Annotated in this window: 43 protein-coding genes and 1 other RNA gene (2 of these 44 cut by a window edge); 18 read left to right on the top strand and 26 right to left on the bottom strand. The window is 48.6% G+C overall.

The window, feature by feature from the left end; genetic code table 11:
- The 15 genes from ftsZ to rsmI form a co-directional block, all read right to left on the bottom strand.
- On the bottom strand, positions 1 to 379 hold the 5' portion of the coding sequence (ftsZ, locus tag AAA946_RS02870) for a cell division protein FtsZ (protein ID WP_338163537.1). The gene continues 848 nt to the left of window position 1, outside the view; only the first 379 of its 1,227 coding nucleotides appear in the window; the start codon lies at positions 377 to 379; its stop codon lies beyond the left edge, outside the window.
- Positions 380 to 408: 29 nt separating this feature from the next.
- Positions 409 to 1,671, bottom strand: a complete 1,263-nt coding sequence (ftsA, locus tag AAA946_RS02865) for a cell division protein FtsA (RefSeq protein ID WP_338163536.1) — start codon at positions 1,669 to 1,671, stop codon at positions 409 to 411.
- A gap of 116 nt (positions 1,672 to 1,787) precedes the next feature.
- Positions 1,788 to 2,579 carry a cell division protein FtsQ/DivIB gene (locus AAA946_RS02860; protein ID WP_445206050.1) on the bottom strand — a complete coding sequence of 264 codons (792 nt, stop codon included), beginning with the start codon at positions 2,577 to 2,579 and terminating at the stop codon, positions 1,788 to 1,790.
- A 236-nt stretch (positions 2,580 to 2,815) separates the two neighbouring features.
- Entirely contained in the window at positions 2,816 to 4,276 is a 1,461-nt protein-coding gene (murC, locus tag AAA946_RS02855) for a UDP-N-acetylmuramate--L-alanine ligase (protein WP_338163535.1), read from the bottom strand.
- 17 nt (positions 4,277 to 4,293) lie between these two features.
- Positions 4,294 to 5,355 (bottom strand): undecaprenyldiphospho-muramoylpentapeptide beta-N-acetylglucosaminyltransferase, encoded by a 1,062-nt coding sequence (murG, locus tag AAA946_RS02850; RefSeq protein WP_338163534.1) that lies wholly within the window; start codon positions 5,353 to 5,355, stop codon positions 4,294 to 4,296.
- Positions 5,342 to 6,592 (bottom strand): cell division protein FtsW, encoded by a 1,251-nt coding sequence (ftsW, locus tag AAA946_RS02845; protein WP_338163533.1) that lies wholly within the window; start codon positions 6,590 to 6,592, stop codon positions 5,342 to 5,344. The genes murG and ftsW overlap by 14 nt, the downstream gene beginning before the upstream one ends.
- Before the next feature lie 15 nt (positions 6,593 to 6,607).
- Positions 6,608 to 7,936 carry a UDP-N-acetylmuramoyl-L-alanine--D-glutamate ligase gene (murD, locus tag AAA946_RS02840; RefSeq protein WP_338163532.1) on the bottom strand — a complete coding sequence of 443 codons (1,329 nt, stop codon included), beginning with the start codon at positions 7,934 to 7,936 and terminating at the stop codon, positions 6,608 to 6,610.
- A gap of 24 nt (positions 7,937 to 7,960) precedes the next feature.
- A complete protein-coding gene (mraY, locus tag AAA946_RS02835) occupies positions 7,961 to 9,043 on the bottom strand; it encodes a phospho-N-acetylmuramoyl-pentapeptide-transferase (RefSeq protein ID WP_338163531.1) in 1,083 nt (360 codons plus the stop codon).
- Positions 9,040 to 10,404 (bottom strand): UDP-N-acetylmuramoyl-tripeptide--D-alanyl-D-alanine ligase, encoded by a 1,365-nt coding sequence (locus tag AAA946_RS02830; protein ID WP_338163530.1) that lies wholly within the window; start codon positions 10,402 to 10,404, stop codon positions 9,040 to 9,042. The genes mraY and AAA946_RS02830 overlap by 4 nt, the downstream gene beginning before the upstream one ends.
- Positions 10,401 to 11,900: a UDP-N-acetylmuramoyl-L-alanyl-D-glutamate--2,6-diaminopimelate ligase gene (gene murE, locus AAA946_RS02825; RefSeq protein ID WP_338163529.1), complete on the bottom strand. Its 1,500-nt coding sequence runs from the start codon at positions 11,898 to 11,900 to the stop codon at positions 10,401 to 10,403. Before murE ends, AAA946_RS02830 begins: the two co-directional genes overlap by 4 nt.
- Before the next feature lie 10 nt (positions 11,901 to 11,910).
- The gene (locus tag AAA946_RS02820) at positions 11,911 to 13,647 is read right to left on the bottom strand and encodes a penicillin-binding transpeptidase domain-containing protein (protein ID WP_338163528.1); all 1,737 of its coding nucleotides are present in this window, start codon (positions 13,645 to 13,647) and stop codon (positions 11,911 to 11,913) included.
- Positions 13,644 to 13,964, bottom strand: a complete 321-nt coding sequence (gene ftsL, locus AAA946_RS02815) for a cell division protein FtsL (RefSeq protein ID WP_338163527.1) — start codon at positions 13,962 to 13,964, stop codon at positions 13,644 to 13,646. Before ftsL ends, AAA946_RS02820 begins: the two co-directional genes overlap by 4 nt.
- An 11-nt stretch (positions 13,965 to 13,975) precedes the next feature.
- Positions 13,976 to 14,926 carry a 16S rRNA (cytosine(1402)-N(4))-methyltransferase RsmH gene (gene rsmH / locus AAA946_RS02810; RefSeq protein WP_338163526.1) on the bottom strand — a complete coding sequence of 317 codons (951 nt, stop codon included), beginning with the start codon at positions 14,924 to 14,926 and terminating at the stop codon, positions 13,976 to 13,978.
- A 151-nt stretch (positions 14,927 to 15,077) separates the two neighbouring features.
- Positions 15,078 to 15,484, bottom strand: an RNA gene (gene rnpB / locus AAA946_RS02805) — RNase P RNA component class A.
- Positions 15,485 to 15,529: 45 nt separating this feature from the next.
- Positions 15,530 to 16,393, bottom strand: coding sequence for a 16S rRNA (cytidine(1402)-2'-O)-methyltransferase (gene rsmI, locus AAA946_RS02800; RefSeq protein ID WP_338163525.1), 864 nt, complete (start codon positions 16,391 to 16,393; stop codon positions 15,530 to 15,532).
- A gap of 68 nt (positions 16,394 to 16,461) precedes the next feature.
- Between rsmI and AAA946_RS02795 the strand changes: the two genes are divergently transcribed.
- From AAA946_RS02795 to AAA946_RS02780, 4 genes are read left to right on the top strand one after another with little or no spacing between them, the layout of a single operon-like run.
- Positions 16,462 to 18,360 (top strand): penicillin-binding protein activator, encoded by a 1,899-nt coding sequence (locus AAA946_RS02795; RefSeq protein WP_338163524.1) that lies wholly within the window; start codon positions 16,462 to 16,464, stop codon positions 18,358 to 18,360.
- On the top strand, positions 18,323 to 18,712 hold the full coding sequence (locus AAA946_RS02790; RefSeq protein WP_338163523.1) for a YraN family protein: 390 nt from the start codon (positions 18,323 to 18,325) through the stop codon (positions 18,710 to 18,712). Before AAA946_RS02795 ends, AAA946_RS02790 begins: the two co-directional genes overlap by 38 nt.
- A gap of 2 nt (positions 18,713 to 18,714) precedes the next feature.
- The gene (locus AAA946_RS02785; RefSeq protein ID WP_103880070.1) at positions 18,715 to 19,305 is read left to right on the top strand and encodes a phosphoheptose isomerase; all 591 of its coding nucleotides are present in this window, start codon (positions 18,715 to 18,717) and stop codon (positions 19,303 to 19,305) included.
- 10 nt (positions 19,306 to 19,315) lie between these two features.
- Positions 19,316 to 20,005: a BON domain-containing protein gene (locus AAA946_RS02780; RefSeq protein ID WP_338165759.1), complete on the top strand. Its 690-nt coding sequence runs from the start codon at positions 19,316 to 19,318 to the stop codon at positions 20,003 to 20,005.
- 124 nt (positions 20,006 to 20,129) lie between these two features.
- Here the strand turns inward: AAA946_RS02780 and ilvN are convergent, their stop codons facing one another.
- From ilvN to erpA, 5 genes are all read right to left on the bottom strand, one after another.
- Positions 20,130 to 20,624, bottom strand: a complete 495-nt coding sequence (gene ilvN / locus AAA946_RS02775; protein ID WP_338163522.1) for an acetolactate synthase small subunit — start codon at positions 20,622 to 20,624, stop codon at positions 20,130 to 20,132.
- Between the two features lies 1 nt (position 20,625).
- Positions 20,626 to 22,362, bottom strand: coding sequence for an acetolactate synthase 3 large subunit (locus AAA946_RS02770; protein WP_338163521.1), 1,737 nt, complete (start codon positions 22,360 to 22,362; stop codon positions 20,626 to 20,628).
- 421 nt (positions 22,363 to 22,783) lie between these two features.
- On the bottom strand, positions 22,784 to 25,945 hold the full coding sequence (locus AAA946_RS02765; RefSeq protein ID WP_338163520.1) for an efflux RND transporter permease subunit: 3,162 nt from the start codon (positions 25,943 to 25,945) through the stop codon (positions 22,784 to 22,786).
- Positions 25,946 to 25,954: 9 nt separating this feature from the next.
- Positions 25,955 to 27,061, bottom strand: coding sequence for an efflux RND transporter periplasmic adaptor subunit (locus AAA946_RS02760; protein ID WP_338163519.1), 1,107 nt, complete (start codon positions 27,059 to 27,061; stop codon positions 25,955 to 25,957).
- Positions 27,062 to 27,329: 268 nt separating this feature from the next.
- Complete coding sequence (gene erpA / locus AAA946_RS02755; RefSeq protein ID WP_042501206.1) at positions 27,330 to 27,671, bottom strand: iron-sulfur cluster insertion protein ErpA; 342 nt, start codon at positions 27,669 to 27,671, stop codon at positions 27,330 to 27,332.
- A gap of 317 nt (positions 27,672 to 27,988) precedes the next feature.
- Here erpA and hemL point away from each other — a divergent pair, with 317 nt between their 5' ends.
- The 5 genes from hemL (at position 27,989) to AAA946_RS02730 (ending at position 36,866) form a co-directional block, all read left to right on the top strand.
- Positions 27,989 to 29,281 carry a glutamate-1-semialdehyde 2,1-aminomutase gene (gene hemL, locus AAA946_RS02750; protein ID WP_338163518.1) on the top strand — a complete coding sequence of 431 codons (1,293 nt, stop codon included), beginning with the start codon at positions 27,989 to 27,991 and terminating at the stop codon, positions 29,279 to 29,281.
- Positions 29,282 to 29,621: 340 nt separating this feature from the next.
- Complete coding sequence (locus AAA946_RS02745; protein ID WP_445206087.1) at positions 29,622 to 30,695, top strand: AI-2E family transporter; 1,074 nt, start codon at positions 29,622 to 29,624, stop codon at positions 30,693 to 30,695.
- Between the two features lie 66 nt (positions 30,696 to 30,761).
- Entirely contained in the window at positions 30,762 to 31,784 is a 1,023-nt protein-coding gene (rsmC, locus tag AAA946_RS02740; protein ID WP_338163516.1) for a 16S rRNA (guanine(1207)-N(2))-methyltransferase RsmC, read from the top strand.
- Between the two features lie 223 nt (positions 31,785 to 32,007).
- Positions 32,008 to 35,394, top strand: coding sequence for a hybrid sensor histidine kinase/response regulator (locus AAA946_RS02735; protein ID WP_338163515.1), 3,387 nt, complete (start codon positions 32,008 to 32,010; stop codon positions 35,392 to 35,394).
- A 134-nt stretch (positions 35,395 to 35,528) separates the two neighbouring features.
- Positions 35,529 to 36,866: an IS4 family transposase gene (locus tag AAA946_RS02730; RefSeq protein WP_338163367.1), complete on the top strand. Its 1,338-nt coding sequence runs from the start codon at positions 35,529 to 35,531 to the stop codon at positions 36,864 to 36,866.
- Between the two features lie 79 nt (positions 36,867 to 36,945).
- Here AAA946_RS02730 and acnB read toward each other — a convergent pair whose 3' ends face one another.
- From acnB to hrpB, 4 genes are all read right to left on the bottom strand, one after another.
- Complete coding sequence (acnB, locus tag AAA946_RS02725; RefSeq protein ID WP_338163514.1) at positions 36,946 to 39,543, bottom strand: bifunctional aconitate hydratase 2/2-methylisocitrate dehydratase; 2,598 nt, start codon at positions 39,541 to 39,543, stop codon at positions 36,946 to 36,948.
- A 301-nt stretch (positions 39,544 to 39,844) separates the two neighbouring features.
- Positions 39,845 to 42,160, bottom strand: coding sequence for a patatin-like phospholipase family protein (locus AAA946_RS02720; RefSeq protein ID WP_445206049.1), 2,316 nt, complete (start codon positions 42,158 to 42,160; stop codon positions 39,845 to 39,847).
- Positions 42,161 to 42,237: 77 nt separating this feature from the next.
- Positions 42,238 to 44,625, bottom strand: coding sequence for a penicillin-binding protein 1B (gene mrcB, locus AAA946_RS02715; protein WP_338163513.1), 2,388 nt, complete (start codon positions 44,623 to 44,625; stop codon positions 42,238 to 42,240).
- Positions 44,622 to 47,090 carry an ATP-dependent helicase HrpB gene (gene hrpB / locus AAA946_RS02710; protein WP_338163512.1) on the bottom strand — a complete coding sequence of 823 codons (2,469 nt, stop codon included), beginning with the start codon at positions 47,088 to 47,090 and terminating at the stop codon, positions 44,622 to 44,624. The genes mrcB and hrpB overlap by 4 nt, the downstream gene beginning before the upstream one ends.
- A 50-nt stretch (positions 47,091 to 47,140) precedes the next feature.
- Between hrpB and sfsA the strand changes: the two genes are divergently transcribed.
- From sfsA to panC, 7 genes are all read left to right on the top strand, one after another.
- Entirely contained in the window at positions 47,141 to 47,857 is a 717-nt protein-coding gene (sfsA, locus tag AAA946_RS02705) for a DNA/RNA nuclease SfsA (protein ID WP_338165757.1), read from the top strand.
- A gap of 125 nt (positions 47,858 to 47,982) precedes the next feature.
- Positions 47,983 to 48,429 carry an RNA polymerase-binding protein DksA gene (dksA, locus tag AAA946_RS02700; protein WP_042501194.1) on the top strand — a complete coding sequence of 149 codons (447 nt, stop codon included), beginning with the start codon at positions 47,983 to 47,985 and terminating at the stop codon, positions 48,427 to 48,429.
- A 63-nt stretch (positions 48,430 to 48,492) separates the two neighbouring features.
- On the top strand, positions 48,493 to 49,380 hold the full coding sequence (gene gluQRS / locus AAA946_RS02695) for a tRNA glutamyl-Q(34) synthetase GluQRS (protein ID WP_338163511.1): 888 nt from the start codon (positions 48,493 to 48,495) through the stop codon (positions 49,378 to 49,380).
- A gap of 87 nt (positions 49,381 to 49,467) precedes the next feature.
- Entirely contained in the window at positions 49,468 to 50,823 is a 1,356-nt protein-coding gene (gene pcnB, locus AAA946_RS02690; protein WP_338163510.1) for a polynucleotide adenylyltransferase PcnB, read from the top strand.
- Positions 50,823 to 51,308 (top strand): 2-amino-4-hydroxy-6-hydroxymethyldihydropteridine diphosphokinase, encoded by a 486-nt coding sequence (gene folK / locus AAA946_RS02685; protein WP_112459488.1) that lies wholly within the window; start codon positions 50,823 to 50,825, stop codon positions 51,306 to 51,308. Before pcnB ends, folK begins: the two co-directional genes overlap by 1 nt.
- A 24-nt stretch (positions 51,309 to 51,332) precedes the next feature.
- Positions 51,333 to 52,127 carry a 3-methyl-2-oxobutanoate hydroxymethyltransferase gene (gene panB, locus AAA946_RS02680; RefSeq protein ID WP_338163509.1) on the top strand — a complete coding sequence of 265 codons (795 nt, stop codon included), beginning with the start codon at positions 51,333 to 51,335 and terminating at the stop codon, positions 52,125 to 52,127.
- 8 nt (positions 52,128 to 52,135) lie between these two features.
- Positions 52,136 to 53,029 carry a pantoate--beta-alanine ligase gene (panC, locus tag AAA946_RS02675; protein WP_338163508.1) on the top strand — a complete coding sequence of 298 codons (894 nt, stop codon included), beginning with the start codon at positions 52,136 to 52,138 and terminating at the stop codon, positions 53,027 to 53,029.
- A 105-nt stretch (positions 53,030 to 53,134) separates the two neighbouring features.
- On the opposite strand, the gene AAA946_RS02670 is transcribed toward panC, so the two are convergent.
- Positions 53,135 to 54,391, bottom strand: a complete 1,257-nt coding sequence (locus AAA946_RS02670; protein ID WP_338163507.1) for a methyl-accepting chemotaxis protein — start codon at positions 54,389 to 54,391, stop codon at positions 53,135 to 53,137.
- Between the two features lie 430 nt (positions 54,392 to 54,821).
- Entirely contained in the window at positions 54,822 to 56,339 is a 1,518-nt protein-coding gene (locus tag AAA946_RS02665) for a CYTH and CHAD domain-containing protein (RefSeq protein WP_338163506.1), read from the bottom strand.
- 206 nt (positions 56,340 to 56,545) lie between these two features.
- On the opposite strand from AAA946_RS02665, the gene AAA946_RS02660 reads away from it, so the two are divergent.
- Positions 56,546 to 57,226, top strand: a complete 681-nt coding sequence (locus AAA946_RS02660; protein ID WP_338163505.1) for a TIGR00153 family protein — start codon at positions 56,546 to 56,548, stop codon at positions 57,224 to 57,226.
- Positions 57,227 to 57,349: 123 nt separating this feature from the next.
- Positions 57,350 to 57,671, top strand: partial view of an inorganic phosphate transporter gene (locus AAA946_RS02655; RefSeq protein ID WP_338163504.1) — the beginning only. It continues 941 nt past the right edge of the window; the window shows 322 of its 1,263 coding nt (coding positions 1-322); its start codon is at positions 57,350 to 57,352; its stop codon lies beyond the right edge, outside the window.

Below are 57,671 nucleotides of genomic sequence, written 5' to 3'. Positions count from 1 at the left end.
GAATGCCTAGCTCTTTCGCCACTTCAGCAATTACTGGAGCTGCACCGGTTCCGGTACCGCCGCCCATACCAGCTGCGATAAACACCATATCGGCACCAGTAATGCTTTCTTTAATTCTTTCTTTGTCTTCAAGAGCTGCATCACGTCCAACTTGAGGGTTTGCACCTGCACCCAAGCCTTTTGTGATATCGCCGCCAATTTGAATAACGTGGTTGATGCTCGTTTTGCGTAATGCTTGAGCATCAGTATTAACACTAATGAAATCAACCCCTTCGATTGATTCACGTACCATGTGTTCTACAGCGTTACCACCGCCACCGCCTACACCCACTACTTTAATGACAGCTTCGTCAGACATTTCCATCATCGGTTCAAACATTTGTTATCTCCGTTTTCCTGCAACTCAGGTTAAAACTCTTTTTGTATCCAATTACGCAACTTACCAAAGATTGTCGACACCGATTGACGCTTTGGTTCGTTATAATCATTGTCGTCATTAATCTGACTGTCTCTTGCGTAATGAAGTAATCCAACGGCCGTAGAATGATACGGCTCTTTTACATAGTCCGTAAGGCCACTCACCTCTAGAGGCTTGCCTACACGAACCTGGTTACGGAATACACGCTCAGCGCACTCCACAACCCCTTCAATTTGTGCTGCACCGCCGGTCAAGACGACGCCTGCTGCGAGGTGGTGCTTCACACCGCTCTCTCTGAGTTTCGCTTGAACATTATCAATGGTTTGATTAACAAGTCCCATTAATTCTGTATAGCGCGGTTCTATCACTTCTGCCAAGGTTTGACGCTGCAAGCTGCGTGATGGACGACCGCCAACGCTTGGAACGTTTACTGTATCGTCTTTACTCACCAGCTCACTCAATGCACAGCCATACTTCACTTTTATCTCTTCGGCATCACTCAAAGGTGTACCAAAAGCAAAAGCGATATCACTGGTTACCGCATTGCCAGCATAGGAGAACACTTCTGTGTGTCTCAATGCTCCGCCTGTCCAGATGGAGATATCCATAGTGCCAGCGCCAATGTCGACCACACAAACACCAAGCTCGCGCTCGTCTTCGGTGATCACAGCATTACTCGATGCTAGGCCAGAGAAAACCAGCTGTTCGACTTTAAGTCCACAGCGTTCTACCGCTTTAATGATATTTCTTGCCATATCGTTATGACAAGAAATCAAATGAACGCTGACTTCCATTCGAACCCCAGACAATCCAAGCGGGTTTTTAATACCCTCTTGATAGTCTATGGTAAACTCCTGAGGAATCACATGAAGAATGCGCTGTTCATCACCAATTTTTATGGATTTAGCGGTATGAATCGCCCTATCCATATCATCTTGTGACACCTCTTCCTCAGAAATGGTTCCCATGCCTTTTTCAATTCGACTCGCAATATGCTTACCAGAAAGAGAGATAAACACGCTGCTGATCTGACATTCCGCCATCAGCTCAGCCTGATCGACAGCACGTTGCACGGATTTAACCACTGACTCAAGGTCGTTTACGCCACCTTTGTCCATTCCACGAGAAGGACTAGAACCTGCACCAATGATATTTACCTGCCCATCCGGCAGAACTTCGCCGACTAACGCAGATACGGTCGCAGTGCCAATATCAAGACCGACAATAATATTGTCATCCGTGGTCTTCGTCATCTGTACTCTCTTATGTTTTGCTATCTCAAATCCCAGAGAACAACTCGCTTGGGTTGTCCAATTCCTAACTGAACTTAAGTATCGATACGCCAAGGCCTATCGATACATAAAACCAGTTATCCCGCAGACTCCGCTTGAGCGCTTTCTGCCATCATTTCTGCAGGGAACCAACCAACGGCTGCGCCTGTGTCGTATCGCAAATCGATGTAACTGATTTGAGATACCTTGTCACCCAGTTCGCGATACAGAGAGATAAAACGCTGTAAGCGCTCATCAAGTGCATCTTTGCCTAGCTCTAAACGGATCCCATTATCGAGGATCACTTGCCATGCACGACGTTCATTCAACACTAGTGAAGATATCGCTAGCCCTAAACTTGCTAGCTTGGCATTGCTGTCACGATAAGTATCCAACACAAAGCGTTCAGTGCCCATCGGACCATATAGCTTCACTTTCTGCTCTTCAATCACAGAAACATCACCGCTGAACACCACTCCGTGGATATCAAGCATATCGATGCCATTCCAAATCGCGCTAGCCTGGTACTCGGTCAAAAACACCTTCACGGTGTCTGGCCACTGTTTACGTACCGATGCTTGCGATACCCATGGGATTTGCTCGACACTTCGCTGAAGTACATCAATGTCTTGAGACATAAATGTCCCGATATGTTCCAAATTCGCAAAGGCGTGTTGGACATCTTTAGCGCTCACATGAGTTAGATCACCCTGTAGCACTATCTTAGATAATGGAAGGCGCTGGTCGTCCCACATCCAGCTAATGGTGGAATAAAGTGTTGAACCGATGACTGCGATCACTGCAAATAAAAAAATCGCCCCGATCCCGTGTTGTGAAAACAAGGAAGCTCGACGCGTTCGCTCTACACTGCTGTCTGAAGTTTCAGTCAAACTCTTTGGTCCCTTATTAACTTCTCTTCGCCTTTCCTTAAGATAGTGGAATAAGAGTCTAATCTAATGGTGTTAACCTTAGGATTATACTAATCAATATCAAACTATCAAACACTCAACCCAAGAAAACTGGGCTTTTGCGCACTGAAACAACAAAAAAGTTCGGATGGGCGATCAAATTACTGCACCGCACATTCGAACTCATAAACTATTAAATACTCTCGAAAAACGAGAAACTAGCTGTTTTTCATCACTTCGATGTCTAGCTTCATCTTCTCAAGCTGCTTGGCTACTTTACCAATATCACCCGCCCCTTGCGTCAAGACGAGGTCGCCGTCTTGCAAAAGATTGGATAAAACTGATGGTAAACCACTCATTTCTGGGACAAAAACCGGATCCAGTTTACCACGCGTACGAATGGTTCTGCACAATGAACGACCATCTGCACCCGCAATTGGCGCTTCACCAGCCGAATAGACATCTAGCATCACCAAGACATCAACTTGTTCAAGTACATTGGCAAAATCATCATAAAGATCACGGGTACGACTGTAGCGATGTGGCTGGAACACCATGACCAAACGCTTATCTTCCCAACCGTTGCGTGCCGCTTTAATGGTCACGTCCACTTCAGTTGGGTGATGACCATAATCGTCGACCAGCATGACACTTCCATTACCGGTGTCAAACTCACCTAAGTGTTCGAAGCGACGACCCGTGCCTTCAGTACCAAGCATCGCCTTAACAATCGCCTCGTCACTGATATTATCTTCAGTCGCGACGGCAATAGCAGCTGATGCATTCAGAGCATTGTGTTTGCCTGGAATATTCAGGGTAATCTCAAGGTTATCTCGGTCTTTTCTGACAACGGTGAACTTACCTTGCTGACCTTCTTGACGATAATTCTCAATACGTACGTCCGCATCTTCAGAGAAACCGTAAGTAATCACTTGACGACTAACACTTGGAATCAGCTCACGAACCACAGGATCATCAACGCACATCACAGCCTGTCCATAGAACGGCAAGTTGTGTAAGAAGTCGATAAAGGTTTGCTTTAGAGTGTCGAAGTCACCACCATAAGTATCCATATGGTCTGCTTCAATATTGGTCACAATACTAACCATTGGCTGAAGGTGTAGGAAAGACGCATCACTTTCATCAGCCTCAGCAATCAGAATACGGCTTGAGCCCAAACGCGCATTGGTACCCGCACTTTTTACCAGGCCGCCATTTACAAAGGTAGGATCCATGCCTGCTTCTGAATAGATTTGCGTAACCAACGCTGTGGTCGTGGTTTTACCGTGCGTTCCCGCAACCGCAATACCATGTCTAAAACGCATCAGTTCAGCCAGCATTTCTGCGCGGCGTACAACCGGAATGCGCAGCTCTTTCGCCGCCACAAGCTCTGGATTCTCTGGGTCAATCGCGGTAGAGACCACGACCACACTAGCAAGATCGATATTACTCGCTGCATGGCCAATGAAGATAGTCGCCCCTTTCTGCTCAAGACGTGCAGTCACAGCATTTTCAGCAATATCAGAACCGGTAATTTGATAACCCTCGTTCAGCAGCACCTCTGCGATGCCACTCATACCTGCACCACCAATACCTACAAAGTGAATACACTTCACTCGTCTCATTTCAGGTATCAGGGCACGGATCTGTGCTAAGTCTGGAGTTTGTTGCTGTGTCATGAGTAAGTCTCGTTAATCTATTTTGTTAATTCGATAATTTCTTTCGCGACGCGTGTATCCGCATCGAGCTTAGCCGCTTGTCGGGCATTGATAGCCAGCGTTTTGAGCTGTGCTCGGTCTAGGCTGCGAATTTGCTCAGTGAGCTTTTCTACGCTCAGTTGAGGCTGTTCAATCATGTAGGCCGCTTGGCAGTCGACCAAATGGTCACCATTGAGCGCTTGCTGACGATCTTTGTGCATAAATGGGATAAAGATAGCCCCTACACCTGCTGCAGCAAGTTCAGAGACCGTCAGTGCACCCGAGCGGCAAACCACAAGATCGGCCCATTGATACGCCGCAGCCACATCATCAATAAATTCGGTCACCTGAGCTTTATCAACTTGGTGCTGTGAATAAAGCTCAGCCACTTCTTGCTGACTGCCTTTACCCGCTTGATGACGAATAGTATAGCCTTCACCCAGTGCAGCCATAACTGGCGGCAACGTATGATTGAGAATACGTGCGCCTTGACTACCACCCATCACCAAAATGCGAATATCGCCATCGCGGCCGTTGAGCCTTGCTTCTGGCGCATCTATGTCCAGCAAATCTTGACGTACTGGATTGCCGACCACTTCGGCATCGGCAAAAGCACCCGGAAAGGCTTGAAACACCTTTTTGGCAATTTTAGACAGCCACTGGTTAGTGAGTCCCGCGACACCATTTTGTTCATGCAAAACAACAGGTATGCCCATAGTCCAAGCAGCAACGCCCCCTGGTCCACTGACGTACCCGCCCATGCCAAGTACCGCATCAGGTTGCCAGCGTTTTAAATGTTGGCGAGCTTGAAAAATAGCACTAATGATTTGAAACGGCGCTTTAATCAGCTTGGCAATACCTTGCCCACGCAAGCCCTTCACTTTAATAAAATCAATCTCAATACCATGCTTTGGCACTAAGTCTGCTTCCATTCGGTCTGCGGTTCCGAGCCAGCGGATCTCCCAACCTTGCTCTTGCAAGCGCTTTGCAACTGCCAACCCTGGAAATACGTGACCACCAGTACCACCAGCCATCACCATTAAACGTTTATTTTTCGTCATCTTGTTTCTGTTTCTTATCTGTTTGTGACTCTTTGTTCTCTGAGTCTTTGCGTGGTGGTTCACTGTTCTGAGCAGGCTCAGCGTCCGGTAGTAGTCGACATTCATGATCGACGCGAAGCAATATCGACACGGCGACTGACATAATAATCAAACTGGAGCCACCATAACTGATCAGCGGCAAGGTTAAGCCTTTAGTCGGTACCATACCCGCTGCAGCTCCCACATTGACCAACGTTTGAAACGCAAACCAAATACCAATCGCAAAGCAGAGGTAACCACCAAAAAACTGCTGTTTTTCAAATGCGCGCTTACCGATATACAGCGACTTGATAACCAGCGCAAACACCAGCATCAATACTAATACAACACCAACAAACCCGAGCTCTTCGGCTAGCACGGCAAAAACAAAGTCGGTATGCGCCTCAGGCAAGTATTCCAGTTTTTGCACTGAGTTTCCCAGGCCTTGCCCCATCAAATTACCGCGACCAAACGCCATAAGTGACTGAGTGAGCTGATAACCACTACCGAAGGGGTCTTCCCAAGGGTCTAAGAACGAGGTGACACGCCTGACACGATACGGCTCAACCAAAATCAATGCGATAACCGCACTGACGCCGGCAACGAATAACGCAATAAACTGTGACAGCTTAGCACCGGCGATAAACAGCATACCAAACAGTGTCACCAGCATCACCACCACGGTTCCTAAGTCCGGCTGACCCAATAGTAGAATGGCAAAGGTGGTAAATACCATGATCGGTTTAATAAACCCGCCAAAAAACGACTGCCGCACTTCGTCTTGCTTTCTGACTAAATAGCCGGACATAAAGATGAACAGCGACAGTTTGGCTACCTCCGCTGGCTGAAGGTTAAACAGCCCAAGCGGGATCCAACGTGATGCCCCGTTAACCGACTTGCCGACAACAAGTACAACGATCAGTAAGAAAATCGATATCGCTAGCAAATAGGTACTGTACTTAAACCACTTAGCGATCGGTATTTGCAGCACTACAGCAGACGTGCCAAGCGCCAACACTAAAAAAATAGCGTGGCGAAACATAAAGTGGAACGGCTGATCCGTCAGTCGAGAACTGATAGGAAACGAGGCTGAAGTTACCATCACCAGTCCCGTCACCATCAACCCAAACGCCAACCAAACCAGTTGTCGGTCATAAAGCGTATCTGGAGCACTGTGGGTCATCCATCCCATGGTGCGTTGTCGAATTTGATGAAACATAGTGACGAATCCGTGTTAACTAACTTGCGCTGAAAAACGCAGTGCCAGCTCGGTGAAGTGATCGCCTCGAGCCATAAAGTTGGCAAACTGATCAAAACTGGCGCACGCTGGCGACAACATGACCATATCACCTTGCTTCAATCGTGGCGTGATCTCAGCCAAAATATCGTCCATTGATGCAAAGTAACGCGCACTATCGTGAAGCGGCTGGAATTCCTGTCCATCACGGCCAAAACAGCACAGTTCCACATTCAACGTACTAAGCGGCGTAGCAAGCTCAGAAAAATCCGCGCCTTTACCAACTCCGCCAACAAGCAAGTACAACGTGCCTTGGAGTGTTAAACCAGACAAGGCTGCAAGCGTACTTGCTACATTAGTGGCTTTTGAGTCATTAACCCATTTAACGCCCGATTGCTCGGCCACCACTTGGCAGCGATGGGTTAATCCTCGATAAGATTTTAAGCACTCTAATGCGGTGCGATAATCAACATTTGCTAGTTTAAGCAGCGCACAAGCGACCAAAGCATTTGACCAGTTATGCTGGCCAACAATACTCAGTTCATCGGCGGCAACGATTTTTTCATCGCCATCCATCAACCAAGTACGTCCACCAAACACCTGCATGCCAAACTGCTTAGCATCAAAACCAAATGTTGATAGTGCTAAGGAAGACTCGGTGGGATAAGTCTCTGGCTCGTCGCGATTTACCAACACATGCTCAGCATGTAAGAAAATCCTACGCTTGGCTTCGGCATAATCCGCCATACCTTCGTAGCGATCCATATGGTCTTCTGAAAGATTCAAAAACGTCGAGACTTTAGTGTTTAGCGACGACGTCGTTTCCAGTTGGAAGCTGGATAGTTCAAGCACATAGAGATCGGCATCAAGCTCGAGTAAATCGAGGGCTGGGACACCAATGTTACCGCCCACTCCGACATTCAGCCCAGCTGCCTTAGCCATCTCACCCGTCAAGTCCGTGACAGTGCTTTTGCCGTTTGAGCCGGTAACCGCGATCACCGGTTTATCATTAGCCCAAGCAAACAACTCAATATCGCCAATGACAGGCACGCCGTTTGCCATGGCTGCGCTAATTTCTGGCGTCGCTAGTGCGATACCAGGGTTACACACCACTAAATCAGCCTGCATCAACCAATCGGCTTCAAAACTGCCAGTATGTAGGGCAACACCCTCTGGCAATTGCTCTGCGCCAGGCGGGTTATCTCGACTGTCCATTACTTGGATGGTCAATGTAGGATGATATTTACGAAGGTGATTAACGACGGAGAGCCCGGTAATACCGAGCCCTACGACGACCACTTGCTGAATGTCTTGCCAACGTTCCATGAACAAGGATCCCTAGCCTGTTGATTAACGTACTTTAAGCGTTGCTAGGCCGATAAGTACCAATACGATTGAAATGATCCAGAAACGAACAATAACGCGCGGCTCTGGCCAGCCTTTTAGCTCATAGTGATGGTGAATAGGTGCCATGCGGAAAATACGCTGACCACGCAACTTGTATGAGCCGACTTGAAGGATTACCGACAGTGTTTCCATTACAAACACACCGCCCATGATCACCAGTACAAACTCTTGACGCACCAACACGGCAATCACACCCAGTGCGCCGCCAAGTGCTAGCGAGCCCACATCGCCCATAAATACTTGCGCTGGGTAAGTGTTAAACCAAAGGAAACCAAGACCTGCACCGACCATCGCAGTACAGAACACCACAAGCTCAGAGGTGTATGGAATATAAGGAATATGTAGATAAGCGGCAAAGTTAACATTGCCCGTTGCCCAAGCGATCACCGCAAAACCAGCAGCAACCAATACCGTCGGCATGATCGCGAGGCCATCAAGGCCATCGGTGAGGTTCACCGCATTACTGGTACCAACAATCACAAAGTAAGTAAAGACAATGTAGAACAGCCCCATTTGTGGCATCACATCTTTAAAGAATGGCACGACAAGTTGAGTGGCCGCGGTATCTTGGCCGTGAACATATAGAGCAAATGCCACCACCAAGGCAATCAGCGACTGCCAAAAGTACTTCCAACGAGCAATCAAACCATCGGTGTTTTTACGTACCACTTTGCGATAATCATCAACAAAGCCTACCGCACCGTAGCCAATTAATACCGCAAGAACTGCCCAAATGTATGGGTTGCTCAAATCAGCCCACAGCAATACGGTGATCGAAATGGCTGACAAGATCATCACACCACCCATGGTCGGTGTGCCGCGCTTACTAAAGTGCGACTCAGGACCTTCATTACGAACAACCTGGCCGATCTGCAACATTTGTAGACGGGCAATCATCTTTGGCCCCATCCACAAAGAAATACCTAAGGCAGTTAATACACTGACAATAGCTCTGAATGACAAGTATTCAAACAGACGAAAAAAAGAAAAGTATGGCTGTAGTAATTCTGCAAGCCAAATAATCATGTGTATTTCTCCTTCAGTGCATTGGCGATAGTAAACATGCCAGCACTTAGCGCCCCTTTAACCAACAAGGTATGAGAGGTCTGGTTTAACTGTTTTAATGTGTGTTCGATATGCGCGAGCATATCGTCGTGACTTATAAAATGCTGTCCACCGCAAAGGTCACTGATTACTTTCGCATCCTCACCATAGGTTAAAACGTGTTCAAATGCGAAAGGTGCAGCATGTTGTCCGACTTCTTTGTGAAGTGCAAGGCTTTCATACCCTAATTCTGCCATGTTACCCAAAATCAACCAGCGTTGGGTTTGAGTAAACTGGCCCAACAGATCCACTGCCGCCTTCATCGCAGGAACACTGGCGTTGTAGCTATCATCAATCAAAGTGATCGTGTCGGTAAGCTTCTCAACATCAACGCGACGTTTCACTTTACTCAGTGATTGCAAACCGTGTTGAATTTGTTCGAGGGTTGCACCAACTTGTGTTGCCAACGCGGATGCGGCCACGGCATTCGCCACATTGTGCTCACCGATGATCGTCAGCGCAATCGAGATGTTGCCTGTTGGGGTATGGAGTGTAAACAACGGGCTACCAAGAGATGACAAGGTTATGTCAGAGGCGTAAAAGTCTGCGTGAGCGTTCTGCTTGGCGATGCGCACCACTTGTTTGTCACTCAGTACCGATTGCCAATAGTCACCGCCTTCACTATCAAGGTTCACAAGTGCAATACCACCCGCTGGCAGCCCCTGATAGATTTCACCCTTAGCCTGCTTAACGCCCTCAAGAGAGCCAAAGCCTTCTAAATGCGCCTCGGCCACATTGTTCACCAACGCGACATCCGGATTGGTTAACGCGGTTGTGTAAGCAATTTCGCCAATGTGGTTCGCGCCCAATTCAATAACCGCAAAGTCGTCTTGCGGCGTAGAGCGCAACAAGGTTAGTGGCACGCCGATATCGTTATTAAAATTACCAGCGGTATACAGCACCTGACCTTTGCTAGACAAAATGCTGGCAATCATCTCTTTTACCGTCGTCTTACCGCAACTACCGGTAATGGCAATGGTCTTAGTTTGGCAGCGTCTATGAACTTCCGCTCCCAGTTTGCCAAGCGCCAGCTTACTGTCGGCAACAACCACTTGAGAGACCGCAACATCAAGTTTTCTTTCGACAATCAGCGCCGCAGCCCCTTTCTCTACGGCTTGCTCAGCAAAGTCATGAGCATCAAAACGCTCCCCAACCAGAGCAATAAACAGAGCGCCTTGTTCTATGGCACGCGTATCTGTGGTCACATCGGTGATGCTAGTATTTTCGCCCACCAGCTGACCATCAACAACGGCAGCGATATCGGTTAACGTCAGTTCAATCATAGCGTGAGTCCTAGTAGCTGCGCCGCAGTTTCACGATCGGAATAGTGAACACTTTCGTTACCAATCACTTGGTAATCTTCGTGTCCTTTACCCGCCAGTAGAATAATGTCAGAAGCTGTCGCGTGCTGAACCGCTAACTGAGCCGCATTAAAACGTTGATGCTCAATAAATGCCTCTTCTGGTACACTCATTCCGGCCAGCATATCGTCGACAATCGCTTTGGGATCTTCACTGCGTGGGTTGTCATCGCTTAAGATCACCTTATCTGCCAACTGCTCAGCGATCGAGGCCATCATTGGACGTTTACCTTTGTCTCGGTCACCACCGCAGCCGACAATAACCCAAAGCAGACCATCACAATGCACGCGAAGAGCCTGCAAGGCTTTCTCTAGCGCATCTGGCGTGTGGGCGTAATCAACCACCAGCTTAGGTTTACCATCCGCTTGAAACAGCTCCATGCGCCCCAGTACCGGTTGCAGCTTAGATGCAGTGTCCATTAGTGCTTGCTTGTCAAAACCAAGCTGAAGCAGAGCAGAAAACGCCAGTAACACATTGCTCGCATTGAACTGACCAATCAGCGGCGCATCGAGTTTGCCACTGCCAAAGCAGCCATCAAACTCTAAAGAGATGCCACCGTCACTATACTCAACCGATGTTGCCCAAACGCCCTTTTCACCGAGCTGGTGCCCTTCAACAGACACAGCAATCGCATCGCTGCGTGCGGACAGCCAGCGGCGACCCACTTCGTCATCGACATTCAGCACCGCGTGCTCACAGTGATGTCCAGTAAACAGGAGCTTTTTGGCCGCTTCATAACCTTCCATCGTGCCGTGATAGTCCAAATGGTCGCGGCTGAGGTTAGTGAAAATACCTAATGAGAAAGGCACGGCGGCCACACGACCTTGAACCAGGCCATGGGAGGAGACTTCCATCGCCGTATATTGCGCGCCTTGGCCGTCTAACTGAGACAAAATACGCTGCACATCAATGGCACTGCCCGTGGTATTTTTCGCTTCTTGCAAGTCGTTCAAGAAACCGTTACCCGTGGTGCCCATGATGGCGGCTCTATCACCGACAAGCTCAATCCACTGCGCGATAAGCTGGGTGATGGTGGTTTTACCATTCGTCCCCGTTACGCCAATCACTTGCTGCCTATATTGATAAAGACGCGCGGCCATCACTGACAACAACGTGTCGAGTTGATAAATATGAACAACAGGTACGCCGTCGACGAGAGTGACTTCGCCATGTTTGTGCTCGGCATCGGCCTGAGCAATCACTGAATCGGCACCAGACTGAATCGCACGCTCGATAAACAGTCGTCCATCCACCGTATGGCCGATGATCGCCACGAACGTATCGCCTGGCTTAATGGCGCGGCTATCAAGCTCTAAGTTAGACACATTAATAGCACCGAGCGTGTCATCTGCCATCAGCTTACTGCTGTCATCAAGCCATGGTTTTAATAGCTTTGCCAATGTCAAAGAGGTCAACATTGTTTCTCACCTATTGCTGAAATTGGTTTTCGTCAGGAGCGACATTGAGTATCTGCAGCGCTCCTTTCATGATTTCGGAAAAGACAGGGCCTGCCACGGCACCGCCATAATACTGATCGCCTTGTGGTTCATTGATCACCACAACTAAGGCAATACGCGGGTCACTCACTGGCGCGACGCCTGAGGTGATCGCCACATATTCATCACTGTAGCCACCCGCCGCGGCCTTTCTTGAAGTACCGGTTTTCGCAGCAACTCGATACCCTGGTACCGCCGCTCTTGTAGCGGTACCACCAGGCTGCGTTACTGCCTCTAGCATATGCAAAACCGACATGGCGTAGTCATGGTCAATAACCTGCTTGGACAAATCCTGCTGATTGCTTTCAATAATATGTACCGGCTGATACAAGCCGCCATTACCGAGTGTGGCGTAAGCGTGTGCTAACTGAAGGGGCGTGATAGAAATACCATAACCAAACGCGAGAGTTGCGATTTCAAATTGCGACCAACGACGACGGTTCGGGAAAATACCCGTTGTCTCACCAACTAGGTTAAGACCAGACAACTGACCATAACCAATGGAACTGTACATCCCAAGTAGCGCTTCTAGCGGCATGTCTAGAGCTAGCTTTGCCACACCGATGTTACTCGACTTTTGCAGGATTTTAGCTAAGTTCGCTTTGCCCACTTTCGATGTATCGCGCACCCGGCTTCCGCCAATCTGCATGATGCCATTACCAGTATCGATAATGGTGTTTTCATCGGCAACACCCGCCTCAAGCGCCGCTAGCACCACAAATGGTTTAACCGTAGAGCCCGGTTCCATTGCATCGGTTATGACACGATTTCGCATCGTAAAAGACTGGCGTGAAGAGCGGTTGTTCGGGTTATAAGAGGGCGCGTTCACCATGGCCAATACACCACCGGTTTTCACATCAATGATAACGGCACTGCCCGAGGTCGCACGGTAATCCGCCACGGCCTGTTTAATGGCGCGATAAGCGATAGCCTGCAATCTTTGATCGACGGTAAGCTCAAGTGGTTTACCTTCTTCTCTGTCTTCAAGAGAGATGTTTTCCACCACGCGGCCATAACGGTCTTTACGAATAATGCGTTTACCCGCTTCTCCGGTCAGCCATTTGTCATAGCTGCGCTCAACCCCTTCGAGACCGTGACCGTCGATACCAGTCACCCCTACTAAGTGAGCACTAACCTCACCAGCAGGATAGTAACGTCTGGACTCTGCTTTCAGCCCTACGCCAGAGAGTTTCAGCTCTTTGATGTACTTCGCCATCGCAGGGCTCACTTGACGCTGTAGGTAAATGAATCGGCGTGATTTGTTCTTGTTGATTTTGGCAATAAGCGCATCGCGGTCGAGACCAAGTACATCAGCAAGGGCATGCCAACGGTCGAGCTGTTTTAAACCATCATCTTTGAATATTGTTGCGGGATCGGCCCACACTGCCTGAACGGGCACACTCACGGCAAGTGGCTCACCGTTTCTATCAGAGATGATGCCGCGTGCTGAAGGCAGAGCTTTAACACGCACTGAGCGTAAGTCACCCTGTTTAATCAAGTTGTCTGGTTCGATAACTTGAATATAACCGATACGCGCAACCAGCGCGCCAAAGATAAGCAGCACACCGCCCATAATGAGACGAAAACGCCAAGCGATCAGCGCAGGTTGGTTAGCGGCTTGCTGAGATTGTTTTTTGTTGGAAGACTTAACGACTTTTTTGCCTTTCATTTCAGGGAAACCACTACTTCCTTGTCTGCGTCGGGGCGCGTCATATCTAACTCTTGTTTGGCCATAGCCTGAACACGGCTATGTTCCGACAGCGCATTTTCCTCAAGCAACAGGTTGCGCCACTCATTATCAAGTCGCTCACGCTCTTGAAGCGCGATATCTTTCTCATTGATCGCCTCGCGGGTGTGATGCGTGGCAAACACAACCCCCATTGCAGTGGCAAATATCATCAGAAACACGATAAGCGGAATGCGGCCTACCGTGATGATATCTAAGGCAATCAGTTTCGCGAGATTATGAGTCGGTTGGTTAGACATCCCGTCATCCGTTACAGTTTTTCCGCTACACGAAGTACTGAGCTGCGTGAGCGAGCGTTCATTTCCACTTCTTGACCCGAAGGCTTAAGTGCCTTACCGATCGTTTTTAAGTTAGCACTACCCAAAGCTCGAATTTGATCTTCGGTCATCGGAATACCGTGTGGTACTTGTGGCCCTTTGCTCTCTTTACGCATAAAGTGCTTCACCATGCGATCTTCGAGAGAGTGGAAGCTGATCACCGACAGTCGACCTTGTGGAGCAAGAATACTTGCGGCACCTTTCAATGCCGTATCGATCTCTTCAAGTTCACTGTTGATGTAGATTCGAAACGCCTGGAATGCACGTGTTGCTGGGTGCTTTTTCTCTTTAAAGCTCTTGGGTGCAGCTTCAGAGATCAACTTCGCCAACTGGCCAGTGCGTGTTAACGGCTCTTTTTCTTCATCTTCACGATGCGCCACAATGGCTTTTGCGATTCGACGAGCATGTTTGTCTTCACCAAATTCGCGGATCACCCAAGTAATATCATCCAGATCAGCTTGCGCTAACCATTCAGAGACGGGCATACCTGAGGTTGGATCCATACGCATATCAAGCGGACCATCTTTCATGAAGCTAAAGCCACGTTCAGCATCGTCCAGCTGCGGTGAGGAGACACCTAAATCAAGTAAAACGCCATCCACTTTACCCACCAGTTCATAACGCTCTGCGTATTCTGCCATTCCAGAAAACGGGCCATGAATGATGGTAAAGCGAGGGTCATCAATCTTTTTTGCTTCTTCAATCGCAGTTGGATCGCGGTCAATACTAAATAGGCGACCGTTTTCACCCAGTTGTGAAAGAATTTGACGACTGTGACCACCGCGGCCGAACGTTCCATCAATGTAAGTTCCATCCGGTTTGATAGCTAGACCATCAATGGATTCGTGAAGTAGTACCGAAATGTGTTGAAAGGATTCGCTCATGGGTGATCTCGAGAGTTGCTTAGCAAAGACGACAAGTTTACTGATTTCCTTCAGTAACGTCATCTGGTTAAGTTCAGCCTATCGTAAAGATAGGTGATAAAAAAGCAAAAAACCCATCACAAAATCAATTTGTAATGGGTTTTTCTATAATAGGTGAAGTTGACCTGTAAGCCGGGTTCTGTATCCGCCGAAGCGGTGATAGCCATTCGTCTAGGCCAGCAATCGCTCACTGGCTCGAGCAACCTACCCGCCCCCTTACGCGAGCCACGCAATGTGGGGGCCTATTTGGTCTTGCTCCGGGTGGAGTTTACCTTGCAACGAACTATTGCTAGTCGCCCGGTGCGCTCTTACCGCACCCTTTCACCCTTACCTGTGCTCCTTCCGAAGAAATGGAGCCATCGGCGGTCTTCTCTCTGCTGCACTTGTCGTAGGCTTTCGCCCCCCAGGCGTTACCTGGCACCCTGCTCTGTGGAGCCCGGACTTTCCTCCCCTCCGTCAGTCTCCCCCAAGACAAGCTCAAGGGGACGTCAACGAAGCAGCGACTATCCGGTCAACTTCAGGGCGCGGATTGTAACTAAGCGAGCGTGATTACTCAATGTTTTTCTAGGATAAGTTTTCTAGACCCCATTTATACAGGGCATTCTTTTTGAGGTTATAGATCTCAGCGGTCGCTGCAGCCGCTTTTTTCAGTGGCAGATCTTTGACCAAAATAGCCAATGTGCGTGTCGCCTCATCCGGCAGCTCTTCATTGACAGGTTCACGATGACCGTGGATCAGTAACACCATCTCGCCGCGCTTGCGGTTATCATCTTCTTCAATCCATTCAATTAGCTCACCGAGTGGCAACCCTTGAATGGTTTCATAAGTTTTGGTCAGCTCGCGCGCCAACACCACCTCACGCTCAGGGCCTAGCACTTCAAGCATATCGGCAAGCGACTCGGTAATGCGGTGTGGTGACTCGTAGAAGATGCAGGTGCGCTCGGCTTTGGCGATCTCCATGAATTTGTCTTTGCGGCCTTTGCTTTTCGCTGGCAAAAAGCCCTCGAAGCTAAAGCGGTCAGACGGCAAGCCTGATGCGCTAAGTGCTGTAATCACGGCACAGGCGCCAGGTAATGGCACAACTTTTACGCCTGCCTGACGACATTGAGACACCAAATGATACCCTGGATCGCTGATAAGCGGTGTGCCAGCATCAGAGACCAATGCGATGGATTCACCCGCAAGCAGTTTATCGACTAAAACTTGCGCTTTTTGCTGTTCATTGTGATCATGCAGCGCAAATGTTCTAGTTTGAATATTGAAGTGAGACAGAAGCTTGCCTGTATGGCGCGTATCTTCAGCAGCAATAATGTCGACGCTATTTAGCACATCGAGCGCTCTTTGTGTGATATCACCGAGGTTTCCAATCGGTGTCGGTACAATAAAGAGCGTAGGTTGCTCAATATAAGTAGTTTTGTTGCTTGTCATTTGTTTACCAGCACTTCAACGATTAATATAATGATTTTACACGAATAGTGATTAAAGAGCTCATGGCAATGATGAACCCAAAGAGAAATAGTGTAACACGCCTACTGACTCCAATTGCATTGGCTTTGTCCATTGCCGCTTGTTCTACCCAGCCAAGCGCCCCAGCGAGCGTTGATATCACCCTTGCACCCACCGCTTCCTCAGAGACCTATTTGATGCGCGCTGACGCCGGTCAAGATGGGTTTGCGAATGAATGGTTGATCTTAGCATTCAAAGCATCGATTCAAGAAGGCAACTACGAACAAGCTCAAAGGCTCTCTAATCGACTAGCCAAACAAAACCTCACTACGGTGCAGCAAGCTGAATGGCAACTAGCTCGCGCAGAGCTAAACCTTCTTCAAGGCAACGCCGAAGATGCCTATTTACAACTTAGCTTCCCAGCAGAATGGCCGCTCGCCCAGCAACAGTGGCAGCGCTACTATCAACTTCGCGCCCAAAGCTTAGCTGCAATGGGGAACTATTTTGATGCAAGCCGTGAGCTGATTGCCCAAGCAGGTTTCAGCGCCAGTGACCAGCAAGAAGCCATTAATGCTCAAGTTTGGCAGTACATGAATCAGTACTCAGAGCAAGATCTAGCGACATTAGTTGCTCAGCCAAATGAAGAAGTACTCGACGGCTGGCTGCAGCTTGCGACCTACATGAAAGCAATGGGAGCCAGTCTGCCACAGCTACAAAATACACTCGAAAACTGGCTAGCAGAAAACCCAACGCACCCAGCCGCTATTTATACGCCGCAAAGTATTTACGACATTCTCAACCTAGAGATTGCTTCGCCACAAAGCACAGCTCTACTGCTGCCATTATCGGGTAAGTATGCCAAGCAAGCTCAGTTGGTACGCGACGGATTTATGCTGGCGATGATGGATGACGACCTACGCGATCCAGAAGCTATTTTCACCGTTATTGATACTAACGAAGCCACTCCTGCAGACATCAAAGCGAAGCTAGTCGCTAATGGTGTTGATTTTATTGTCGGCCCGCTAGTGAAAGAAAATGTTGAGAAGCTGCAGCAAGCACAGCAAAGTTCTGAAACGCCAATTCCAGCGTTAGCACTCAATATTCCCAATGAGATAGAGCCAACACAAATGATGTGTTATCTGACTCTGTCTCCAGAGCAAGAAGTTGCCCAAGCAGCGCAGCACCTTGCAAAAAATCAGTATGCCTATCCACTGATCATCGCACCACAAGGCAACCTAGGCGATCGCGTCGCTAAAGCTTTTGATGCTGAGTGGGCTAAGGTAAGCGACAACAAGGTTGCGGTAGCGCAGTACGCAAACCGAGCACAACTGCAAAAAACCATCAACAACGTATTTGGCTTGCAAGAAAGCCAGCAGCGTATCGCACAGATGGAAACGCTGACAGGCATGAAGCTTGAAAATCAACCACGTAGTCGCCGTGACATTGATTCGGTGTACATCGTCGCGAACAATGCTGACCTAACGCTTATCAAACCGTTTATTGAGGTGGCCATCAACCCAGACGCGAAACAACCACAGTTGTTTGCTGATTCACATAGCCACAGTGAAAAACGTCAATACGAAGACCTCACTGGCGTGGTATACAGCGATATTCCACTACTCGTAGAGCAAAATAGCGATCTTGATACGCAAATGACGAAGTTCTGGCCGAAGAGCTCAAACGCCGAGAAACGCCTACAGGCACTGGGAATGGATGCGTATACCCTGACTAAGGAGTTACCACAGCTTAAAGCGGTACAAGGTTACTCAGTAGACGGCCAAACCGGTGTATTGACTATCGACCCTGATTGCGTGGTTCAACGCCAGATTGCTTGGGGTGTATACGGTGAGCAGCCTATAAACCAGAACGCGACAGAACAAGAAGTAGCCGCAACTCAGGAAGAGAACAGCGATGACCCTACTGCCTTGGAAACGACGATCAGCGAATAAGCGTGCCGTTGGCAAAAATTATGAGGAACTGGCTAAAGACTATCTCGGCCGCCAAGGCTTAGTTCCTCTAACAGAAAACTTCACGGTAAAATGCGGTGAAGTTGACCTGATCATGCAAGATAAATCGAGCATTGTGTTTGTTGAGGTCAAATACCGACGCAATCAATGTTATGGTAGCGCCCAAGAAATGGTCACGCGCACCAAAGCCAAAAAGCTCGAGAAAGCCGCCACTCTGTGGCTATTAAAAAATGGCCTGTCACCCTACGACACCGAGTTTCGATTTGATGTTGTTGCCATTCATGAACATGGCAATGACATCAACTGGATAAAAAACGCCATCACTCAAGGATAACCATGCGCGATAGCATCAAAGAAAGTTTTACTGAAAGCATCCAAATTCAAATCGCCGCAGCCGAAGCGCTGCCAGACGTCATCACTCACGCTGCGCAAGCCATGGTCGCAACGCTACTTAATGGCAATAAGATCCTTTGCTGTGGTAACGGCGGTTCAGCGTCAAACGCTCAGCAGTTTGTCTCTTGCCTACTGAACCGTTTTGAAACCGAACGTCCAAGTCTACCGGCGATGACGCTGACCGCGGATAACACCACGATGACAGCGGTGGCCAACGACTACAATTTTGAAGACATTTTTGCTAAACAAGTCCGTGCCTTCGGCCAAACCGGCGATATCCTGCTGGCCATTTCGACCAGCGGCAACAGCAAAAACGTCATTAAAGCAATGGAAGCAGCTGTGACCCGAGACATGACCATCATTGCCTTTACCGGCAAAGATGGCGGTGAAATGGCAGGCTTGCTTGGTGAGAACGATGTAGAAATCCGTATCCCATCACACCGTACCGCACGTATCCATGAGGTACACATGGTGACACTCCACTGCTTGTGCGATTTGATCGACCAAGTGCTATTCCCATCCCACGAAGAGTAACACTATGAAGATGTACAAAGTGATGACGCTGGTCCTTGCCAGCGTTCTACTTTCTGGCTGTGCGGGACTGTTTGTCGCCGGCGCCGCAACGACGGTAAGCCTAGTTACCGATACTCGCACTACCAAAGAGATTTGGAATGACAGCGCTTTAGAGTCTGAAGTCGCAGGCATGGGCAACAAAGCTCCTTATGTCGGCAACGTTCGTGTCGTTGCCAGCTCACAACGCGGCACAGTTGTGCTCATGGGCCAAGCAAATACCGAAGCCCTACGTAGTCAGTTGGAAAGCCAAGTAAAAGGACTCAATGGTGTCCAAATTGTCTACAACCAAGTCCGTATTAAACAGCCACTGACTTTCACACAAATCAGTAATGACAGCTGGTTAACCACTAAGGTAAAGTCAGCGCTATTAACCGACGAAAGACTCAACGGTGTGAAGGTCAAAGTGATCACTGAAGACCGTGAAGTGTTTCTGCTTGGTTATGTGTCTAAAGAGCACGCCGATGTGGCAACGGAAATCGCCAGAAATGTATCGGGTGTAAAACAAGTTATCCGTGCGTTCCAATTCAGTGAGCAACAAGAAAAGCTCAACACAGAAGCTGAACCAGAACAACCAGCTCCAGCGGCAGAGCAGCCTCAACAAGAAGAGGAGATGAAGCCGATCATCGAAGAGCCTGCACCTTTTGTGGAAATCGAAGGCTAAAGCTTCCAACCACAGAAAAGTACAACAGCCAGCATAATTGCTGGCTGTTTTTGTTTCTAGGCTCAATAGCATAAAAGGCCAGTCACTAGACTGGCCTTATCTTAAATCGATAACTTAGTTTGGCTTATGGCTTAAGTGCGCGTTCACCACGAGCAATGCCCACAATACCGCTTCGAGCCACTTCAACCACATCCGTCACTTCTGAGAGCGCTGACACAAACGCGTCAAGCTTTTCAGCTGTACCTGCGAGTTGAACCGTATATTGCGATGATGTGACATCAACAATCTGACCACGGAAGATATCCGCTGTGCGTTTCACTTCTGCACGTGCAAAGCCGCTCGCTTTGACTTTCACCATCATCAGCTCACGCTCAATGTGATCAAACTCAGTCACTTCCTGAACCTTGAGAACATCAATCAGCTTGTGTAGCTGCTTTTGAATCTGCTCAAGCTCCATTTCATCCGATTCAGTAGTGATATTCAGACGTGATAACGTCTCATCATCGGTTGGCGATACGTTGAGCGATTCGATGTTGTAGCCACGCTGAGAGAACAGGCCAACCACGCGAGAAAGTGCACCCGGTTGGTTTTCCATTAGTAGCGAAATGATATGTCTCATATTAAGTTCTCTCCGTCTTGCTTAGCCACATCTTATCCATGCCTTCCCCTTTGATTTGCATCGGGTAAACGTGCTCTGTTTCGTCAACGTTAATATCAACGAACACGAGGCGATCTTTCATCTCTAACGCTTTCTTCAGGCCAGATTCCAGCTCGCTTGGGTTCGAGATGCGAATGCCCACGTGACCATAAGCTTCAGCAATAGCGGCAAAATCTGGAACCGAGTCCATGTACGAGTTGGAATGGCGGCCTTGATAAATAATATCCTGCCACTGTTTCACCATACCTAAGAAACGGTTGTTGAGGTTAATGATCTTAACTGGCACATCGTATTGCATGGCCGTCGACAGCTCTTGAATGTTCATCTGGATGCTGCCATCACCGGTGACACACACCACCTCTTCATCTGGGTATGCAAACTTCACCCCAATCGCTGCTGGGAAGCCGAAGCCCATGGTGCCAAGACCACCTGAGTTGATCCAGCGGCGTGGCTTGTTAAACGGATAGTAGAGCGCTGCGAACATTTGGTGCTGACCCACATCGGATGCCACAAATGCATCACCGCCCGTCAGTTTGTGCAGCACTTCAATTACTTGCTGTGGCTTAATACGCTCTTCCGAAGTTTCGTAACCAAGACAGTTACGCTCCTTCCAAGAGGCAATATCATCCCACCAAGTATTGAGCGCAGCTTCGTCATTAGTGCCGCCCTGCTCTACCAGAAGTTTAAGCATGGTCTCTAAGATCACATCCGCAGAGCCAACGATTGGCAAGTCAGCGCGAACGTTTTTCGAGATAGAAGAAGGGTCGATATCGATATGTACTACCTTCGCATCTGGGCAGTACTTCTCGAGGTTATTGGTAGTACGATCGTCAAAACGTACACCCACACCAAAAATAAGATCGGCATTATGCATCGCCAGGTTAGCTTCATAAGTACCGTGCATACCAAGCATGCCTAGTGAGTTTTTATGTGTACCAGGGAACGCACCCAGCCCCATTAGCGTGCTAACAACCGGCAAGTTCAACGTCTCTGCCAGTTTAATAAGATGCTGATCTGCTTCCGACATGATGGCACCGCCACCCACATACAGAACCGGCTTTTTCGCTTCTAAAATGGCTTTCAGCGCTTTTTTGATTTGCCCTTTATGACCCGAAGTGGTCGGGTTGTATGAGCGCATCTTAACGGTTTCTGGGTACTCGTAAGGGAATTTGATCTGCGGATTCATTACGTCCTTCGGAATATCAACTACAACCGGGCCTGGGCGGCCAGTCGACGCGATGTAGAAGGCTTTCTTCAGCGTTTCAGGGATATCTTCCGCACGTTGTAATAGGAAGCTGTGCTTAACCACAGGACGTGATACACCCACCATGTCACACTCTTGGAACGCATCATTACCAATTAAGTTATTCGGCACGTTACCAGAGAGCACGACCATAGGGATCGAGTCCATGTAAGCGGTAGCGATACCGGTAATGGTGTTAGTCGCACCAGGGCCTGAACACACAAGTACCACACCCGGTTTACCGGTAGCACGTGCGTAACCATCAGCCATGTGTGTCGCGGCTTGTTCATGACGAACGAGGACGTGTTGGATATTCTCGCGCTTTTCATGCAGCGCATCGTAGATATCAAGAACGGAACCACCTGGGTAACCAAAGATTTGTTGTACACCTTCGTCAATCAAAGATTGAACGATCATCTCTGCACCAGATAGCATTTCTGGGGTTGAATCTGCCATATTGTCTCCTTACCAGTTGCCTCAATAATCAGGTTGTCATTGAGCTGGCATTACATAGTTAGGTCTTATTCGTAGCCTAAATCGAAATTACTCACTTTCGGCTATGTCACATAGCTTGTCATAACAAGCAGTATGTTTACGCAACAACTGTAACGCTTTCTTTGCATAAGATCTAACCCGACAAAGACCGCAAAAAACATACTTCCCTTTGAAATGACGAGTTTGCCAACATTTGTCTTAATCAACCCTGCAAAGACAAACACCCCTGTGGCATCAGGCGATAAATTCAGAGTAAAATTCTAGTCAATCAGTAAAAGTACGACACAAACACATCAACAATTCTGATTACTTGTTCAAAATCACTACCCAATATCAATCAAAAAGCCCCATCTGTTAGTCAACAAAATGGGGCTTTGTTACGCTACGCCGCTTTAACGGGCTTTTTTATAGGTTTAGACCTCAATCGTCGCAATGTTCGCCTTAGCATCGACGGCTGCTGTTTTTGTTGCTCGGTTTTGCCCAGCATCAACAAGCAGGGCGTCAGAACCAGAGTGAGTACCGTGGCAAATGCCAAACCACCCGCGACCGCCGTTGCTAACTGCGACCACCACTGAGTGCTTGGCGCGCCAAACTCGATCTTTTGATTAATGAGATCGACGTTCATTTCCAGAACCATCGGCATCAGTCCCAAAATCGTCGTGACTGTGGTGAGCATCACTGGGCGCAAACGCTGCACGCCTGTTCTTAATATCGCTTCTCGTTTATCTAAACCGCGCTTGATGAGCTGGTTGTAGGTATCAATAAGCACGATGTTGTTATTCACGACAATCCCAGCGAGCGCGATAACGCCAATGCCCGACATTATGATGCCAAACGGACGTTGGAACACCAGTAGACCCGCAAACACACCCACGGTCGAGAAGATCACAGCACTTAAAATCAGCAGCGCTTGATAGAAGCTATTGAACTGGGTGATCAATATCAGCGCCATGACGGCCAACGCGACCATAAAGGCACTTTGCAAAAACTCAGACGAATTTTTCTGCTCTTCATTTTGGCCTTTGATGACAAACTCAACCCCACTTGGCAGTTCGATCTGATTCAACTGCTCCATAAAGCCTGGCAGTTCTACCGCCAGATTGTAACCATCCGCCATATCGGCTTTGACATTAATAACGCGCACGCCTTCTAAACGATTGATGGTGTCTTGCTTTGGCTCTGGAGTAATTTTGGCGAAGTTGGTGATAGGAACCAGACCTGCCGGTGTCTTAACCCTAAGCTCATCAAAACGACCAATATCACGATGCTCTTCTGGGAATCGCACCAAAATATCCACCTCTTCTGTTGAATCATCAGGAAGATAATCACCAATTTTCAGGCCGTTCGTCACAAACTGCACCGTGTTACCCACCAACGTAGCATCCGCACCAAAGCGAGCGGCATCATCGCGGCTGATATCAATTTGCCAGTCTATCCCTGGCTTGTTTGACGTGTCACTAACGTTAGTCAACTTGTCATTGCCATCGGCCCAGCGACGCACTTGTTTCGCAGCAGCGTCCAAACCGCCTGGGATACGAGCAGACAGTTCGATGACTAAGTCATGCTCAACCGGAGGACCCGCATCCGGGAACTTGTATTCAATCTCCACACCAGCAAACTGATCCGTGGTTTGTTTTAGCTCTTCGATGATAGCTGGCACCTTGCGGCGATATTGCCAATCCACCGGCGTTATTTGAATGACGCCAATTTCATCTTTACCGCCGGTTTTGGTGTAAACACTCTCAAACTCATCATGACCCAGCATCACTTTCTCAACGACGCGCATCACCTCATCTTTTTCATTGATGGACAAGTCACCGTGAGAGCGCACTTTAACGTTGAAAAACGGCGGATCCACTTCAGGGAAGAACTCAGCGCCAAGGCCGGCTTTGTTGTAAGTGAAACCAACACCCACCGCCAAAGCGATAGCCAGCATGAGAATTTTTAACGGATGGCTTAGAGCGATATCTAAGGTGCGGTGATAGAGCTTAGTAATGCCAGTGGCCTTATCGAACTCACCCTCATGCAGCGCCACCATTTTCTTTTGCTTTTCCGGCGAGACATATTGCGGTTTACCAATCAAACCTCCCAGTACTGGGACGAACAGCAGTGCCATTACCAGAGATGCCGTCAATGTCGCAATCAGCGTCATCGGCAAGAACTTCATAAATTCACCGGTAATATCCGGCCAAAACAGCAGCGGCGCGAAAGCGGCCAATGTCGTTGCCGTTGATGCGGTGATCGGCCACGCCATGCGTTTTGCCGCATCACGATAGGCCTCTTTTCGCTCCATTCCTTCTTGCATCCGCCTATCAGCAAACTCAGTCACAACAATCGCACCGTCCACCAGCATGCCGACCGCCATAATCAGCGAGAACAGCACAACAATATTGACCGTTAAGCCAAATACCGACAGCACCAGCAAACCAGTAAGAAACGAGCCAGGAATCGAAATCCCCACCAATAAGGCAGTACGAACCCCGAGGATGGCAATGATCACAATCACCACCAAAATGATCGCCGACAAAATGTTGTTCTGCAGATCATTAAGCATGTTCTTTACATCTTTCGACTCATCTTTGGTGAACTTCACTTGGAGGTTGTTTGGCCACTCTTCACGAAGCTGGGCTTGACGCAATACTTCTTTAACCAGCGCAACGGTCTCGATAATGTTTTCACCCGCGCGCTTTTTCACATCCAGGACCACCGCAGAACGGCCATCAAGACGAGCAAAACTGTTTGGGTCACGGAAGGCGCGGCGCACCGTCGCAACATCCCCAAAGGTGATCACTTGTTTGCCATCGACCTTAACAGGCAACTCCAAGACATCTTTTAGGCTATTGAATACCGATGGCACTTTCACTGAGAAACGGCCGTAACCGGTATCAACAAAGCCCGCGGCTACTACACGGTTGTTAAGGGCGATCAGGTTATAAATGTCTCCTTGATCAAGGCCGTAACTTTCCATCAGCAGTGGATCGACGACGATCTCCACAATGTCTTCTCGGTCACCAGCAATGTCGACTTCCAATACTTGGCGATAGCTTTCTAGTTTGTCACGCAGCTGTCTAGCCAACTGCACTATCGTACGTTCAGGGACAGTACCGTAAAGCACCACAGACAGCACGGGCTGCTGGGAGGCAAAGGTCACTTCGTTGACCGTCGGCTCATCACTGTCTTCAGGCAGTTTCGGCTTGGCAAGATCCACCGCATCGCGGACGTCAGCCATCGCCTTAGTCAAATCAACACCTACGTTAAACTCAAGGGTTACCGATGCGTGGCCTTCTGACGCCACGGCGCTCATCTCTTTGACGCCTTCAATCGAACGCAACTCTTTTTCTAACGGCCTAACCAGCAATCGTTCACTGTCATCGGGCGAAATCCCTTGGTGTCCGACAGACACATAGATAATCGGGATCGTGATGTCTGGGCTCGATTCTTTGGGAATGGTGTTGTAAGTCACGATCCCCGCAACTAACACCAAAACCAACAGACTGAGCATGGTTCTCGAACGCGACAGCGCCGCATCAATCAATGCAAACATACGGCCTCCCTACTGCTGTTCGGCGATTTGATTCGCCTCAGCAACGCTAATGGCGTCAACTTCGTCACCATGGCGTACAAAACCTTGGCCGAGCACGATGATGTCACTTTGAGTGCCAAGACCGGTCAGCCAAACACCATCTTGTTCTGCCTTCACCAGCTGGATCGGCACAAAGTCAACATGGTTACCTTTAAGTGTTTTCACTCCAAGGTTGCCAATTTCGTCTAGGGCTAACATCGCCGGGGTAATTTTAATTGCCAACTGCTCATCCAGTGCCAGCTCTACTTCGGCGCTGACACCAGCAGGAATGCGCTGCTCTGGATTCGGAACGGCAATTTCAATAGGGAAGGTGTTCGTCGAAGCCGACGAGACACGGGAAATGTAGCGCAGCGTACCAGTCACTTCCTCACCACCAATAAAACGAATTGTCGAGGTTTGGTTAGGTGTAAGCTTTTGAATGTGACGCTCACTGACGTCCGCTTCAATCACTAGAGTGTCTAAGTCAATCAAGGTTGCTACCGGATCGCCAACCCCTACAAAGTCACCGAGTTCAATCGACAGATGGTCAACAATACCGGTAAATGGCGCGGTCACAGTTGTATTACGCAGCGCCAATTTGGCCGCACTGACCATCGCCTTTGCTTCTGTCAGGTTAGCCGCAGCAGTCGAGTAAGCCACTTCGCCTTGCAGACCTCTGCTTTTCAAAGACTTAGATGCATTGAATTCTTGTTGCCTAACATTGAGCATGGCCTGTGCACGCTCTAACTGGATATTAAGGTCACCTTTATCAATCTGTGCAATCGCCTGACCTTGTTTGACCTCATCGCCTTTTTCAACGTTGAGCTTGATGATTTTGCCCGCAATTTCAGCGCCGAGACGCGCTGTACGATCCGGTGCGGTACGACCGTACAAGTCGATTTTCTTGTCGATCTTTTCAGCGGTAAATTGTTGATAGACAACTCGAGCGAGCGGAATGGTTTGTTCTTTTTTCTGGGTGGGTGCTTCTTCAGCTTTTAGCACACCCAGACCTAGCCAAGTAGATAGCGCCAATACGCATACCAATGAAATTAGCCAAGGACGTTTTGATAGAAAGCTGCCACGTTGAGTAGTTGGCATAATAATTTCCCTATTATTGTAATCCGACACTGTTGACGTTCTACGATTCTAAACAGCATCCGGTTTAAAAAACAACCAATAATCAATCGCTAAACGACACCTTTCTGCCAGATACCACGCGCTGACCATTACCTCGAGTGTAACAAACAAATCACCGCCAGCTAACACTTCCGCTACCTGTCCGTGGTGTTTTTTTAACCTACCTCGTATTTAAAGCAAAAAAAAGGCGAACCTGATGTTCACCTTTCTCTTGTCATGACTGTGAAAACTACACGCTAAACGATGCGCCGCAACCACAGGTCGTTGTGGCGTTCGGGTTATCAACGAAAAAGCGCGAGCCTTCTAGTCCTTCGGTATAGTCCACTGTACCACCGACTAGATACTGCAAACTCATTGGGTCAACGACCAACGTCACACCACACTTTTCAATCGTGGTATCACCGTCGTTAACGCTCTCATCGAAAGTAAAACCGTACTGAAAACCACTACAGCCACCACCGGTGATGTATACACGAAGCTTAAGCTCTGGGTTTTCTTCTTCTGCGATCAACGCATTTACACGCGTCGCCGCCGCTTCAGAAAAATTTAATGGAATAGCTACATCACTCACGGGAACCTCTCTTGCTACTCTGCCGCACACGCTTATCTCACCCAACCAAAATCGTGACAATCATTGGCGGATAAAACAGGCTGCGATGAATTAACAGCGCTCAATACTTAGCCGAGCATCATTGTAATTTGTAAAGTTATTGTCGGCGATTATCTAATACCTGAGTGCTTCGTTCAAGTATTAGACAAACTCAAATTAATAGAGATGTACCTAAAACTCGTATCAATATAAGAAAATGTGCTCAAAACACTTCTCGATTCGATTTGTAGATGTACAATGCTGCACACTTGGTCCGAACAAGCAAAGAGGAACTTTCCATGACCAAATCAGCAGAGCTATATGAAAAAGCGCAACAGACCATCCCTGGTGGTGTTAACTCTCCGGTTCGTGCCTTTAACGGCGTAGGTGGCTCACCTATTTTCGTTGAACGCGCCGATGGTCCATTGATGTTTGATGCTGATGGTAAAGCCTACATCGACTACGTAGGTTCATGGGGTCCGATGATCCTTGGTCACAACCACGCAGTGATTCGTGATGCAGTGATCGATGCGGCTCAGCGCGGTCTTAGCTTCGGTGCACCAACCGAAATGGAAATCAACATGGCTGAGCTGGTTCGCAAACTAGTCCCTTCTATGGAACAACTGCGCATGGTGAGCTCAGGTACGGAAGCGACCATGAGTGCCATCCGTCTCGCTCGCGGCTACACCGGCCGTGACAAAATCATCAAATTTGAGGGCTGCTACCATGGCCACGCCGACAGCCTTCTCGTAAAAGCAGGCTCAGGTGCATTAACACTTGGTCAGCCAAGCTCACCAGGCGTACCGGCTGATTTTGCTAAGTACACATTAACAGCACGCTTCAACGACCTTGAGTCTGTAAAAGCGCTATTCGAAGCAAACAAAGGCGAGATTGCTTGTATCATCGTTGAGCCTGTTGCGGGCAACATGAACTGTATTCCACCGGTTGAAGGCTTCCACGAAGGTCTGCGTCAGATCTGTGATGACGAAGGCGCACTGCTTATCTTTGATGAAGTTATGACCGGTTTCCGTGTTGCTCAAGGCGGCGCGCAAGCTTATTACAACATCAAGCCAGACCTAACAACTCTAGGTAAAATCATCGGTGGTGGCATGCCAGTCGGCGCATTTGGTGGCCGCAAGGAAGTGATGCAACACATTGCTCCGACAGGTCCGGTTTACCAAGCTGGTACCTTATCTGGTAACCCAATCGCCATGGCCGCAGGATACGCTTGTTTGACACTGCTATCTGAAGAAGGCAACGAAAAACGCCTGGCGCTAAAAACTAAGCAGCTTGCGGATGGTTTCAAATCACTTGCTGATAAGCACGGCATTCCACTGGTGGTTAATCAAGTTGGCGGCATGTTCGGCTTCTTCTTTACAGAACAAGAGACCATCACTTGCTACGAGGACGTGGCGAAATGTGACGTTGAGCGATTCAAGCGTTTCTTCCACCTAATGCTTGATCACGGTGTGTATCTTGCGCCATCTGCATTCGAAGCAAGCTTTACTTCACTAGCACATGGCTCAAAAGAAATCGATGCGACGCTTGAAGCGGCTGATCGCTGCTTTGCTATGCTGGCACAAGAAGCATAATCGAGAGCCAAGGCCTCAAACGCATTACTAAGGGCTGACTACTTCAGCCCTTTTTTACGCCTGCCAATTAAAAATAACCAACAGCACCAAAAGCCCAATCGTGATGGAAAACCACGGCACGGGCGGCCTTTTTTTCCTGCTCTGCTTACAACTTTTATCGTCACTACAACAGCCCATTACTCACTCCTAGCGCACCAGTTCTGACACTATTTTAAATTGATCACTCAGTGATTTACGTCCATTATATGACCAACACTGCTTATGTCTGTCAGCGTTTGTCGAAGCCTGATGATGTAACACTCTACACTTCCAGTGATAAGGAAACTCTGTGAACAACAAAATGAACGTGACAGCCAGCCATTGGGTACTGATTGTTGCCCTACTCTTTGCCGGGTTTGCCTGCTACCTATTGGTGGAGCCCTACATCAACTCCATTGTCATGGCATTTATTCTGTCACTATTGATGTTCCCTATCCATGAGTGGATTGAACGCAAACTGCCTAAACACAAAAACATCGTCGCTTTGCTGTCTTGTATCGTGTTGACCTTTATTATCGTCATGCCTTTGATGCTGGTATTCAGTGCCATCGTTCAGCAAGGCTCGGTATTCTCCCAGAACATGTATCAATGGGTCACGGGAGGAGGCATTCAAGAAGTCATCGCCCACCCTTGGGTCGTCACAGGGTTGGATTTTGTTAATGAATATCTGCCGTTCGATGCGATTAACCCTCAAGACATTGCTCAAAAGGCGGCCGAGTTCGCCACTTCCCTGGGCTCGAACCTAGTCGCAATGAGCGCAAAAATCCTTGGTGATGCCACGAACTTCCTGATGAACTTCTTCTTGATGTTGTTTGTGTTATTTTTCCTTCTGCGTGACCACGACAAAATCATCGCGGCTATTCGCCATATTTTGCCGTTTTCTCGTAGCCAAGAAGACCGTCTACTAAGTGAAATTGAGAAAGTGTCTAAATCTGCCGTGATGGGATCGTTCTTAACCGCCATCGCGCAAGGTGCCGCTGGCGGCTTCGGTATGTGGATGGCAGGTTTTCCCGGTCTGTTCTGGGGCACCATGATGGGCTTTGCCTCATTTATCCCAGTCGTCGGTACAGCACTGATTTGGATTCCCGCTACCGCTTATCTTCTGATCACTGGTGATACTGGCTGGGGCTTGTTCTTGGCGATTTGGAGCATCGCAGTGGTAGGGTCCATTGATAATGTGCTACGTCCATTGCTGATGCAGGGCAGCGCAGGCATGAATACCCTGATGATCTTCTTCTCGCTATTAGGTGGTATTCACTTGTTCGGTCTCATCGGCCTTATTTATGGCCCACTGATCTTCGCGATTACCATGGTGCTGTTCAACATGTACGAAGAGGAGTTCAAAGAATTCCTCGATGGCCAAGATAGAAGCTAGAGTCTTTTTTCAGGGAGGGGTTTGTGAGAGAATCGCCTCCCCTTTTATTTCGAGAGAAACATTGCCATGGCAAGCTACATCGCACCCAGTCAAATTGCACAACGACAACTAGAGTATTTTGCCGGCAAGCGTGTGTTGGTCATTGGCGAAATTGAAGATAGTTTTCCCGTTGAACTGAGTCGCCATTGTGACAAAGTGACGGTGTTTACCAGCAACTACATCACTTACCGCTCTCTTCAATCGTCATCGAAAATTGAGACTCTGTTTGGCGCATCGCTTCCTGGCGATATTGATGCAGACATGATCTTGCTGTACTGGCCAAAAGCAAAAGCAGAAGCCCAAATGCTGCTACACATGTCTTTGGCTGCGCTCGGCAAAGAGACCGAAATCGTTGTGGTGGGTGAAAACCGCTCTGGAGTAAAAAGCATTGAGAAAATGTTTGCCGCTTATGGGCCAATCAACAAATACGACTCCGCCCGACGCTGCTCGTTTTACTGGGGCGTTTGCCAACAAGCACCTGAAGCATTCGATTTACAGAGCCAGTTCAAAACTTACCATGTTGAACTCAATGGTGTCGCTATCACAGTTAAGAGCCTACCTGGGGTCTTTAGCCACGGCGAATTCGACCACGGTACGCAGCTGCTGCTCAATAACTTACCAGAGCTAACAGGCAAAGTGCTCGACTTTGGCTGCGGTGCGGGCGTTATTGGCGCATACATGGGACTGAAAAACCCAACCAGCAAGCTCAATCTCTGCGATATCAATGCGTTTGCGATTGAATCAAGTAAGCAAACCTTGGCTGCTAACGGGTTAACTGGTGAGGTTTTTGCCTCTGATGTGTATTCTGATATCGACAAAGACTTTGATTTTATCGTCAGCAACCCACCATTTCACGCAGGGCTAGATACCAGTTATTCTGCAACAGAGACCTTACTCTCTGATGCTCCTAAGCATCTAAATAAACAAGGCCAGCTTTGGATTGTAGCGAACAGCTTTCTGAAATACCCACCAATCATTGAGCAGCAATTTGGCCACTGTGAAACGGTTGCAAAAAACCGCAAATTTGCCATTTATCACGCTGCAAAATAACGTCCTAAGTCATGACTTATCGCGCCATCTGCTCTACTAGTTAGCAGCGTGTGGCGCGACTATCCCGCTAACCTCTGGTAATTTCTTACAAAAACAGCAAAGCTGCGACAATTTTGTGTGTCCCCACACGATTTGCTGGTCACTTACTTGCCAATACAAAATAAGTCTATAAATTGGTAAGGTTAACAGTGTTTAGTTCATTGAGTGAGAGAACCTTTCCCCCATGTTAAAGCTGCGTCGCAAACAGAAATTTAAACGATTGCAAAACACCCTAATGATGGCGTTTTTGGTACTCAGTATCACCCCGCTAACCATCATTGCGCTTTTCTTTCTGAACGCACACAGTCAAGATCTTCGCGATCAAAGCACCTCCCACTTGGTCTCACTGCGTGACACCAAAAAGCAGCAAATCGTCGACTACTTTAACGCTCAAGAGTCGGAAGTCATGGGCTTTGTGCGCTCGGAATTGGCGTTTGCAAGTGGTGGCCGTTTTTATGGTCTGGTCAATGCGTTCCAAAGCCTTGGCGATGATATCGAGCAAGCACGCCGCCATGCTCAAGAACGTTATATTCAAGGCTCGGGGGATCAAGTAAAAACCACGATCCTCCCAGACTCAAGCAGCTATGTGGGTAGCGAACGCTACCGATTACTGCATAAACGTTATCACCGAGCCTTCATGGAGCACCTCAAACGCTCCGACTTCGATGACATCATCTTGGTCGATTTAGCAGGTAACGTGACATACTCGGTGTATAAGTTTGATTACTTTGGCACAAACTTAGAGACTGGAAGCTACTCGACTCGCGTACTGGGTGAGACCTTCGCGCGCCTTAAGTCCGAAGTGAAACAAAAGCGCCAAGAAAACGAAGAATATACGCCTGTCATCGTTTCAGACTTCGCAGAGTACGAAGGTAAACAATACGCCTGGGTCGGTGCCCCTATCATCCAACAAGGTTACTTGCACAGCTACGCCATGTTCCGCCTGCCAATCAGCGGAATGACCAAGCTCATCACCGATGGCACACCACAAGACATCAGTGTTCTTCTTGTCGGCAGCGACCACTCAGCAAAAATTCTTGGATTAACACCACAAACCATCGCCAACAGCGACAGTGTCATTTCTGAAGCGCTGTCAGGGATTACCGATGTTAGCCGTTACCAAAGCACGCTAGGTGAAAAGTACTTCGCCGCCTTTGCGCCGATTGCTTTGAATACAACGCACTGGGCACTCGTTGTCGAAACCCCAGAAGCCATTGCCTTTGCCAGCGTCAATCAACTGGAAACTCTGTTTGTGGTCGCGATGTTGACCGCTATCGTCGTGGTCGTTATTGCCTCGCACTATCTATCCAACTTTATTACGTCACCACTACTCAAACTCACTTGGGCTGCTGAGCGCGCGTCGGGGGGCGATCTCGACCCGTCGATTATCAACCTAGAGCGCTCCGATGAGATTGGTCGTCTTGCAGTCAGCTTTGAACGTATGCGACGCTCCATTAAAGACAAAATTGAGCTCATCAAAAGTCAAAACCAAGAGCTAGAACAAAGTCTGGCCATCATTAAAAAACAAAACGAAGAATTGCAGCTTGCCGATAAACTTAAAGACGAATTTCTCGCCACTACATCGCACGAGCTGCGCACGCCACTGCATGGGATGATCGGTATCGCTGAAGCGATGATCTCTGGGGCCAATGGCCCGATCGGTGCCAATCATAAGTACCAACTTGATATCATCGTAAATAGTGGTCAGCGCCTAGCAAGCCTTGTTGATGACCTGCTTGATTACCACAAGATGCGCTATGGCAGTCTTGATATTGAGCGTCAGGCGCTTAGTTTAACTAGCACGACGCAGTTGGTGATTGAACTGTCTAACCACCTGCTCGGTGATAAGAAGATCCGCATTATCAACCAAGTGCTTGAGCCACTCCCACTGATTTCCGCCGATCCACAGCGATTGGAGCAAGTGCTGTACAACTTACTGGGCAATGCGATTAAGTACACCAACGAAGGTAAGATAGTGCTCTCCGCAACGGCCATGAGCGATCATATTCGCGTTCAGGTGGTCGATACTGGCCAAGGAATCCCAGCCAAACAGCTAGAGCATATTTTTGAGCCTCTGGTACAGGCAGGACACGATTCAGGCCATTATCGTCAAGGAGCTGGACTGGGCCTTTCTATCAGCCGTCAACTCATCGAGCTCATGGGCGGTTCGCTCTATGTCAGTAGTCAGCCTCATGTGGGAACCACGTTCAGCTTTACCTTGCCGCTGGCGACGCAACAAGAAATTGAAACGCAGGCACAGACAAGTTCAGTAAGCCACTTTCAAATTACCGAATCTTCTGAGCTGGCACTGGAGGAAGAGGAAGTTCTTCCAGAAAATCCTGACGGTCCCGTACTGCTCATTGCCGATGATGAACCCGTCAACTTACGGATTTTAGAAAGCTTCCTACGACTCGAAGGCTATCAGGTTCGCCTAGCCAAAGACGGTATTGAGGCGCTCGAGCAAATTGAAAAAGACAAACCCGAACTGCTGCTATTGGACATCATGATGCCAGGCATGAGTGGCTTTGAAGTGTGTGAAGCGGTGCGAGAAAACTATGATCATGCCGCACTGCCGATCATTATGCTGACTGCCCTCAACCAGCCTGAGGACAGAGTGCGTGGCTTTGAACTCGGTGCGAATGACTATTTAGCCAAGCCATTCAGTAAACCTGAGCTCGCCGCGCGTATCGCCGCGCACTTGCAAGCTAGCAAGGCTGAAGAGCGTCGCACTGAAAACCAAAATCTGAAATACGAACTCAAGCAGCGTGCTATGGTAGAAGCAAGCTTGCTCGAAACCCAAGGGCGATTGATCGAGCAGCTCGACAACGCTCCAGAAGCCATTTTGTGTATTCGTGACGATTTAAAAGTGCAATTCGCAAACCAAAGTGCGGCGCGACTGTTTAAGCGCTCTATTGAACAACTAAAGCGCACCAGCGTTGAAGAATTAGTCGCCCCGAAGTTTATTCACTTAAATCAAGACCACTATTTTGGTGAGATTGATGCCTTCGTCGACGACATACGCCAGCACATCAATGCTGACATTCTAATGCTTCCAGAAGGCTCTGGCCTGAAAAGCATCTATATTTTTGAGCAAGGAATGTCGCTTGATGCCAGCCGAGTGAAGAACCTTGAAACCGCCATCGATGCACTTTCAACCTACGCAATCGAGGGTGACAAAGCCAAACTCAAAGAACTCAAAGAGCTGGGTGGCGAGTTCACTCGCTTAGCCGACAAAGCCGAAGGTGAAGAGAAGTCGCGTCCTGAAATCATGCGCGAAGTGCTGGTAGAAACCATGACCAGCTCGCTGAGCTATTGGGAAGATGTGACCGGCCAGACCAAGTTTGCCTTTGCCGAACAAAGCGGATTGTGGCGTGTCTACCTTGACCGTAGCACACTGCAAACTCGAACTTTAGATAAGTATTTGCGCCTTGAAACACTGCCGAAAACACCAAGGTGGCGCACGGTACTCAGCTCCGTCGAGTACATCTTGGAGCACTGCCATAAACAAGGCCCTGAGCGAGATTACATCATCAGCTTACGAGATAAACTGCAGCGACTGCTGACAAGTTAGCCCCAACGAATCCGCTTACTCAGCCCATAAAAAAACCACGGTGATGACCGCAATGTAGATCAGATAAGGATCGGTTGACCGATCCTTCTGATGAGAGACAATCGGAAACCTGTTTATAGGTTTCCGATTTTTTTATGTCTATTCAAAACTTCTTTGCCGACTTCCTCGAAGAAAACCCTGTCGATGTAGCTCAGCTCACCACATTCTCTGAACATATTCCTGATGAGTGGGTCGCTAAAGCAGCCTCTCTGTCTGATAAAGCGACAATCCGTCGACGCCGACTACCGAGTGATATGGTTTTGTGGTTAATTGTTGGTATGGCTTTTTTCCGTAATGAACCCATTGCCGAAGTCGCACGGAGAATGAACGTCTGTGCTGATGGCCTTGCTGATGAAGAACTGTTGGCAAAGAGCGCTTTAACCCAAGCAAGACAGCGCTTAGGTAAAGCAGCACCAGAATGGCTGTTTAAGCAATGCGGAAAAACATGGGGGCTTGAGCGATACCCTGATGATACTTGGCAAGGCCTACAGGTTTTTGCTGTAGATGGTGCTCTTTTTAGAACAGCTGACACACCCGAATTAAGAGAACATTTTGGCTCTGGTAATACGTCTAGCAACAGGCAAACACCTCATCCAGTATTGAGGGTTGTGACAATGATGAATGTTCGCTCTCATGTCATCGTTGATGCAGCGATAAGCCCGTATCGCCGAGGTGAAATCCCTCTAGCGATGCCCTTCATCAACGCTTTACCAGACAACTCTGTGACATTACTGGATAAAGGGTTTTATGGAGCAGATTTACTACTTTCTCTTCACAACAGTGGAATAAATAGACATTGGCTTCTCCCTGCAAAGAAAGGAGTCAAATATACCCTACTGGACGATAAAGAAAGCAGTGACATGCTAGTAGAGATGAAGACCTCTCCACAGGCTCGTAAGAAGAACCCTAATCTTCCTGAGAAATGGACAGTCAGGGCGGTCACTTACGAGGTCCAAGGTAAATCCAAGACGGTGTTTACCTCTCTTCCTAGAGACAAGTATGACGCTCAATCCGTGGCAGAGCTTTATCATGAAAGGTGGGAGATAGAATTAGGTTATCGTGATATCAAGAGTTCGATGCAACATAACGCTTTAGTGTTGAGAAGCAAAACAGTCGATCTCGTCTATCAAGAGCTATGGGGACTGCTACTTGGTTATAACTTGGTGAGACGAGAAGCTAGTCAAGCCGCAGTTGAACACGGGCGCTTACCTAATGAAATAAGTTTTAAGTATGCTTGCCAATTTATAGCCAGCCAGCTCAAAGTGATGAGTAAAGCGGTATCCTTAGGTAACACGCCGAAACGCTTAAAGAGCCTTCGAGGCGACCTATCCATCCTCTTTATAGACAAACGCCCTAAGCCAAACCGGCCTAGGGCGGTAAAAATATCAAAAACCCGATACCCTGTTAATCGCAACGCTGCTCCTCTTAAATGAACTACGTTGCGGTGATGACCGTGGTTTTTTAGTGCTTATTGTTGATAAGCGGCGCGAGCACCGCTATCCATCATCGCAATTACGCTGGCTCTTGGAAAATCACAGTATCTGCTTTTTCCGTGTACTCAGCCATGCGATGGAAGTTTAGGTAACGGTAAGTATCCGCTGCCGTCGGGTCGATCTGCTTCATGTACTCTAGGTACTCTTCCTTCGTTGGGATCTTCCCAAGAATCGCACCGACTGAAGAAAGCTCCGCAGACGCTAGGTAGACATTCGCACCTGTACCTAAACGGTTCGGGAAGTTACGTGTTGATGTCGACATTACCGTCGCTTCATCCGCTACGCGAGCCTGGTTACCCATACATAGTGAACAGCCCGGAGTTTCGATACGAACCCCAGCACGGCCAAAGATGCCGTAGTAACCTTCTTCTGTAAGCTGGTCGCGGTCCATTTTCGTTGGCGGCGCGACCCATAGACGCGTATCAAGCTGACCGTTGTACTTATCTAGAAGCTTACCTGCCGCGCGGAAGTGACCGATGTTCGTCATACATGAACCAATGAATACTTCATTGATTTCTGTGCCTTGAACATCTGATAGCAGACGAGCATCATCAGGGTCGTTTGGTGCACACAGAATTGGTTCTGTTACGTCAGCCAAATCGATTTCAATCACATGTGCGTATTCCGCATCACCATCAGCCGTCATTAGCTCTGGGTTTGCTAACCACTCTTCCATGCCCGTGATACGACGCTCGATGGTACGGCGATCGCCATAACCTTCCGAAATCATCCACTTAAGCATAGTGATGTTCGAGTTTAGGTACTCAGAGATAGAATCTTGAGACAGTTTAACCGTACAACCTGCCGCACTACGTTCAGCAGAAGCATCTGATAGCTCAAACGCTTGCTCAACCGTTAGATGCTCAACACCTTCAATTTCTAGAATACGGCCAGAGAATTCATTGATCTTACCGGCTTTCTCAACCGTCAGTAGACCTTGCTGAATGGCGTAGTAAGGGATGGCATGAACCAGGTCGCGAAGCGTGATACCAGGTTGCATTTCGCCTTTAAAGCGCACCAAGATAGACTCAGGCATATCCAGTGGCATAACGCCTGTAGCCGCGGCAAACGCAACCAGACCCGAACCTGCTGGGAAAGAAATACCTAGCGGGAAACGCGTATGAGAGTCACCACCGGTACCCACAGTATCTGGCAGTAGCATGCGGTTTAGCCACGAGTGAATAACACCATCACCTGGACGAAGCGATACACCCGCGCGGTTCATAATGAAGTCCGGCAAGGTATGGTGCGTGTTCACGTCAACTGGTTTTGGATACGCAGAAGTGTGACAGAATGACTGCATCACAAGGTCAGCAGAGAAGCCAAGACACGCAAGGTCTTTAAGCTCATCACGCGTCATAGGACCGGTTGTATCTTGAGAGCCAACCGTTGTCATCTTAGGCTCACAGTAAGTGCCAGGGCGAATACCTTCAACGCCACACGCTTTACCTACCATCTTCTGAGCAAGTGTGTAGCCTTTGCCAGTATCTTCAGCAGCAACAGGAAGACGGAATACCTCAGATGGCGCAAGACCCAGAGATTGACGCGCTTTGTCTGTTAGACCACGACCGATGATCAGTGGAATACGACCACCAGCACGAACTTCATCAATCAGTACGTCTGTTTTTAGGCCAAACTCCGCCAGTGTTTCACCAGAAGCGTGGTCGCACACTTTGCCTTCGTAAGGGTAAACATCAATCACGTCACCCATGTTCAGCTTAGTCACATCGACTTCGATAGGCAGCGCGCCCGCATCTTCCATTGTGTTGAAGAAGATAGGTGCAATCTTACCACCAAGAACGTAACCGCCAGCGCGTTTGTTTGGTACATTCGGGATATCATCACCCATGAACCAAAGCACTGAGTTCGTTGCTGATTTACGAGAAGAACCCGTACCAACAACATCACCCACATACACTAGCTGGTGACCTTTCTCTTTAAGCGCTTCGATCTGTTTGATTGGACCAACTGAGCCTTGTTGGTCTGGATCAATACCATCACGAGCATTTTTCAGCATCGCCAGTGCGTGCACTGGAATATCTGGACGCGACCAAGCGTCTGGTGCTGGTGATAGATCATCAGTGTTGGTTTCGCCTGTTACCTTAAATACGGTCAGGGTGATCTTTTCTTGAAGTTCAGGTTTAGATAGGAACCATTCTGCTTCAGCCCAAGAGGTCAAAACTTGCTTCGCGTAAGCATTGCCTGCTTTTGCTTTCTCTTCGACGTCGTAGAATGCATCGAACATTAGTAGCGTGTGTGAAAGGGCTTTAACCGCGATTGGGGCAAGCTCTGCATCATCGAGCAATGACACGAGAGATTCGATATTGTAACCGCCTTGCATCGTACCAAGTAGTTGTGCTGCTTTTTCACGGCTCACTAGAGGTGATTCCACTTCACCTTTGGTAATGGCCGTCAGAAAGCCGGCTTTAACGTAAGCAGCTTCATCAACACCTGGTGGGATACGGTTCTCTAGGAGATCGAGGATAAACTCTTCTTCACCTTGAGGCGGGTTCTTTAGTAATTCAACAAGTCCTGCAACTTGTTCAGCGTCTAAGGGTCTAGGAACAACTCCTTCGGCAGCACGCTCTTCGACGTGTTTACGGTAGGCTTCAAGCACGACTTTTTCCTCTCATTGCGGTCCCTCCTTATAATTAGAATTCGGAGTGGACATCCTTGGAAACTTGGCTCTCCCTTGCCATTGGTCGTCTTCAACTAATTGAATCAACAGCGCCAGAGAGGCCAAACTGTGGGGCGAAGGATACCAAATTTAACGTTAAATTAAAATCTTCCCATTTTGACCAACATTGCAAGTTTGAGTAAAAATCAACGATTTCCGACTGATGTCGCAACAGTTTAGCGTCAAATTGGCCCTTCATTTTTAGCATTTATGTTCGGTATAACCTTGAGTGATAGCAAACTTAGTAGGCGGCACCGATAATCAAGTAGAACGAACGCAGCCCAGTCTCCACTTGTCCATAGGAGAACATAATGGGGCCAACCGGTGAGTCTATTCCTGCAAACACGGAGCCCGCTAAAAACAGCGGCGCATCTGAAAAATTCTCATCCGTCCAAACGCCACCATATTCGGCAGACGCCCCCAGATAGACTGGCGACTGGAACATGCCAAAGTCATTATCAAACCAGCGATAACGGTACACTAAGCTGCCAAAGACTTTGTTCTGGCCAATCAGGCTATTGCGAGGGATACCGGATAAGTTTAAGAACCCTCCCAACTCTCGAGGGCTAACCGGTAGAGAGTCGTTCTCAGTGGAGATCATGCCCACATCGACAGAACCGACAAAGGTATTGCGCCCAACCGTGCGCGCATATTTCGTCTCCACTGTGATTTCTTTAGCGTAATCGGAAAAGCTCGACACTTCGGTATTCAGGTTCTGGTCTCCGCTATCCCGAGAGTGCAAGTACTCAAGGTTCACATACCAGCCTTTGGTCGGCAGACTAAAGTCATCTAAAGTATCGAGTCGATAGTTAACAAACAAACCTTTGCGGTCAAAGTCGAATTTACCTGCCGATGGCAGTGGTGATACAAGCGACTCACCCGTAGTGAATCGTGCCCCAAATTTAAACTCTTGCCAGAGCGTAGGCTGATATCCGGCCGCTAATTGACCTTCCCACTCTCGATAGGTAACAGGGATAAAGTCCGCACTGCCTTTAAGCGCCGGCTTCACACAATCATCCCCTGACGGGTTGATCTCACAAAGTACATTACGTTTATCACTGTTGTACTTCACACCAGCTAACCAGAAAAAGTCCTGATTGAGCATAAACGGCGAGTAAAGCTCCGCCTCAACCCGCTTATCGGTACCAAAGTCTGCGTTGACACGCAGCTCCGCTCCGCGGTCATTGAGATCGGTGAAGTTGGTGCTGACACCAATGGAGTAAAAACTGTTGGCGTTAAAGTCCTCTTCCAGATAGAAACGAAAGTCCATGTAGTTTGGACCCCACGACTTCTCTTTAACGTTCACCAACAGGTTTGTCTCACCATCGACCTCTTTGTATTGATAGGTAATAAGCTCAAAGCGATCAAGGGCATAAAGCTCCTCGATACGCTGTTCAATTTCATCAGTCTCAAGCACTTCACCTGCATTGAGACCAAGACGCGTGGTAATAAGCTCATCGCTGTAATGGCTTTGGTTGTTGATCACTATCTTGTCGACAACATTTTCATCGCCATACAACAGCTCACGCCTCGCTTCCTGCTTGCCATCAATGTAGTGCTGATATTGCGCACCATTGACCGACAGAGCCCGCAACTGCTGCTCATTTTGATACGCCACTTGATAGCCAAGATCGTAAGCTCGTGGCATAGAGGAGAAGTCCGTGGTCGCGATTTGCCCCACACCGGGATGGAGATAGATATCGCCTTCTTCCAATACTTGCATCTGCTCTTCAGTGCTGCGTCTTACCAAGTAGTTCGACAGCTGCTCACCAACACTAAAAAAGCTATTGAAGTCTTCCCGGGTTTTGTAATCACTGCTGATATCCACCGCAATGATGATGTCAGCCCCCATCTGCTTTGCCAGTTCGACTGGCATGTTGTTGGTCACGCCACCATCCACCAGCAGATAGCCATCGACCTCATAGGGAGGTAATGCCCCCGGCACCGACATACTGGCCATCATGGCATCCACCAGATAACCATCTTCCATGACTACAGGTTCAAGTTTAAGGATGTCGGTCGCCACCGAGCGATACGGAATAGCGAGTTCGTCAAAGGAGTCAAATTCTGGAAGGTTGCCCGTAGTTTTGCGCAAGATACGCAGCATGTTCTGTCCCTGAACCACCCCTTTCGGTGCTTCGATGGAGCCCAGGTGCAGGCCAATATCGGTACGGATTTGATAACGGTCTTCGGCTTCTTTGTCGCGAATACGGCGTTGACTGCGGTTAACGCGATCGCGATAACCATTATTCCAATCGACCGTGTAGATGAAGCTTTCAATCTCTTCGGCACTCATGCCGGTAGCATAAAGACCACCAACATAAGCCCCCATGCTAGTACCGGTGATGATGTCCACCGGTATTTGCATCTCTTCAAGCGCTTTTAGTACCCCAATGTGCGCCGCCCCTTTAGCACCGCCACCGGCGAGCACCACACCAATAGTCGGGCGTTCATCAGCATGTTCTGCCTGTGGCGTCGTATTTTTTGCAGCCAACATTCCACTACAAGAGAAGGTGGCGACGGCTAAAAGCCAATGAGTTAGGCGTTTCACATTCATCCCTAAAAGCGCTTAATAATTATTGGTTAATATACTGATATACTAACTACTCTCCATATAATTAACACTAATCCAATTTACCAATCAAATAGATTTTTTATCCACTGTTTGGGTTGGTTGTCACACGATGCTTTAAGCTCACCACCTTCATCCCAAACTGGTAGCTCGAACTGGTTACCGCAATCAAGCTGCAACGCACCATCACGCTGGGTATCAAAACCGATCATGCTGATGTTTTTTGGCCACGGTAAAATAAGCTGCTCGGGAATACGGGCCGCGAGGTAATCGGAATAGACACGCAGCGCACCGCTTGAACCGGTCAATTTAGTCGACTTATTGTCATCTCGGCCGACCCAAATGGTGGTGACCTCTCGCCCGTCCACACCAACGAACCAACTGTCTCGCGTATCGTTACTGGTACCTGTTTTCCCGGCTAACGCTGCCCAAGCAAACTGGCTATTCAAATAACGTCCAGTCCCCTCTGCGACCCCTTTCTTCATCGCATAAGTAGTCAGCCATGCGGCTTGCTGAGGCACTTTCTGCTGTGCTTTAGGCAATGAGCGATAAATCACGTCACCATCTACCGAGACCACCGAACGCAGTGCCGATAGCTCTGCTTGACGGCCAGAATTCGATAAGGTCTGGAACATCTGTGCCACTTGGTACGGCGTTAGCGAGATGGCACCTAAGAACATAGACGGCACAGGACGGATTTCGTCGGCGTCAACACCGAGGCGCACCAGTGTCTCGGAAACATTTTTGATCCCCAAAGACATACCTAAACGCACCGTCGGTACATTCAACGACTTCGCCAATGCTTGATACAAAGGCACGTCACCACGGAACTGACGATCGTAGTTACGTGGTTGCCAGATATTACCTTTACTGCCTTTAAGCGTTAGTGGTGTGTCTTGCAGTGTTGTGGCTAAATCGTATTTTTCTGGTTGCTCTAAGGCTGTTAGATAGACCGCGGGTTTAACCAATGAGCCAATCGGCCTGCTGGCACTGAGTGCGCGGTTAAAGCCGCTATAACCGGTGCGCTTGCCACCCACCATAGCGCGAATTTCTCCAGTAGCACGATCCACAGCAACCGCTGCGGCTTCCAATCCTTTACCGGATGTTTTTTCAAGCTGAGGAATACGCTTGGCAATGGCTTTTTCTAACTTATCTTGTGACACCGGGTCAAGCGAGGTATAGATCCTCACCCCTTTAGGCGCCTTAATTTTATCGCCGACTTTACGGCTTAACTCGCGCTTTAACTGCTGAAAGTACGCAGGCTGGCGACTGGCGATCTGAGGGTTCTTTTGCAAATCTAAATCGCGTGATGCCGCCATTTCAAATTCACGCCCTGTCAACATCTCTTGGTCCATCATAAGACGTAGCACCAGGTCGCGGCGCTGCTTGGCACGCTCAGGGTGCCTGAACGGGTTATAGTAAGACGGCCCTTTGACCATACCCACTAACAACGCCAGTTGATCAATGCGCAGATCTTGCAATGGCTGTCCAAAGTACAGGCGTGAGGCCAAACCAAAACCGTGAATCGCTTCGCCACGACTTTGTCCTAAGTAGACTTCGTTTAAATATGCTTCGAGGATCTGATCTTTGCTGTAGCGATAGTCGAGAATCAGCGCAATGAGCACTTCTCGCACCTTTCGCCATAGCGTCCGCTCACTGGTTAAGAACAAGTTTTTTGCCAACTGTTGAGTGAGCGTACTACCACCTTGCACCGTACGACCAGCACGCATATTGGCGAAAAAGGCGCGAGCGATTGCCGTTGGCGAGATACCATCATGATGGTAGAAATCTCTATCTTCTGTCGCTACCAGCGCATCAATCATGATCTCAGGAAACTGATCGCGCCTTAGGAATAAGCGCTGCTCATCCGCCTCTTTCTCCAACATGCCAAGCATTTTCGGCTCAATGCGCAAAAAGCCGAGATCGCCTTTTTGCTCCAGCGACTGAATTCGAGTCAATGTACCGTCATTAAAATAGAGCATGACGTGACGATCAGGCTCTGGTCCGTCGGCAAATTCAAACGGACGGCGGATCAGCTCAATCTTCGTCGATGAAGACGAATACTCACCAGGGTGACGAGGTGACGAAACTTTTCGATAGCTCAATACATCCAGCTCATTACGAAGCTGCGCAGGGGTAATGTCATCGCCCACAGACAAAGTGAGCACACGCGCATAAACCACCGTCGGCAGATCAAACAGCTCGCCCTCAAAACGCTCTTTCACTACTTGGTTCAAATAGTAAAGTACCGCTCCCATGGCTACTGCTCCGACTAACGCCAGTTTCCAGCCGATGGAGAATAAACGCTTACCCCAGCCAACTTTACGTTTGCCGCGCGTCGACTTTCTTTTTGGACGCTTGGTTGTACTGCGTTTTCCGGCCGATTTGGCAGGCGTTTTCTTGGGCGCTGGCTTTTTGCCAGGTGCCGCTAGCTTTTTTCTTACTATCATGAATTCAGTTGTCTTTTGGTTTTACTGGTAGCTTGATGATTCATTGGATCATCCGGCCACGGATGTTTGGGGTAACGCCCTTTCATCTCTTTCTGTACTTGTTTATAAGCCCCTTGCCAGAAGGCGGCGAGATCACGAGTGATTTGTAGCGGCCTTTGTGCCGGTGAAAGTAGCTCAAGCACAATCGCTTGTGTGCCGCGCGCAATGGTCGGCGAGGTTTTTTCACCAAACATTTCTTGCAACTTCACCGACAAAGTCGGCGCCTCTCCCACTTGGTAACGAATTCTCTTACGATTACCCGATGGCACATTAAGGTGCGTCGGTAACAACTCATCGAGCAATTTGAGCTTATCCCAACCGAGCATCGCCTCTAAGGCGGCCATCAACTCCACTTTTTTAAGTTGCTTGGCACTGTCGATACCATGCATAAATGGCAATAACCACTGCTCAAGAGTATCGAGCAAATCATTTGACGTCATCGCAGGCCACTCATCTTCTGGTAACCACTGCGCCGCGCATTGTACTCGCTGACAAAGTGCTTCCGCACTATCACTCCAGTTCATCACACTCAGCCCTTTGCGGCGGATATAGCCAAGTAGCACACTGGTAATATCCGCATCATCAGGTACTGATACCTCGCGACTGCTGATGACTGCCGCGCCAATACGGCGCTGTTCACTGGCAATTAATCGCCCTTTATCATCATCCCAATCAACGACGGTGGTCTCTTCAACCGCGTCCGGCAATGCAGTCACAAGCGCATCGATATCGACAGGTAAAGCCTTGTAGATAACGCTGTTGCCTTGTCCAGCACGCATTAAATCCAGCGCCACCACGAGTCTCTCATTAGAAAGAGGATGCTGGGTATCTAAAGACGCCCCGTGACCATTGGCGAGTAAATAGTGACCAGAATGATTGCGCGCCAGCGCTATTCTATCGGGGAATGCCAACGCTGCGACAACGCCAAGTAAAGATTCCTCTACCTGACTGAGTGAAAAGTCATGTTTAAATCGCGCTGCAATCGCTTTTGCTCGCTGCATGAGCAGTGAGCGGCGTGCCAATGTGCCTTGTTGCCAGCGATGCAGGGACTGGCGAACATCAATTTCATTGCGCTCCGGCTCTTCAATCAGGGCACACAGTGCAATTGCACAGCCCAGCGCTTTATTGCCTATTGCCTCTGCTTGCAACAACATACTCGCCAAACGAGGCTCAACACCCAGTTGATAGGCGCGCTGTCCAAGTGCCGTGGCTTTCCCCTTCGTATCTATAAGCTTGAGTTTAACCAGCAAACTACGCGCTTGTTTTAGGTGAGTATCTTTAGGAACATCGATCCAAGCTAACTCGCTAGCATCTTGGCAGCCCCAGCGAATTAACTCTTGTTGTAGTGATGCCAAATCACTGCGTAAGATTTCTGGGGTGCTCAGCTCTGGCTGTGACTGAAACTGAGTTTCGCTGTAAAGCCGAACACACAGCCCCGACTCGATTCGCCCAGCTCGACCAGCACGTTGGATCGCTGAAGACTGGGCAATCCGTCCTTGTTCAAGACGAGAAATGCCGGTTTTTAGATCGAACCAAGCCTGATTTTCTAAACCTGAGTCGACTACCAAGCGGATCCCTTGAATGGTCAGTGAGGTCTCGGCAATATTCGTAGCAAGCACCACTTTGCGCTCACCCGCCTTCGCAGGTTCAATCGCTGCTTGCTGGGCAGAAAAATCAAGCTGACCATACAAAGGACATATTGCGGCGTCGACCTGAGCCGTTTGCAGTAGCTCCTCAACTCGCTTAATCGCTCCAACACCAGGCAAGAACGCCAGCAGAGACCCTGACTCACGATGCAACAGACGCTCAATCTGCTTAGCCATGAATTCCGGCAACCGATCATTTTGCGACATCGGTTGATAATCAATATCAACAGGGTAAGAGCGACCTTGAGATTCGATAAACTTCGCGTTTGGTAATACTCGCGAGAGGTCGTTGGCATTCAAAGTTGCCGACATCAGTATAATGCGTAAGTCATCACGCAACGCTTCTTGGCTCTCGAGCGCAAAAGCCAGCGCGGTGTCCGCGTGTAAGCTGCGTTCATGAAATTCATCAAAGATGATCATATCAATGCCCGTCAGCTCGGGATCGTCTTGCAACATTCGCGTCAGCACCCCTTCCGTCACGACCTCCAGCTTCGTTTGGGCACTGACCTTGCTCTCACCGCGCACTCGGTAACCCACTTGTTTACCTACAGGCTCTGCCAATAAAGAAGCAACGTAATGGGCGATATTGCGCGCCGCGATACGTCTTGGCTCAAGCATGATGATCTTGCCGCTGATCGCACCAGATTGTAGCAACCGATATGGAAAGTGGGTCGATTTACCAGCGCCAGTGGCTGCTTTGAGAATAACTTGATTGGTCGTCGCAATGGCTTGTGTAAGCTGTGGCAACACCTGTTCGATAGGCAACTGTGACAAGGGCATGACCTTATGTTGTAATGAAGCTCATCATTCTAATAAAAAACGGCCTCAAAATGCACTTCGATCCGCCACTCAAGTCCGGGAAACTAGTCCAGCGCTACAAACGCTTCCTCGCTGACATCACACTTAATGATAGCGAAGAGATCACCATTCACTGCGCCAATACTGGAGCCATGACAGGATGCGCCGAGCCTGGCTCTACTGTTTGGTACTCCACTTCCGACAATCCAAAGCGAAAGTATCCAAATAGTTGGGAGCTTACCCACACCAAGGCGGGGCACTCAATTTGCGTCAATACCGCTAGAGCCAACACCTTAGTGGTTGAAGCGATTAAAAATAACGTTGTAAAAGAGCTGATTGGTTACCAAACTCTAAAGACAGAGGTGAAATACGGTCAAGAAAACAGCAGAGTGGATATTTTATTGCAAGATAGTGATCGCGCTGATTGCTACATTGAAGTAAAAAGTGTCACACTGCTGGATGAAGGCGATACGGGACAAGGGTATTTTCCAGATGCCAAGACCACTCGTGGTCAGAAGCACCTGAGAGAGCTCACAGAAATGGTTCAAACAGGACATAGAGCCGTATTATTTTTCGCAGTTTTGCATTCAGGGATTGAAAAAGTGTCAGTGGCACACCATATAGATGCGAAATATTCACAATTACTTGAGCAAGCAAGGCAAGCTGGGGTTGAAGTGATTTGTTACAAGGCAGCGTTTTCTGACAATGAAATTAGGCTCGTATCCGCGCTGGATTTCAGTCAAAAGTGATGCCACTTCACATTGAGAAGAAGATTAACAAACATCGTTTGCCACCGGCATTTGTTTTTGCTATAGATACCCGCCTTAAAATTAACTGTTCGCACAGTTGACTAGGTGTAAGTAGGAGATGCTGCATGCCAGAATCTAAGAAAAAAGCGCTAGGCATCCTAGCCATTGCAGGTGTTGATCCATACCAAGAAAAAGCTGGTGAAGAATACATGTCACAGCCTCAATTGGATCACTTTACTAAAATCTTAAGCGCTTGGCGCAACCAACTTAGGGAAGAAGTTGATCGTACTGTGCACCACATGCAAGACGAAGCAGCTAACTTTCCTGATCCCGTTGACAGAGCTTCTCAAGAAGAAGAGTTCAGCCTAGAGCTACGCAACCGTGACCGCGAGCGTCGTTTGATCAAAAAGATCGAAAAGACGCTAAACAAGATTGAAGAAGACGATTTTGGCTTCTGTGAATCTTGTGGTATCGAGATCGGTATCCGCCGCTTAGAGGCGCGTCCTACAGCTGATTTATGTATCGACTGTAAGACACTTGCAGAAATCAAAGAAAGACAGATGCAAGGCTAACAAGCGAAAAAAGGGAGCAAACGCTCCCTTTTTTGATCCACTCCTCAAACATAATTAAGCACTATGTATATTGGCCGATTTGCCCCTTCTCCTTCGGGCCCCCTTCATTTTGGTTCCTTGGTTGCTGCGCTAGGCAGTTACTTCCAAGCTAAGTCTCAACGTGGTCTTTGGTTGGTTCGCATTGAAGACATCGATCCACCACGTGAAGTCGACGGTGCCGCAGAGCTTATCCTTAAAACCTTGCAAGCCTATGAGCTTCATTGGGATGGCGAAGTGCTTTACCAAAGTCAGCGCCTCAATGCCTATCAAGCGCAAATTGATCGCTGGCTCGCCGAGGGTCAAGCATACCTGTGTCAGTGCACCAGAAAACAAATCAAGGCAACCGGTGGCTTTTATCAAGGTACCTGCCGATACAAAGGGCTCAGCAATAGCGAGGGCTGCGCAGTGCGCCTGACCATGGAGCACCCTATTTCTTCCTTTAGCGATGAAAAGCATGGCGAGCTAAAAATCCCGACGGAGCTTGCGCAGGAAGATTTTATTATAAAGCGCCGTGATGGTTTGTTCGCGTACAACCTAGCTGTCGTGCTCGACGACATCGAGCAGGGGATCACAGAAGTAGTGCGCGGCGCAGATCTGATTGAGCCTACTGGTCGACAAATCAGCTTATACAACGTTTTGGGGGCCAAACCGGTCACGTATCTGCATCTGCCCCTAGCCATCGACGACAATGGCAACAAATTGTCAAAGCAAAACCACGCGACCGCCATTGACTTGGATAACCCCAAACCGACCTTGATCAATGCGATGCGGTTTTTGGGTTTTGATATTACCGATGATATTGCTCACCAAGATATTGCTGATATCGTGCAATGGGGCGTTGAAAATTGGCAGTTATCGCAGCTTCCAAATCAGCTCAAAATCAAACCACCATTCTCAAATGAGGCGCTCTAGGCTAGAATAAGCGGCAAATTTCATGCGTCAGGCACGAAACTTGGGTAAAAACCACCCGGTTTTGCGAACCTTTATTGCGTTAATACTATGAATAAAAAAGAAAATTCCCAGAAAACTCATCATGTGTATAGTGACATATCATTACAAGTCTATACTCGTGACGAGCACAACATCTCGCGCAAGCAAATCAGCGACAACGCGTTAAAAGTCCTTTACCGCTTAAACGGTGCGGGTTATGACGCGTACCTCGTAGGTGGTGGCGTGCGTGATCTGCTGCTTGGAGAACAACCTAAAGATTTCGATATAGCGACTAACGCAACGCCAGAACAAATCAAGAAGCTATTTAGAAACTGTCGCCTAATCGGCCGCCGTTTCCGTCTCGCTCATATTATGTTTGGGCGTGACATTATCGAGGTCGCGACATTCCGAGGTCACCACCAAGAGCAAGAAAAGAACGTCTCTCAACAGAGCAAAGACGGCATGTTGCTGCGCGATAACGTCTACGGCAGCATCGATGAAGATGCCGAACGCCGCGACTTCACCATCAATGCGATGTACTACAACATCGGTGATTACTCGATTCATGATTACGCTGGCGGTGTCGAAGATCTCGAAGACCGTTTGATTCGTCTCATTGGCGAGCCGGATGTGCGTTATCGTGAAGACCCAGTGCGTATGCTGCGTGCGATCCGCTTCGCTGCGAAACTCGATTTTGATATCGAGGAAGATACGGCTGCACCGATTGAAGATCTCGCACCACTGCTGCGTGATATCCCGTCGGCACGCCTGTACGAAGAATCCCTGAAGCTGCTGCAATCGGGTCACGGTCTTGAAACCTATCACCTGATGCGTGAGTACAATTTGTTCCAACAGTTGTTCCCGCTTATTGCACCACACTTTACCGAAGACTATTCGTCACAAAGCGAACAAGTGCTTGATCTTGTGCTCGATGCCACTGATGAACGCATTGAGGAAGGCAAGCGCGTCAATCCTGCTTTCATGTTTGCGGCTATGCTGTGGTACCCGATGATGGAGCACACCAAAGAGCTGATGGAGCGCGGCCTGTCGGAATACGATGCGATGATGGAAGCCAGCAATATTGTGCTTGATGAGCAGGTGAAATCGACGGCAATTCCACGTCGTCACACCGCGACGATTCGCGAAATTTGGCAGCTACAGCTTCGTTTACCGCGCCGCTCTGGCAAACGCGCTTTCCGCTTGATGGAGCTCAACAAGTTCCGCGCTGGCTTCGACTTCCTCGAAATGCGTGGCGAAATCGAAGGTGGTGAAGTCGCCGCTTTGGCTAAATGGTGGGGCACATTCCAGTCAGCGGGGCGCAATATGCGTCAGGCTATGGTGAATGACATCGGCGGTTCAAGCTCGCGTTCTGGCTCACGTCGTAGACGCAACCCAAAAGCGAAAAAAGCCAAGAGTGCTGAGTAATGACCATTTGCTACATTGCGATTGGCAGTAATCTGTCTGATCCTGTCTCACAAGCCAAAGTGGCCATTGAGGCACTAAAAACATTACCTAAGAGCGAGCTACTGGCTTGCTCTTCCCTTTACAGCAGCACACCGATGGGGCCACAAGATCAGCCCGACTACATCAATGCTGTGGCAAAGGTATCTACCGAATTAACGCCTTTGGAACTGCTCGATTGCACTCAAGCTATCGAACTGGAACGTGGGCGCGTCCGTAAAGATGAGAGATGGGGCCCAAGAACTCTCGATCTCGACATCATTCTTTATGGCAATGAGGTGATCGATTCCGAGCGCTTAACCGTTCCACACTACGGGATGAAACAACGTGAGTTTGTTCTCTATCCGCTTATGGAAATCGCACCAAATTTACAACTCCCTGATGGGACTGAGCTCACTGCACTTATCGACCAAGTCGACCGCAACGGGCTCAGAGTTTGGCAATCCTAGCCAAGCCCCTAATAAGGATTAAAAATGAAAAAAATCAACATTAACGACCTCATGAAGTGGAAAAACGAAGGTCGCAAATTTGCAACATCTACCGCGTATGATGCGAGCTTTGCGGCGTTGTTTGAAAGCCAAGACATGCCTGTTATTTTAGTCGGTGACTCACTCGGCATGGTACTGCAAGGCTACAATGATACCTTGCCAGTGACTGTCGAAGACATCGCCTATCACACGCGCGCAGTGCGTGCTGGTAGCCCGAACTGCTTGTTGATGGCTGATATGCCGTTTATGAGCTACGCAACCCCACAGCAAGCGTGTGAGAACGCAGCAACACTGATGCGCGCAGGCGCAAACATGGTGAAGCTAGAGGGCGGCGATTGGCTGGTTGATACTGTAAGAATGTTGACTGAGCGCGCGGTTCCCGTTTGTGCTCACCTAGGCCTGACACCACAGAGTGTTAATATCTTTGGTGGCTACAAGGTTCAAGGTCGCGATCAAAAGAATGCCGACAAGATGGTACGTGACGCACTCGCACTGCAAGAAGCGGGCGCTCAAATCATCCTACTTGAGTGTGTGCCTGCTGAACTCGCAGCGCGCATTACTGAAGTGCTTGATGTGCCAGTGATCGGCATTGGTGCTGGTAACGGCACCGATGGTCAAATCCTGGTCATGCATGACATGTTTGGCATTTCAGCGAACTACATGCCTAAATTCTCAAAGAACTTTTTGGCTGAAACGGGCGACATGCGTAGTGCCGTAGCTAAATATATTGCGGATGTGGAAAGCGGCGCTTTCCCAGACGACGCTCATACGATTGCCTAGGGGGAATCATGCAAACTTTCGCTGATATTGCTGAACTTAGAGAGCAAATCGCTCAGCTAAAGCGTGAACAACGCCGAATTGCCTTTGTTCCGACTATGGGTAACCTACACGAAGGTCACCTGACGCTGATGCGCAAAGCTCGTGAGAACGCAGATGTAGTGGTGGCGAGTATTTTTGTTAACCCTATGCAGTTTGAACGCGCGGATGACCTCAACAACTATCCACGCACGCTGGAAGATGACCTCAGTAAGCTGACCGCAGAAGGTGTCGATTTGGTCTTCACACCGACACCAGAAGTGATGTACCCACAAGGCCTAGACAAACAGACCTTCGTTGAAGTACCGGGCATCTCACACATGCTAGAAGGCGCGTCGCGTCCAGGCCACTTTAGAGGCGTTGCCACCATCGTTGCTAAGCTGTTTAATATCGTGCAACCTGACGTGGCTTGCTTTGGTGAGAAAGACTACCAACAGCTGGCATTGATCCGTCAAATGGTGAGCGATCTGGCGATGAATATCGAGATCATTGGTGTGCCGACTGTCCGTGAAATGGACGGCCTAGCAATGAGCTCGCGTAATGGTTATCTCACTATGGATGAGCGTCAACGTGCGCCGGTACTTGCCAAAACCATGCGTTGGGTGAACAGTGCCATTCGTGGCGGCCGTGACGACTACGCGTCGATTGTCGAAGATGCCAATGATCAACTGCGTGCTGCAGGCCTGCACCCGGATGAGATTTTCATTCGAGATGCACACTCACTACAAGCGATCAGCGAAAGTTCGACTCATGCGGTCATTTTGATGTCCGCGTTCTTAGGTAAGGCACGCTTGATTGACAATCAAGTGCTTGAGCTCCAACAAACCCAAGTCGAATCTGAAGCTAGCAGCGAAGAGAATCAATAATCATCCTCGTCATGATTATCAAACAATACAAAAGCGGCTCACTTGATATCAAGTGAGCCGCTTTTTTTAAAGCTTAAGCTTTTACTTAAACACACTGAACTCGAATTAAACTCGGAATGATTTGATCTTTCCGTCCAGCTCTTCCGCGTTGTTTTGCATCATCTCAGATGTCTCAAGCAGCTCAGTCACCACTGTCACTGACGCTTCAACCAACTCACGAACATTAGTCAGGTTTTGGTTCATCTCTTCCGCCACACTGCTTTGCTGGCCAGCCGCTGTCGCGATTTGGAAGTTCATGTCATTGATTTGATTCACTTGGCTAACGATACCGTCCAGTTCCGCACCAGCATTGGTAACAAGCTCTACGCCATCTGCCGCTTCAACCACACTTTTCTCCATCAGCTCTACCGCCGAGTTCGCGCTCGACTGCAGGTGAGAAATCATCTCTTGGATTTCAACGGTCGCCTGTTGAGTGCGCTGAGCCAGGTTACGGACCTCATCCGCTACCACCGCAAAGCCACGCCCTGCTTCACCCGCACGTGCCGCCTCGATAGCAGCATTAAGCGCAAGTAGGTTAGTTTGCTCAGAAATGCCCTGAATAGTACCAACAACACTGCCAATCGACTCTACGCGCTCTTCCACTTGGTTCACCGCTTGTGCAGAGGCAGAGATGTCATTCGACAGCTCACTCATCTTAGTCACAGTACCTTGTACAAAGCGTTGACCCGTTTCCGCTTGGCCTGACGCTTGCTCAGTCAACTGAGAGGCATTGTGGGCATGATCTGCTACCGTTTGTACGGTCGATGTCATTTCGCTCATCGCCGTCGCCAGTTGATCAATTTCCTGGAACTCTTCTTGAGAAGATTCTTTGGTCTCTGACATGCTGAGCGTCATCACCTCAGTCAGGGTCGCCAGCTCTTGTGATGTCGCAACTTGCGTCTTAATAATGTCTTGCAATTGAACTCGCGTTTTCTCGAGTTCACGTGCCACATCGCCGTATTCATCTTTACAATCCATGATCACTGGGACGGTAAGATCTTTATCAGCCATACGTTTGATCGCATCACTCAAGTAGTTAGTCTGCTTGAGCATCGTCTTCGCTGCAAACATCAGTAACGCAACAAACAGGACGATCATCAATGCCGTTTGCCACACCACTTGAATTAGGTAGGCCTCATAATGCTGCTGGGCAACCGCTTCATTTTGGGTAGCCGCGAGCAGAGAGTCATAAAACGTACTGGCATCCCAAAGTTGTTTGCTTACCAGCAATACCGTACTAAAAATCATTAACATCAACATCTTAGGAACAAGGCGAACATCAGTGATGAGTCGCTCCCAAGGCTTAAATGCCAGTATGGTCATTATCCGTTCTCCATTCTTGGTATTATGGTTAGAGAGTCTTTCCCCAACAGCACTACCGATGTGATTTGCCATAATGCTATGAGCAGAGGGAGTCGGTAGTATGAGCCTGAATTATTTATTTCGAGCCTCGTATGAATGCAAATAATACCAAAACTGACAGCAACCCTCTGAGTTTATTGTCTTTAATGGTGTGATTTGTGATCTCTACCTTATTGGCACCACTGCTCGAACGCTGCAAAGATATGGCTACTATCGGCCAGCTAGCTTGTTCCTTAAGCGGTTTTGCTGATCCAATTGTTCAAGAGTCGATCTAAGGCACAGAACAGATGCAAAGAATGTAATTCGGTAAATCTGCACACAGCGGTGACATTCAAGCAATAAAAAAAGAGAGGCAAGCCTCTCTTTCATTGTTTCTCTGTTCATACGGTCGTTAGCTCAACCAATAAGGTTCGGCTTCGATACTGATCTGTCTCGTTTGTTCCATAGCATGAAGAATTGAGCTCTCTTGGCGACGCAACCAGCGTTCAAGCTGCTCTCGCTCTTCACCTTCCAGTTTTTCAACCATCTGCTCTAATAGCTCTAACATCAACAAATCATCAATACCTTGCAGCAAGTCGGCCCAAGGCAAACGGAAGTTGTTGCGCTCTTCCATGCTATACAGACTGGCAAATCCGACCCCGGTGTACAGGTTTCGCATCAAGCGGTACTGCTGGTCAATGTATTCCTGACGCGTCAGTGACTTCTCTGGCGGGAACGCATCCATTAGCTCAGCCCAGGTGCGAGCCAGTTGCTGCTCTGAGAACGGTTTAATGGCCTGAGCCATTTTCTCGCGAGCTTTGTCATCTAAAAATGGCTGCCAACCGCGAGATAGGATCCATCGACTCAAGTCGAGCAATAGTCCAGCATAACGACCCGAATGAATGAGGCGCAGCATATCTTCACGATCCGGTAACTCCTGCTCGCGCTCTTTTAACTCAGCAACCAAGAACTTGCGTGCATCTAACTTACGTAAGACATGTCCTTTGTCTTCCAAAAGTGTTTCAAAATGTTCATAGCTTTTTAGCCAAGCTAACTCTTGCTCTAGCCATTTCAGCTCTTGTCTCACGATAGCACTGGCACGACGAGGAACGATGCTGCCATATACGGTCAAGGTTTGACGAATAAAGCTCAGCGCGTTGCTAATTTCATGCAGCGCTTCAATCGACTCATGTTCCGTATAAATCTGTTCATGATAGTGCCAATGCGCTAAGGCATGCTCTAAAGACTGTATAAAGCAGGTTTCAACGCTGTCGGTATCTGTGGTGTCGACCAGCTCAAGGCTTTTCACTGGATCGCCGGCATAATCCGCCGCTAGACGATAGCCTCGCGCGGCTTTGCTTAGGTTACCAAGACGGATGCCGCCCGCTTCACAGAAGGCGCGAGCAAGCGTAAATAGCGCGTCGGTTTGCCCCGATTTTAGCTCCAGCTCTACTTCACAAATCGGATAGGTTTTATCGCCCGATGACACTAAACCTTGGTCAAACGCCACTTCCACCTGACTGCCATCCGCCATACCAATCAACCATTGCTCACGGGTAAAATCGGTGGCAAAAATCGGTACTAGCTGGGCTTGCAGCTCTTCAACACTGCGCCCTTCTGGGTAAATATCGAGGGGATGCAAAGTCAGATCAGGGTCGTTTGACGTGTGCTCGGCATTAAACTCAGGACGTTGATGCAGTCCCGCAACGACGCGACCAGCGGTTTTCATGGTTTGCACAAAGACATCATCAAAACGACGAATTCTAAGACCAATGTCATGCTGGCGAAGCCAGTTATCGGGGGTGTCGAAGTAAGTGTTTCCTAACTCGCGACAACTGTGCTGAAGTACTTTTGTTTCAGCAATCTTGCTGAGCAAAGTTTCTGAAAAATCAGGAGAAACAAAAAACTTCAGTTCTATCTCGGTTTCCATAGTTTTACCTTTCGGGGACACTCACAACAGGATATGAGCAATTGTACTAATCAGCAAGTGACAAATATCACCCAAATGATGATCTAAAACAGTTTAAATCGGCGTTTTAATGGGTTACCATGCGCGCCTTTATAGCCATCGCTCAACATTTCACCATGAATTTGGTGTATGTTTATTTCAGGTTATATTAATTAGGTTGAACAACCATGCCAGTAAATACAATTATGGGGTTATTTGCAAAGTCCCCTATTAAGCCTTTGCAGCGCCACGTTGTGTGCGTAACAGAATGTTGCTCTCATCTAGTAAACTTCTTCGAGACTAGCTCGAAAGGTGATTGGGAGAAAGCAGCGGAGATCCGTGCGCAGATTTCTCACCTTGAGAAAGAAGCCGACGTTTTGAAGCGTGAGATCCGTCTTAAACTACCACGCGGCCTGTTCTTGCCAGTAGACCGTAGCGATATGCTTGAGCTACTGACACAGCAAGATAAGCTTGCCAACCTTGCCAAAGACATTGCCGGTCGTGTTTACGGTCGCCAACTTGTCATTCCTGCGCCACTTCAAGAAAACTTCATCGCTTACGTGAAGCGTTGTCTTGATGCAGCCAACCAAGCTCAAAAGGTTATCAACGAGCTGGATGAACTGCTAGAGACGGGCTTTAAAGGTCGTGAAGTCACTTTGGTTGCAGAGATGATTCACCAACTCGATGTCATCGAAGATGATACCGATGCCATGCAAATCCAGCTTCGTCAGCAACTGATGACGCTCGAACAAGACATGAATCCTATCGATGTCATGTTCTTGTACAAAATTCTTGAATGGGTCGGCGGTATCGCAGATCAAGCTCAGCGCGTAGGCGCTCGTCTTGAACTCATGCTGTCTAGGTCTTAAACACACGTTAACTAAGTAACAAAGAGCGAAGAAGTATTAGGCGTTGAGCACAGACAATGCTTAAGAGATTGCCCTGCGCCAGACTTTTGCTCCGCTTGTTATGAAACAAAACTAGGTATTACAATGGATATTCTTGCAAACTACGGCACTATCCTGATTCTTGTTGCGGCGATGTTCGGTTTCCTTATGGCGATCGGTATCGGTGCAAACGATGTTGCCAATGCAATGGGTACTTCTGTTGGCTCTAAAGCTCTAACAGTTAAGCAAGCTATCATCATCGCGATGATCTTCGAATTCGCCGGCGCATACCTTGCTGGCGGTGAGGTAACAGACACTATCCGTAAGGGTGTGATTGAAACTTCGCTGTTTGCTCACCAGCCAGACGTTCTTGTATTCGGTATGATGTCGTCGCTATTGGCGGCAGGTACTTGGCTATTGCTCGCTT

It is taken from the genome of Vibrio sp. 10N (assembly GCF_036245475.1).
Classification (GTDB): domain Bacteria; phylum Pseudomonadota; class Gammaproteobacteria; order Enterobacterales; family Vibrionaceae; genus Vibrio.
The sequence above is the reverse complement of the archived record's forward strand: the minus strand, read 5'-3'. Positions and strand labels throughout refer to the sequence as shown.

Coding starts and splice junctions, on each gene's coding strand:
- AAA946_RS02720 (WP_445206049.1), bottom strand. CDS start 42,160: ATGAATGTGAAACGCCTAACTCATTGGCTTTTAGCCGTCGCCACCTTC.
- AAA946_RS02665 (WP_338163506.1), bottom strand. CDS start 56,339: ATGGAAACCGAGATAGAACTGAAGTTTTTTGTTTCTCCTGATTTTTCA.
- AAA946_RS02735 (WP_338163515.1), top strand. CDS start 32,008: ATGTTAAAGCTGCGTCGCAAACAGAAATTTAAACGATTGCAAAACACC.
- panB (WP_338163509.1), top strand. CDS start 51,333: ATGAAAAAAATCAACATTAACGACCTCATGAAGTGGAAAAACGAAGGT.
- AAA946_RS02745 (WP_445206087.1), top strand. CDS start 29,622: ATGAACGTGACAGCCAGCCATTGGGTACTGATTGTTGCCCTACTCTTT.
- hrpB (WP_338163512.1), bottom strand. CDS start 47,090: ATGCCCTTGTCACAGTTGCCTATCGAACAGGTGTTGCCACAGCTTACA.
- mrcB (WP_338163513.1), bottom strand. CDS start 44,625: ATGATAGTAAGAAAAAAGCTAGCGGCACCTGGCAAAAAGCCAGCGCCC.
- AAA946_RS02730 (WP_338163367.1), top strand. CDS start 35,529: ATGTCTATTCAAAACTTCTTTGCCGACTTCCTCGAAGAAAACCCTGTC.
- murG (WP_338163534.1), bottom strand. CDS start 5,355: ATGACGAAAAATAAACGTTTAATGGTGATGGCTGGTGGTACTGGTGGT.
- ftsA (WP_338163536.1), bottom strand. CDS start 1,671: ATGACGAAGACCACGGATGACAATATTATTGTCGGTCTTGATATTGGC.
- rsmI (WP_338163525.1), bottom strand. CDS start 16,393: ATGACAAGCAACAAAACTACTTATATTGAGCAACCTACGCTCTTTATT.
- AAA946_RS02795 (WP_338163524.1), top strand. CDS start 16,462: ATGATGAACCCAAAGAGAAATAGTGTAACACGCCTACTGACTCCAATT.
- ilvN (WP_338163522.1), bottom strand. CDS start 20,624: ATGAGACATATCATTTCGCTACTAATGGAAAACCAACCGGGTGCACTT.
- AAA946_RS02790 (WP_338163523.1), top strand. CDS start 18,323: ATGACCCTACTGCCTTGGAAACGACGATCAGCGAATAAGCGTGCCGTT.
- ftsL (WP_338163527.1), bottom strand. CDS start 13,964: ATGTCTAACCAACCGACTCATAATCTCGCGAAACTGATTGCCTTAGAT.
- murC (WP_338163535.1), bottom strand. CDS start 4,276: ATGACACAGCAACAAACTCCAGACTTAGCACAGATCCGTGCCCTGATA.
- panC (WP_338163508.1), top strand. CDS start 52,136: ATGCAAACTTTCGCTGATATTGCTGAACTTAGAGAGCAAATCGCTCAG.
- AAA946_RS02770 (WP_338163521.1), bottom strand. CDS start 22,362: ATGGCAGATTCAACCCCAGAAATGCTATCTGGTGCAGAGATGATCGTT.
- AAA946_RS02785 (WP_103880070.1), top strand. CDS start 18,715: ATGCGCGATAGCATCAAAGAAAGTTTTACTGAAAGCATCCAAATTCAA.
- sfsA (WP_338165757.1), top strand. CDS start 47,141: ATGCACTTCGATCCGCCACTCAAGTCCGGGAAACTAGTCCAGCGCTAC.
- AAA946_RS02765 (WP_338163520.1), bottom strand. CDS start 25,945: ATGTTTGCATTGATTGATGCGGCGCTGTCGCGTTCGAGAACCATGCTC.
- mraY (WP_338163531.1), bottom strand. CDS start 9,043: ATGATTATTTGGCTTGCAGAATTACTACAGCCATACTTTTCTTTTTTT.
- dksA (WP_042501194.1), top strand. CDS start 47,983: ATGCCAGAATCTAAGAAAAAAGCGCTAGGCATCCTAGCCATTGCAGGT.
- AAA946_RS02780 (WP_338165759.1), top strand. CDS start 19,316: ATGTACAAAGTGATGACGCTGGTCCTTGCCAGCGTTCTACTTTCTGGC.
- pcnB (WP_338163510.1), top strand. CDS start 49,468: ATGAATAAAAAAGAAAATTCCCAGAAAACTCATCATGTGTATAGTGAC.
- murE (WP_338163529.1), bottom strand. CDS start 11,900: ATGTTGACCTCTTTGACATTGGCAAAGCTATTAAAACCATGGCTTGAT.
- folK (WP_112459488.1), top strand. CDS start 50,823: ATGACCATTTGCTACATTGCGATTGGCAGTAATCTGTCTGATCCTGTC.
- AAA946_RS02820 (WP_338163528.1), bottom strand. CDS start 13,647: ATGAAAGGCAAAAAAGTCGTTAAGTCTTCCAACAAAAAACAATCTCAG.
- rsmH (WP_338163526.1), bottom strand. CDS start 14,926: ATGAGCGAATCCTTTCAACACATTTCGGTACTACTTCACGAATCCATT.
- murD (WP_338163532.1), bottom strand. CDS start 7,936: ATGGAACGTTGGCAAGACATTCAGCAAGTGGTCGTCGTAGGGCTCGGT.
- AAA946_RS02830 (WP_338163530.1), bottom strand. CDS start 10,404: ATGATTGAACTGACGTTAACCGATATCGCTGCCGTTGTTGATGGTCAG.
- AAA946_RS02760 (WP_338163519.1), bottom strand. CDS start 27,061: ATGCCAACTACTCAACGTGGCAGCTTTCTATCAAAACGTCCTTGGCTA.
- rsmC (WP_338163516.1), top strand. CDS start 30,762: ATGGCAAGCTACATCGCACCCAGTCAAATTGCACAACGACAACTAGAG.
- AAA946_RS02660 (WP_338163505.1), top strand. CDS start 56,546: ATGCCAGTAAATACAATTATGGGGTTATTTGCAAAGTCCCCTATTAAG.
- hemL (WP_338163518.1), top strand. CDS start 27,989: ATGACCAAATCAGCAGAGCTATATGAAAAAGCGCAACAGACCATCCCT.
- ftsW (WP_338163533.1), bottom strand. CDS start 6,592: ATGTTTCATCAAATTCGACAACGCACCATGGGATGGATGACCCACAGT.
- AAA946_RS02670 (WP_338163507.1), bottom strand. CDS start 54,391: ATGACCATACTGGCATTTAAGCCTTGGGAGCGACTCATCACTGATGTT.
- gluQRS (WP_338163511.1), top strand. CDS start 48,493: ATGTATATTGGCCGATTTGCCCCTTCTCCTTCGGGCCCCCTTCATTTT.